The following is a 54,060-nucleotide window of genomic DNA, read 5'->3' as shown; positions in this document are numbered from 1 at the left end:
CGGCGCCGATTCCGGCTGCTGCCCCGCTTCATTGGCAAATAACATTGGTGGTCTTGCAATCGCGCGCCGGTTCCCTACGTCTTGTTTCAGGACATACGCCCGAATGCGGCCGGCATGGTCGCCAGACGTTCGGAGTGTCGTGATCGCCAGCCGCAGACGTATGCCTCTTTGGTAGGAGGGTACGATGTCGGACTTTGGTTTCTTGAATACTCATCGAACATGGGAAGACTGGTGCGGGATGCTGCTCGGTGCGCTGATTGCTGCATCGCCGTGGTTTCCCATCCAGGATCAGTCGGGGATCGTCGGACGCGAGATCATGGTCCTGAACGCGGTCGCGATCGGCCTCGTCATATTTGGGCTCAGCCAGCTCGAATATGTCGCCTTGCAGCGATGGCAGGAGGTGGCGACAATCGTGATTGGGCTGTGGCTCATGGTCTCGCCCTACGTGCTCGGCTATTCCGGTGAAGGTTTTCTCCGAGTCTACCATACAAGTCTGGGAGCGGTGGCGGTGGTCCTCGGCGTCCTCCAACTGTGGCAGGACTGGGATCTGAGTGACCAGGATATGCTGAAGCACGGGCAATAGGCCGCAGATGTCGGCAGGCCCGCTGCAAGATCGGCGGGCCTGCTCTCGCTCATTTTTTTACTAGATCCTGATAGTCCGGGTGCTTCTCGATCCACGCTTTCACGAATGGGCATTGCGGGATCAGTTTCAATCCGGCCGCGCGGACCTGGTCGAGTGCGCCTTGCACCAGCTTTGAGCCGACGCCCTTGCCGCCAAGTTCTTTCGGCACGTCCGTATGCTCGAATGTGATGACGCTGCCGTCGAGCTTGTAATGTTCGGTCGCGAGATGACCTTCCACTTCCAGCTCGAAACGGTGTTGGGCCCTGTTGTCGATGACGTCGCTCATGGTGTCTCCGGTCGGCTCTTGCGCGAGTCCGCCAGCATCTTGCGGATCGTCCAGGCTTCGCCATCCGACGAGCCCGTGATATCGTCGATCTTCCAGCTGCCAGCTTGGCGCACGAAATCATAACGCACGACCTGGTCGGCGGGTTTGCGGTCAATGCGGTGGCCGGCGATGGTCGCCTTGTCGGCCTCGGTTTTCTCGGCGTCGACCTTGACCGATTTCACGTCCGGTTCCTGCGACTTGGTGACGGGATCGAAATCGACCGACCCGACGTCGCCCTTGGGCGTGTATCTCTGTAGACCGGTATGCGGAGCGGTTCGGTTCAATCGGTCGCTTTGGCGAGCCGTGAATCCTCCGGCTGTTGCTGCGGGCGAATGCAGCCCTGGCAGATGACCAGCGAGCGGTTGACCCTGGCGTCCTGCTCGGCCTCGATGCCGTCCTGCGCCTGCCACCACTCCTTCGAATTGGGCTGGAGTCTCGCTTGCGACCTGTTGCGCTCGGATCGGGCCGCGGTCCGTCTCGGTTCGGAGCCACCACCCGGATGGTTGGGATCCTCGCCGGCGCCATCCCAGGCGTAGCGTGCCGGCGTGAAGGCTGCATCCGGGGCCAAATGGGCGTGCGGTCCCATGGCACAACCGGCAAGCGCCAGCGACAACAGGAGGAGGGCGGGCGCTTTGACCATGATGCGGCACTCCGTACGCGAGAACTGCCCGAGGTTGCGCCGATCATGTTTAAAATTTTCTGAACGATTGCCGCTCTGCCGACGACCGAGGCGAATGCGTCACGTAACTCTCCTGCTCACACTGCACGCAATCCTGCGCGGCGGGCGGCCTTGCGGGGGCACGGGCGATGGCGATAAATGGGCTGCAAGGAGTGGGCGGCTTGCGTGCCGTCCGCCGTCGAAGAGGAAGCCCCATGCAGCCCCTGCGCATGTCTCGCCGCGTCATGAATCTTGCTTACATGCTGACCCAGAACGCGCGGCGGCATGGATCGCGCCTAGGCTTCGTCTGGGGTGACAAGTCCTGGAGCTGGAGCGAGATCGATACGCAGGTCTCGGCGCTGGCTGCCGCGCTCGCCGTGCGTGGCATCAAGAAAGGAGATCGCATCCTCGTTCATTCCAAGAACGGCGACGAGATGTTCTTTTCGATGTTTGCCGCGTTCAGGCTCGGCGCGATCTGGGTTCCCACCAATTTCCGCCTGATGCCCGACGAGGTCACCTATCTCGCGCAGGCCTCCGGGGCGAAGACGTTTTTGTGCCACGCCGATTTTCCCGAGCACGCTGCGGCCGTCAGCGGCGGCGCGCTGGAGTTCACCTGGAGCATCGACGGCAAGGCGTCGTTCGGCGAGACGTCGGTTGCGGACGCCATCGCGTCGCAGGCGGGCGCGGTGATCGAGAATGTCGCGGTCGAGCACGACGATCCCTGCTGGTTCTTCTTCACCTCCGGCACCACGGGTCGCTCCAAGGCCGCGGTGCTGACCCACGGCCAGATGGGTTTTGTGATCACCAATCATCTCGCCGATCTCACGCCCGGCACAACGGAAGCCGATGCATCGCTGGTGGTGGCGCCGCTCTCGCATGGCGCCGGCGTGCACCAGCTGATGCAGACCGCGCGCGGCGCGCGCACGGTGCTGTTGCCGACCGAGAAGTTCGACATCAACGAGGCGTTCCGCCTGATCGAGGCGCATCGCGTCAGCAATCTCTTCGTGGTGCCGACCATCCTGAAGATGATGGTCGAGCATCCCGCGGTCGACAAATACGATCATTCCTCGCTGCGCCAGGTGATCTATGCCGGCGCACCGATGTATCGCGAGGACCAGAAGACCGCGCTGAAGAAGCTCGGCAAGGTCATCGTGCAGTATTTCGGCCTTGGCGAGGTCACCGGCAACATCACCGTGCTGCCGGCGGCGCTGCACGATGCCGAGGACGGTCCGCATGTGAAGCTCGGCACCTGCGGCTTCGAGCGCACCGGCATGCAGGTCTCGATCCAGGACGACGAGGGCCGTGAGCTGGGCGCCAACCAGAGCGGCGAGATCTGCGTGATCGGCCCCGCAGTGTTCGCCGGCTATTACAACAACCCCGAGGCCAACGCGAAGGCGTTCCGCAACGGCTGGTTCCGCACCGGCGATCTCGGTCACATGGACGAGGAGGGGTTCGTCTATATCACCGGCCGTGCCTCCGACATGTACATCTCGGGCGGCTCCAACATCTACCCGCGCGAGATCGAGGAGAAGATCCTGACCCATCCGTGCGTCGGAGAGGTTGCCGTGCTCGGCGTGCCCGATCCGACCTGGGGCGAGGTCGGCGTCGCCGTCTGCGTTGCGCGCGAAGGCGAGAAGCCCGTGAGCGAAGCGGAGATGGCGGCGTTCCTTTCGTCGAAGGTGCCGCGCTACAAGATGCCAAAGCGGTTCTTTTTCTGGGAGGCGCTGCCGAAGTCCGGATATGGCAAAATCCCAAAACGCATGGTGCGCGACGAGCTCGAGGCACGCGGGCTGCTCGATCTCGACAAGACGAAAGCGGGCTGAGCGGTCGTCATGCGCAGCATCAAGCAGCCGGGCACGCCGATTCCCGAGCGCATCCAATGGGTGGAGGCGAGGGGACGTTCCTTCTCGTTCACGCTTCAAGCAGGTTTGCCGCTGCTGGAGGCTGCGCGCCGCGGCTTCGCGGTAGAGGGATTTGCCGGCGGCGTGCTGAACTTTGGCAGCGGCGCGCTCGGGCCGTTCGCCTATGTGATGCCGGCGTTGTCCAAGACCGGCGAGAATGCCGCGTTCTACAGCGACACGTTTCGGCCCGCGGGCGTGACGCGCACGAAGCTCGGCAGCATGACGCTCGGCACACGAGACGGCGCGCCGTTCTTTCATTGCCACGGGCTCTGGACCGAGGCCGATGGCAAGGCGAGCGGCGGCCATATGCTGCCGGACGAGACCATCGTCGCCGAGCCGTTCGCGGTGGAGGCCTTCGGGATTGATGGAGCGACGTTCACGGCCGAACTCGACCCCGAGACCAACTTCAAGCTGTTCGGGCCGGTCGTTTCGGCCAAAAGCGGCGCCCGCACCACGAGCCGCGCCTTTGCGCTGCGGCTTCGCCCGAACCAGGATTTTGCCGGCTGCCTTGAAGAATTTTGCCGCGAGCACGGCATCGCTCGTGCAAAGCTCCACGGCGGCGTCGGTTCGACCATCGGGGCCCGCTTCACGCATGGCGGCGTCACCGAGCCGTTCGCCACCGAGCTCGCCGTCACGGCCGGCACGATCGCGCCTGGAGGCTCCGGCAGACTGGAAGCCGCGCTCGACGTCGCGTTGGTCGACTATACCGGCGGCCTCGCCGAGGGCCGCCTGATCCGCGGCGACAATCCGGTGCTGATGACCATGGAGCTGGTCCTGGAAGCGGTGGAGTAGGCCACTACCGGGACTTGCCGTCACTCGCAAATACCACTTTGCTGCGATCATTGTTCCTGTTACGTTCTTAAGTCGGATTTGGCGAGGACGGAAGAGGGGACGGAAATGGGCAGGAAACGACGTCGTCAAACCACCTTGCCTGCGCCGTATCTCCGGCGCGTCTGGCTCGATCGTTCGCAGGTTGAGGATTGGGAGGCCTATCCGTTCTGCCTTCCCGTGTTCGGGGACGAGTTTGACCTGAGCTTCGATACCGCCGTGACGATCATCGTCGGCGAGAACGGGACCGGGAAATCGACCATCCTCGAGGGAATCGCGGGGATGGCCGGATTTGCCAGCACCGGCGGCCGCAAGGGCTTTCAGGAGATCGATGGCGGCGGCATGGAAGTCACCGGCGTAGAGCTGTCTGCCGCCTTGAAGGCTGCCTGGGTGCCGAAGGTGACCGACGGCTGGTTTTTCCGGGCGGAGACATTCTTTTCTGTCGCGAGCTACCTGGATCGCTCGGCCGGGAGTGCTGCGCAACTCATGGAAGGCGTGTTTGGCGCGAGCGTTCAGGAGGCGCCGGACTATCTCTCCTTTTCCCATGGCGAGGGCTTTCTGGTTTTCTTCGAGGAACGCTGCCAAAAGCAGGGCATCTACATCTTCGACGAGCCAGAATCAGCGCTGTCGCCGGCGCGGCAGATGGACTTCCTCAAGCTCCTGCATCGGATGGATCGCTCCGACAATTGCCAGGTCATCATGGCGACCCATGCGCCTTTGCTGATGGCCTATCCCAATGCGCAGCTGCTTCGGCTCGGGAAATACGGCCTGGAGCCGACAACGGTGGAGCAAACCGATCATTACCGGGTGATGCGCGAGTTTTGCGCCGATCCGCGTGGGTTCGTGCAGGCGACGCTGAACGAATGATGCCCTGTCGATTGCAGTCCACCGGTATCCGTAGTATGTTCTTGCCATGATCAGATCTTGGCGGAATGCGGCGAGCCGCAAGGTCTGGGAAGGCGAGCGTCCGAACCAGTTTCGCGGGCTCGATTTCGAGGCGGCGGCTGATTTGTTGCTCGCGTTGAACGTCGCAAAATCGCTTGGCGATCTGAGCCCATTGAAGAGCATCGGGCTGCACAAGCTGAAGGGCGATCGCAAAGGACAATGGGCGATGACGGTCAACGAGCGCTGGTGCTTCGAGTTCAGCAAAGGCGACGCCCTTCACGTTGAAATCGTCGACTATCATAAGGGTTGAAATGTATGGCTCCTCTTGTACATCCCGGACGATTGCTCAAGCGCGAAATGTCAGCACGCGGGCTCAGCGCCAACAGGCTTTCTCTCGACATCGGCGTTCCCTCGGGTCGGGTCACCGATATCTTGAACGGGCGTCGTGGCATCTCGGCTGATACAGCGGTGCGTCTCGGTCGCTACTTCGGCAACAGTCCTCAATTCTGGTTGGACTTGCAGGGGCAGTACGATATCGGCGTCGTCGAGCGCGAGAAGGGTGTGGAAATCGCTCGACGGGTGAGGCCGGCGGACGCAGTCTGACGGAGTGTTGGTCAACGGTTGCATCGGATCACCTGCGGACGACTTCGGACACACCTTCACCTCCTCGCAGCACATCGTGCCCGAGTTTTGCGGTGGTGATCGCCCTCGACGATGCCGAGGGCGCAGCGGAGGCCGGTTGCCGGCTGGCACCCGCGGTCCGCTGCGCGCAATATGCGCTTGATGTGATGCACAGCGGGATACAGGTGAAGCCCAACATCCGGCCTTCTCTGCGAGTGGCTTTACGGCTTATGTCGTGCTCTCCCCGGGGAGCAATGCACGCTTTCTATACAGTAATCAGAAATACGGATAAGGAGAAATATCTCTGCTTGCAGTCGTAGACCTTCCCAAGGGTATTTTGCCCGCCGAGCCACGCAACACGTTGTAGCCTGCGCGAACGCTCCGCCGCAGCGGCGCCACGAACAGGTCTCCCCCCGGCCCCAAAATGCGCTACGATCATCGGAGCGCGCTTCGAAGTCGCGCACGATCAACGAGACGCATGAGGAAACGAGATGAGGGTGACGATTGGACGGCGCACGGCCGTGGCTGCGGCGCTGGCGGCGGTGGGAGCGGCGGCATTGACTGCGGCTTTTACACCGGCCTGGGCCCATGGGCCGACCCGGCAGAAGGTGCGGGAATCCATCGAGATCAACGCGGCCCCGGCCAAGGTGTGGGCCGCGATCGGCAACTTCCAGGACATGAGCTGGCTGCCGCCCGTCACCAAGACCGAGGGCGAGAAGGGCAATGAGATCGGCGCGACGCGCCGTCTGACGCTGACCGGCGGCGCCACCGTCGACGAGGAGCTCTACAAGTTCGACGCCACGGCGATGACCTATTCCTACCGCATCACCACCGTCGATGTGAAGGTGCTGCCGGTGACCAACTATTCCTCGACGCTGACGGTGGTGCCGAGCGCCGACGGCAAGGGCTCGACGCTGGAATGGGCCGGCGCGTTCTACCGCGGCTTTCCCAACAACGATCCGCCGCCGGAGCTGAGCGACGAAGCCGCGGTGAAGGCGGTCAAGGGGCTTTATCAGGCCGGGCTCGAGTCGCTGAAGAAGAAGATCGAAAGCGGAAGCTGATCGTGCGCGCCCTGGTCCTGGCAGCACTCGCCGCCAGCATCGCGCATGCGTCCGCTGAAGAGGCCTTCGTCACCAACCAGCTCAGCGACGACCTGATGGTGGTGGACCTCGCCACCGCACGTGCGGTGGCGACCATTCCGATCGGCGGCAAGCCGGCCGGCGTGGCCGTCAGCGCCGATGGGCGCTTTGCCTATGTGACGAGCCCGGATGCCAAGGCCGTGACGGTGGTGGACGCAGCTACGCGGCAGGTCGCCGGCAGGATCGAGGTCGGCGGTGGGCCGCTCGGCATTGCCGTCGCGCCTGATGGCAAGACGGTCTACGTCGCCGACTGGTACGCCGCCGCGGTGCGCGTGATCGATGTGGCGACGCGCAGCGTCACGGCCAGCATCGCGGTAGGCGCCTCGCCATCGGGGCTCGCGGTGACGCCGGACGGCCGCTGGCTGCTGTCGGCGGACCGCGACGACGACAGTCTCTCAGTCGTCGATACCGCGACGCGCGAGCGCAAGGCGAGCATCAAGGTCGGCACGCGTCCTTTCGGCGTTACCATCGATGTCGAGGGCAAGCGCGCCTACACCGCCAATGTCGGCTCGAACGACGTCTCGGTGATCGACATCGCCGGGGGAGGCGAGATCGCCCGCGTGCCGGTCGGGATGCGGCCCTATGCGGTGGCGCTGGCGCAAGGTCGCGGCTTCGTCACCGACCAATACGGCGGCACCGTCAGCGTGTTCGATCTGGCGACACTGAAGCCGGTGAAGCGCATCACGGTCGGCGACTATCCAGAAGGCATCGCCGCCACCGTGGACGGCAAGCGCATCATCGTCGCCAACTGGGAGAGCAACACGCTTCATATCATCGATGCGGCCGAGCTGAAGGTCGTCGGCGAGGTCAAGACCGGCGACGGCCCGCGGGCGTTCGGGGCGTTTCTCAGGCGGACGGAGTAAGGAGGTCGCGGTTGCGTAGGGTGGGTTAGCCGGGCTAAACGCGCGTTGCTTCAACGATTCGAGGCGGAAGGCGTAACCCACCACGCCATACGCCGCAGCGGATCGAGGGGACGCAAGTGGTGGGTTACGCTTCGCTAGCCCTACGATTTCGGCGCAACGCGTCCGCAATCTCATCCATCCGCTCAAACATGTGGTCCGGCCCGCGCGCCCGCAGTGCCGCCGGCGCCGCATAGCCCCAGCACACCGCAGCGCAGGCAATCCCGACGGCCCGCGCCGCCTCGATGTCGCGGACCTCGTCGCCGATCGAGATCACGTAGGCAGGATCGACGCCGGCACGCCGGATGACGCGGCGGAATTTCGCGGCCTTGCCGAACAGCGAGGCGGCGCAATCGAAATGCGCGAACAGAGCTGCGGCCTCGCCGAGCTTCTCGCGCGCATTGGCCTCGCTGTCCGACGTCACCAGCGCGAGCTGCACGCCGTTCGCGGCCAGCGTTTTCAACATCGTCTCGACGCCTGCGAACAGCGAAATCTCCGCGGCAGCTTCCGCCTTCAGCCGCCGCGCATGTCGCGCGATCGCCGGCAACTTCCACAGCGGCACCTTGAGCCGGCTGAGGATCTCGCGCGTCGAGGCATGCCGCAGCCCCTCGACATCCTCATCGGCGATGCGGCGAAAGCCGAAGCGATCGGCGACATCATTGATGGTGCGCAGGAACCATGGAAAGCTGTCGGCCAGCGTACCGTCGAGATCGAAGATGGCAAGGGAGTAGGGCATGACGGAGGAAGTGCCGGGCGGACCGTTGATTGTGCTCGCTCGCGGCGCGCTGACAGATGCCATCGAAGATGCTATATTGACGTTCATAGAGGTGACAGATGTCGGAGCTACTGGCAAGGATTACGGTCGACCCGCAGCGTATGCATGGACGCCCGTGTATTCGCGATCTACGGATCACGGTTGCTGACGTTCTGGGACTTCTGTCTGTCGGACAGTCGCGCGAGAGCGTTCTCGAGGATTATCCGTATCTGGAAGACGCGGATATTGACGCTGTGCTTGCCTATGCCGCCGGTCAAGTTGATCACCCGATCATAGCGGCTAAATAGCTTACTTTATCTGATCGATGCTCAGCTTCCACCCGTGCTCGCGGAAGCTATGCGTCGAGCCGGATTCGATTCGGTTCATGTCGCCGAGTTCGGGATGGCGACCGCCACTGACGGAGCGATTTGGAATGAAGTCGTTTTTCGCTCAGCCGTTCTCGTGACCAAGACCGCGATTTCTCTCTTCTTCGCGCCGCAAATAGGCAGGGCCAATCGTGCTGTGGATCCGCGTCGGCAACATCGACAATCGCGCGCTGGTCCGTCAATTTCTGGGCGCCATGCCGCAAATTGTCGAAGCCGTTGCGCGAGGCGAGACCGTCATCGAACTCGCCGGCAACTAGGAGCACTCACCGCAGCTTGCGCACGTGAACATTGATGTCGAGATCGACATTACTGACGCAGGTTTGGGTGGTGCGGTGCGAGCCGCCCTCGTGCCAGGGCCCGATTCGTACGCGGGCCTGGCTCACGCTCGCTAGGCTCAAGCACCGCCACTGCGGTAACCGGCCGCTGCTCTCGCCGCCAAATTGCCAAGCCAGCACGGCTTCCTCGCCGCGCTTGTTGGTGCCAATGATATGCGGGCACAGTTCGCGGTAGCGGCCCTCATAAACGCAGGTTACCTGCTGCTCAGACAGGATAGCGTCGCGAAAGAGCGTATAGCTTCTGCTGGGCATTGCTGGCACTCATTGACGGCATGATCTCCCGAGACACAGGTCGAGGCAGCGAGATCTATTCCGCCGCCTCGCTCGCAGCTCGCCTCCGCTTCGGCTTCCGCGCCTTCGCCAGCACCGGCGCCAAGAACTTTCCGGTATAGCTCCGCGGCGCCTTGGCAATATCCTCGGGCGGGCCCCAGGCGACGATCTCGCCGCCGCCGTCGCCGCCTTCGGGGCCGAGGTCGATGACCCAGTCGGCGGTCTTGATGACTTCAAGATTGTGCTCGATGACGACGACCGTGTTGCCCTGCGCGACCAGCTCGTGCAGCACTTCCAGCAGCTTCTTGACGTCGTGAAAGTGCAGGCCGGTGGTCGGCTCGTCCAGGATGTAGAGCGTGCGGCCGGTGGCGCGCTTTGACAGCTCCTTGGCCAGCTTGACGCGCTGGGCTTCGCCGCCGGAGAGCGTGGTGGCCTGCTGTCCCACATGGATGTAGTCGAGCCCGACGCGGTGCAACGTCTGAAACGTCTCGCGCACGCGCGGCACCGCCTTGAAGAACTCGGCGGCTTCCTCGACGGTCATGTCGAGCACGTCGGCGATGCTCTTGCCCTTGAACAGGACCTCCAGCGTCTCGCGGTTGTAGCGCTTGCCCTTGCAGACGTCGCAGGTGACGTAGACGTCGGGCAAAAAGTGCATCTCGATCTTGATGACGCCGTCGCCCTGGCAGGCCTCGCAGCGGCCGCCCTTGACGTTGAACGAGAAACGGCCGGGCTCGTAGCCGCGCGCCTTGGATTCGGGCAGGCCGGCGAACCACTCGCGGATCGGCGTGAAGGCGCCGGTGTAGGTCGCGGGGTTGGAGCGCGGGGTGCGGCCGATCGGCGACTGGTCGATGTCGATGATCTTGTCGATGTGCTCGAGGCCCTCGATGCGGTCGTGTGGGGCTGCGCCTTCGCTGGCGTTGTTCAGCTTGCGGGCGATGGCGCGGTAGAGCGTGTCGATCAAGAGCGTCGACTTGCCGCCGCCGGAAACGCCGGTAACGCAGGTGAACAGGCCGAGCGGAATCTCAGCGGTGACGTTCTTGAGGTTATTGCCGCGCGCGTTCACCACCTTGATGGTGCGGCGATGGTTCGGCGGGCGCCGCTCCGGCACCTCGACCTCGAGCTCGCCGGTGAGATATTTGCCCGTGAGTGACTTTGAGTTGCGCATGATCTCGGCGGGCGTGCCCTCGGCGATGATGTTGCCGCCATGCATGCCGGCGCCGGGACCGATGTCCAGGACATGGTCGGCGAGCAGGATCGCATCTTCGTCATGCTCGACGACGATCACGGTGTTGCCGAGATCGCGCAGACGCTTGAGCGTGTCGAGCAGGCGCGCGTTGTCGCGCTGGTGCAGGCCGATCGACGGCTCGTCCAGCACATAGAGCACGCCAGTCAGCCCCGAGCCGATCTGGGAGGCGAGGCGGATGCGCTGGCTCTCGCCGCCGGACAGCGTGCCGGACGAGCGGGACAGGGTGAGATAGTTGAGGCCGACGTCGAGCAGGAAGGTCAGGCGCTCGCGGATCTCCTTGAGGATGCGGCCGGCGATCTCGTTCTGCTGGGTGTTCAGCGCCTCCGGCACGGTCTCGAACCAGGCGCCGGCGCCCTTGACCGACAGCTCCGAGATGTCGCCGATATGCTTGCCGCCGATCTTGACGCAGAGCGCCTCCGGCTTCAGCCGAAAGCCCTTGCAGGCCTCGCAGGGCACGTCGTGGAAATACTTCGCCAGCTCCTCGCGCGCCCATTCGCTCTCGGTCTCGCGATAGCGGCGGTTGATGTTGGTGATGACGCCCTCGAACGGCTTCTTGGTGTCATAGGAACGCACCCCATCCTCGTAGGAGAACTTGATCTCGTCCTCGCCGGAGCCGTAGAGGATCGCGTCTTTAGTCTTCTTCGCAAGATCCTTCCACTTGGTGTCGAGCGTGAACTTGTAGTGCTTGCCGAGCGCGGTCAGCGTCTGCACGTAATAGGGCGATGACGATTTGGCCCAGGGCGCGATCGCGCCCTTGCGCAACGTCACGTCCTTGTCGGGAATGACGAGATCCTCGTCGACATGCTGCTCGACGCCGAGCCCACCGCAGGCGGGGCAGGCGCCGTAGGGGTTGTTGAAGGAAAACAGTCGGGGCTCGATCTCGGGAATGGTGAAGCCGGAAACCGGGCAGGCGAACTTTTCCGAGAACAGCATGCGTTCGGGACCGCTCTTGTCGTGGATCTTTGCGGTCTTCTTTTTCTCTTCCGCCGGCGCCGCTGCCGCCGGCGCGTCGGCGAACTCGACGACCGCGAGGCCCTCGGCGAGCTTCAGCGCGGTCTCAAAGCTTTCGGCGAGGCGCTGGCCGATGTCGGGCCGCACCACGATGCGGTCGACGACGACGTCGATGTCATGCGGGAATTTCTTGTCGAGCGTCGGCGCCTCGGCGAGCTCGTAGAAGGTGCCGTCGATCTTGACGCGCTGAAACCCCTTCTTGAGCCATTCGGCGATCTCCTTCCGGTACTCGCCCTTGCGGCCGCGCACGACCGGGGCGAGCAGATAGAGGCGGGTGCCCTCGGGCAGCGCCAGCACGCGGTCGACCATCTGCGACACGGTCTGGCTCTCGATCGGCAGGCCGGTGGCAGGCGAGTAGGGCACTCCGACGCGCGCCCAGAGCAGGCGCATGTAGTCGTAGATCTCGGTCACGGTGCCGACCGTGGAGCGCGGGTTCTTCGAGGTCGTCTTCTGCTCGATCGAGATCGCCGGCGACAGGCCGTCGATCTGGTCGACGTCCGGCTTCTGCATCATCTCCAGGAACTGGCGGGCGTAGGCCGAAAGCGATTCGACGTAGCGGCGCTGGCCCTCGGCATAGATGGTGTCGAAGGCGAGCGAGGATTTGCCGGAGCCGGAGAGGCCGGTGAACACCACGAGCTTGTCGCGGGGAATCTCGACGTCGACATTCTTGAGGTTGTGCTCGCGCGCGCCACGGATCGTAATTGCGCGCAGGCTTGAGCCCGCGTTCTGCTGTTGGCGCTTCGCCTTGATCACTTCATCCATCCTGGTGGTCCTCAAGGAATCCCAAAGACGCGCGATCGCGCCAACGCTGTAGGCGCGCTTCGCCCGGAACCGGGTACGGCGCCGATGGGTATGTCAGCGAACGTAGGAAGAACGGAGATGGATTTCCAGTGCGAGTTGCGAATCGTCAACGGATTGTTGGCGCGCTGGCGGCATCTGGCAGCAGCGGCGTCCGGAACCGCGCGATGGCGCGCCGCTGCGAGTCTCGCAAAAACAGAAAGGCCGGCGCAAGGCCGGCCTTTCGTAACGCAATGGCGTCGGTAGCGAAGATCAGTACTTCGCGACGACCGGGCCCCCAAAGTGATAGTTCAGGCCGACCTGCACGGTGTGGAAGTTGAGCGTGCCGGTGGGCAGGGCGCCCGAGAAGTAGGTCTCGCCGCCGAGGCTGCGATAGAGGTACTCGCCCTTGACCGACCACTGCGGAGCGAAGAACGCTTCGACGCCCGCGCCGACGGTCCAGCCGGAGTGCCACTTGCTGTCCGAGGCGGTGACGCCGAGCGCAGAGAGAGTGATCTTGTTGTCGATCCAGGCGTAACCGCCGGTGCCGTAGAACAGGACCTGATTGACGGCGTAGCCGATGCGGCCGCGCACGGTGCCCATGGCATCGGTCTTCGAGCTCGCCGTGGCGGTGACAACGCCGAAGCCGGGGACAACGGTCGCACCGGTCGCCGAAGCGCTGACGTCAGCCCAGGCGCCATCAGCCTCGACACCGAACACGACGTTGCCGGTCTGCCAGTTGTAGCCGGCAGTGCCGCCGACGAAGCCGCCCTTCATCTTCGGGTCGCCCGAGCCGTTCTCCCAAGCGCCGCCGCCGACGATACCGATGTAGAAGCCGGTCCAGTTGTAGACCGAGGCCACAGCCACCGGAGCCTTGGTGTAGGGGCGAGCCGCGAGATCGGCGGCCGAAGCCGGAGCGGCGAGTGCGAACAAACAGGCCGAAGCCAACAAAACCTTTTCCATTTTCAACTTAATCCCAGTCCCAGTTTCTGTTGTTGCCTTCCGCGAGCGGAAAGACATCGGACGCTGTGGTCCAACTGATGTCGTGCATACATCATTGAAGCCGCAAGTTGTGTACCCGAAAAGCCACAGTATGCTGAAAGGTGGTGCTGGCTGCCCTATTCGCGCCGCCTGTGCAGCAAAAAGGCCGGCGCGAGGCCGGCCTTTTGATCGTGAGCAGTATAGGAGGGATCTCAGTACTTCGCGATCACCGGACCGCCCCAGCGATAGTTGACGCGGATGAGGCCCATGTCGACGTCCTGACGGATGCGCTCGGTCTGAACGAACGCACCGCCAAACGTGAAGTCGACGTTACGATTGCCGAGGAAAATGTGATCGTACTCGAAGCCTACAGACCAGTTCGGAGCGAAGCCGAACTCGAGGCCCGCACCGACGGTGCCGCCCCAGCGGGTTTCGCGAGTCGAGCCGAACACCGTACCGGCACCTACGAACCCTGGTGCGACGAGAAGGTCATATTTGTCGTTAACCACCGCAGCGCCGCCCTTCACGTAGAGCAACACATTGTTCCAGGCATAGCCAACCTGGCCGGTTATCAGGCCGAAAGCATCGATTCGCGTACGATCCTGCTGAACCGCTAGAGTCGGGCTGATGTTGTCTCCGCGGAAGTCCGCCCAGTTGCCTTGGCCTTCGACACCGAACACCCAATTCGCGGACTGCCAGCGGTACCCGATCTGGCCACCCACTGTGCCGCCGGTCGCGTCATGGCAGCCATCGGTCACGAGAACGCCGGTTACCGGAGTCACGAAGTCCCAGCAGTTGCGGCTCGAGCCGCCACCGCCGTTAATGCCGATGTAGAAGCCGCTCCAGTCATAGATGGTGGCGACCATCGGCGCCGGAGCCTTGGTGTAGGGACGCGCGGCGAGATCCGCCGCGCTTGCGGGAGCCGACAGCCCCAACGCCACCGCACCGATTGCACCAAGTAAAATCTTGTTCATTGCAAGTCTCCCCATTGTCGTCCGCTTCTCGAGACCCTCGAAGCGGCGGATCAGGCGCAACGCCCATGAATTAACTGCGAGGCAAGGCTAGCCCAATCGAGTGGCAGAGTCCGTTTCCGAAATGCAACAGTCGCGAGCATTCGAGACACCTCTAACACGATGAATGTTAAGTTGTTTTTACTCGTTTGCGGGAACCCAAATAAGTTCCATCCGGCGCCGCGAATTTTTCGGTCACGGAGCAAGCCCTGGTGTCCTGGATTCGTGCATCAGCCTCCGAAGAACAAATCTGGAACAGAATTCAGATCCGTGCTATATGTGGGGATAACCTGAGGGGATACGGGCTGATCGGCCCCTGCGAAGCGTATAGGGTCCCCGACAGGGTGGCGGCGGAGCGCGGGCGCGCGGCCCGGCCTTTTGAATTCAGTGGCATTCGGAGTGGAGAGCGGCGATGGCGGGAAGCGTCAACAAGGTCATTCTGGTCGGTAACCTCGGCAAGGATCCGGAGATCCGGCGCACTCAGGACGGGCGGCCGATTGCGAATTTGAGCGTTGCGACCTCGGAGACCTGGCGCGACAAGGCGACCGGCGAGCGCAAGGAAAAGACTGAGTGGCACCGTGTCGTGATCTTCAATGAAGGTCTGTGCAAGGTTGCCGAACAGTACCTGAAGAAGGGCGCCAAGATTTACGTCGAGGGCGCGCTTCAGACCCGCAAATGGACCGACCAGAGCGGTGTGGAGAAGTACTCGACCGAGGTGGTGCTTCAGGGCTTCAACTCGACCCTCACGATGCTCGACGGTCGCAGCGGTGGCGGAGGCGGCAGCTTTGGCGATGAGCCGGGCGGCGATTTCGGCTCCTCTGGTCCCGTCAGCAGCGCGCCGCGCCGCCCGGTGGCCGCCGCTGGAGGTGGCCGCAACAGCGACATGGACGACGATATCCCGTTCTGAGGCGCAGCATTCCTCCTCCGGCTGCCGCGCGCAGAACGACAGGAGTTCGCACCAATTCGCGGGTGAGGGTGTGGTTCTCGGGCTAGCCTCATCCCTTGCCTCAGTTTGACGCTGGACGAGGCTTGCGCCCACGGCCTGAGGCCGCTGGGCCACAGCGCCATTCGCCACAGCCCCATCCGCGGCGCGAGCGCGACCATTACCGGATCACGATCTTGCTCGCGTTTTGGTAGTGGCGGGTCTGTCCGCGCCGGGGCCACGGCGCATCATGCACGGCGTGATTTTCAGGGTCTGCCGGGCGGCTCCGGACAATCCGTTCCAGCCCGCTGAACGCCGTGGCGGGGAGCGCGTAAGTCTCTGGAAAAACAGTCGGAAAAAGCGCTTCCCTGAACTTCGCAAGGGTGGTTATGAGGGCTTCGATGCGCTATATGATTCCCAGATAAATACTCACCGGATTCCCCTTTGGCTGACGACGACAAGAAGCCCGGCGACCAGCCGGCGCAACCCTCGGACATTCGCCCCGTCTCCATCTTCGAGGAGATGAAAAAGTCCTACCTCGATTACGCCATGAGCGTGATCGTGGCGCGTGCGCTGCCCGATGCCCGCGACGGACTGAAGCCGGTGCACCGCCGCATCCTGTACTCGATGCACGAGCAGGGGCACACGCCGGATAAGAAGTACGTCAAGTCCGCCCGCGTGGTCGGCGACGTCATCGGTAAGTATCACCCGCACGGCGACCAGTCGATCTACGACGCGATGGTCCGCATGGCGCAGGACTTCTCGATGCGCGTGCCGCTGATCGACGGCCAGGGCAATTTCGGCTCGGTCGATGGCGATCCGCCTGCCGCGTATCGTTACACCGAAGCGCGTCTCACCCGGTCTGCGCTGGCTCTGCTGGCAGATATCGACAAGGACACCGTCGATTTCCAGCCGAACTACGATAACAACGAGACCGAGCCGTCGGTTCTTCCGGCCAAGTTCCCGAACCTTCTGGTCAACGGCGCGGGCGGCATCGCAGTCGGAATGGCCACGAACATTCCGCCGCACAATCTCGGCGAGGTCATCGATGCCTGCGTGGCGCTGATCGACAATCCCGCGCTCACCATTGACGAGCTGATCAACATCGTTCCCGGACCGGATTTTCCAACTGGCGGCGTCATTCTCGGACGCGCCGGCATCCGCGCCGGTTATCACCTCGGCCGCGGCTCGGTGATGATGCGCGGCAAGGTCACGATCGATACCATTCGCAAGGAGCGTGAGGCGCTCATCGTCACCGAAATTCCGTATCAGGTGAACAAGGCGACGATGGTCGAGCGCATCGCCGAGCTGGTCAAGGAGAAGAAGATCGAGGGCATCGCCGATCTGCGCGATGAATCCGACCGCGACGGCTTCCGCGTCGTCATCGAGCTGAAACGCGACGCTGTGCCCGACGTGGTGCTGAACCAGCTCTACAGATTCACGCCGCTGCAAACGAGCTTCGGCGTCAATATGGTTGCGCTCGACAGCGGTCGGCCGCGGATCATGAATCTGAAAGACCTGCTCGCCATCTTCGTTGACTTCCGTGAGCGGGTCGTCACGCGGCGGACCAAGTTCCTACTGGGCAAGGCGCGCGACCGCGCGCATATCCTGGTCGGCCTGGCGATAGCTGTCGCCAATATCGACGAAATGATTCGCGTCATCCGCACCTCACCGGACCCGACCACAGCACGCGACACCCTGATGTCGCGCGACTGGCCGGCCCGGGACGTCGAGGACATGCTGACCCTGATCGATGACCCGCGCCACCGCATCAGCGAGGACGGCACGATCCGGCTGTCGATGGAGCAGGCCAGGGCTATTCTCGATCTGCGCCTGCAGCGCCTCACAGCACTCGGCCGCGACGAGATCCGCGAAGAGCTCGACACGCTCGCCGGCGAAATTGCCGATTATCTCGACATCCTGCGCTCACGCGCTCGCGTGCTTGATATCGTCAAGACCGAGCTTGCCGAGGTGAAGGCCGAGTTCGCGACCCCGCGCCGGACCGTGATCATCGAGCAGGAGGGCGAGGTCGAGGACGAGGACCTGATCCAGCGCGAGGACATGGTGGTCACCGTGTCGCACGCCGGCTATGTCAAGCGCGTGCCGCTTTCGGCCTATCGGGCGCAGCGCCGCGGCGGCAAGGGCCGCGCCGGCATGCAGACCCGCGACGAGGATTTTGTCAGCCGGCTGTTCGTGGCCTCCACGCATACGCCGGTGCTGTTCTTCTCCTCGCGCGGGCAGGTCTACAAGGAGAAGGTCTGGCGTCTGCCGATGGCCGCGCCGAACGCACGCGGCAAGGCGCTGATCAACATCCTGCCGCTGGAGCAGGGCGAGCGCATCACCACCATCATGCCGCTGCCGGAGGATGAATCGACCTGGGGCAACCTCGACGTGATGTTCGCGACCACCGGCGGCAATGTCCGCCGCAACAAGCTGTCCGACTTCGTCGACGTCCGCCGCTCCGGCATCATCGCCATGAAGCTCGACGACAATGAAGCGATCGTCGACGTGCAGATCTGCACCGAGCACGACGACGTGCTGCTCACCGGCGCCGGCGGCCAGTGCATCCGCTTCCCCGTCACCGACGTGCGCGTGTTCACCGGGCGCACCTCGATGGGCGTGCGCGGCATCGCGCTGGCTGAGGGCGACAAGGTGATTTCGCTGGCGATTTTGCGCCATGTCGAGACCACTTCGGACGAACGCTCGGCCTACCTGAAGATGCGCCGCGCCGTGGCCGGCGAAGCGGCGGCGGAGGAGACAGCAGTGGATGTCGAGGCCGAGGAGACCTCGGGCAGCTTCCAGCTCGCGCAGGAACGCTATATCGAGATGTCGGCGCAGGAGCAGGTCGTGTTGACCGTCTCCGTCAACGGCTTCGGCAAGCGGACCTCGTCCTACGAGTACCGAACCACGGGCCGCGGCGGCAAAGGCATCGTCGCCATGAACGTCAACAACCGCAACGGCAACCTCGTAGCCTCGTTCCCGGTCGAGGACGCCGACCAGATCATGCTGGTCACCGACAAGGGCCAGCTGATCCGCTGCCCGGTCGAAGGTATCCGTATCGCCGGCCGCTCGACGCAAGGCGTGATCGTGTTCAACACCGCCGAGGACGAGCACGTCGTCTCGGTCGAACACATTACGGAAGAGGCGGAGAGCGGGAACGGGGAGAATGGGAACGGCAGCGGGGCCTAGGTAGGCCGGGAAGTCAGCAAAATTGGATCGCAAGGCAGGTTGGAGATGAATTTTCCGATCTGCGCGATGGCTGCATGGGCTTCCGGTAGCACCGGGACGAAGAGCTGGAAAACGTGCGGCATGCGCGGCCAGACCTCCAGCCGGCTCCGCGGATTACTCTCTTTCAGCTTGTCGGCCATGCGGACCGCGTCATCCCGCAGGATCTCGTCGCTTCCGACATGGATCAGCACCGGCGGAAGTCCGGACGCCTCGCCATAGAGCGGCGATGCATGGGGGCTATACGGGTCGGCGCCTGCCAGATAACAGCGCACGAATTCCGGAATATCGTGCACGTTCAACATCGGATCTGACGCGGCATTCTCTGTCAACGAGGGCGCGGTGAGCGCCAGATCGGTCCAGGGCGACATGGCAACCGCGGCGGCAGGAAGCAGCTTGCGTTCGTCACGCAGCCTCATGAGAAGGCACAGGGCCAATCCTCCACCGGCCGAATCACCCATCACGAACAGTTGGCTTGGATCGCCCGCCTCGCTGGCGAGCCAGAGAAAACCCGCCACGGCATCGTCCAGTGCGGCCGGAAATGGATGTTCGGGGGCGAGGCGATATTCGAGCGCCCAGACCGTCGACCTGGTCACATCGGCAATGCGCCAGGTGAAATGCCGGTAGTAGATCGGCGCGCCCGAAATATAGGCGCCGCCGTGAAGATATAGCACGTTGCGCCCGGGCCGCGATGTCGGGGTCGCGATCCGGTGTAGTCTGAGGTGACTGGCCTGCACGACGCTTGTTCTGGTGCTGCGTGGTGGACGAGGCACCCATCGCTCCATGCGATGCATGTTTGCCCGCCACGTCCCGACATCGAATGGCTGACCGTGCCGTTTCAGGAACATGCGGATGCCGAGGCGCAACATTTCGGCGCGCAGGCTCATGATGCGTCCTCTTGCTTCATTTCGCTGGGGCCTTACGGCCTGAATGCGGCGGCCTTTGGCAAATGCAGCCGCTCGGGTCCGCCGGATCCGGTGTCGACCAGCAGGCCGTCCTCGATCTCGACGATGCGATCCGCAAAAGGAATGACCCGGGGATCATGGGTCACGACGAGCACGGCGCGCTCGCGCTGATGTGCTGCATCGGCGAGAATTCGCATGATGCTTCGCCCGTTGTTGCCGTCGAGCGCGGCGGTTGGCTCGTCGGCGAGAATGACGGAGGGATTGGCGACAAAAGCTCGCGCGATCGCGACCCTCTGCTGCTCACCGCCGCTGAGCTCGCCCGGCAAGGTATCGGCCTTTTGCGCCAGACCAACTAGGTTCAGCGCTTCCCGCGCCCGTTTGCCGGCTTTGCGCCCACGCTCGTGACGGATGTCGAGGGCGAGTTGCACGTTCTGCGCAGCAGTGAGCGTCGGAAACAGATGATAGGACTGGAACACAAAGCCGATATGGTCGCGCCTGATTCTGGCCAGTCCCTCCTTGTCGACCCCGGACGTAGGCATGCCACACACAGTGAGCGTACCCGAACTTGGTGCCAGCATGCATCCGAGAACGAGCAGCAGCGTCGTCTTGCCGCTGCCTGACGGCCCCATCAGCAGCGTGAACTCGCCGCGCCGCAGCGTCAGGTCGATACCGCGCAGCGCCTTCACCTCGCCAGCGCCCTGCCCAAGCGTTTTCTTGATCCCGGTAGCCTCAATGATGATTTCGCTCATCGCATGAATACCGTTGCTGGATCGATCCGCACCACACGCACGATTGCGCCGATCGCCGATGCCACGCACATCACGACCGTCAGCACGAACAGAGCTGCAATCAGCCACGGCGTGATGACGATCGGCAACGCGCTCTTGGCAGTCATCTCCACAACGACAGTGCCAATCGCAGTCGCAATGACGAAGCCGATGATCGCGTTGAGGAGCGCCTGATAGATGATGACCCTGTAGATATATCCATTCGACGAACCCATTGCCCGCAGGGTGGCGAATTCGCTGAGGTGATCCTTGGTGCTCGAATAGAGGGTTTGCGCGACGATGACGGTGCCGACGATCACTCCGAGCAATGCGCCGGCAAACAGTGCAGCGCCGGCGCCCGTCCCGAACAGCCAGAACGAGCGGCTACGGCTGCGGAATTCATCTGTGGTAAGCACCTCATGCTCACCAACCAGAGCTCGGACGGCCTTAAGGACTGTGTCGCGATCGGCGTCGGGCTTGAGGCGAACCAGGAGATCGCTGGCGCGATCGGGAAAGGTTCCGGTGTAGGTGCGAGCGTATTTCAGGTCCACGAAGACGTAGGGTGTCGTGGTGAAGGAGCGGATGCCGTCGGTTAAGGCCACGACCTTGACGTGGCGGCCGCGGATCTCGGCCGTTGATCCGATTTTTGAGACGCCGAGGCGATCGTAGTAGGAGCGGTCGACGATCACGGCTCCATTTTGCGAAAGCGCGCGGACGTCGCCCTCGACCACGTTCCACGGCCTCAGGCTTCCGTCACGCAAATCGGCGCCGACAACGAAGACGGGTGTCGTCTCGCCGCTCTCGAGGCGCCAGTCCGAGAAGCCGATGACCAGCGGGACCACGGAGGCGACGCCATCGACGGACGTGACCTTATCGCGCAGCTTCGCATCCAGCAGCGAGGGATCCTCAAAGCATTTCGCTCCCTTCGGCAACACCCAGAGATCGGCTGACGCATGGTCGATCATCGTCGTCACCATGCGACCGAAGCCCAGGAACAGGCCCATCTGGATCATCACCAGGACGACCGAAAACACGATTCCGATGAGCGTCGCGACAAAACGCAGGCGATCGTGGAAGAGATTGCGGGACGCGAGCGTCGGGACCAGTGACATGGGCGTTTCCGTCATCGAGGTTGATCTGAGATAGCGCCCTTGTCCGAAAATCGTGGATGCCGGTGGACCAGCAGTCTCGCGCTCACGGTCAGGTATCCGCTCGCGGCCCAGCTTAGAACCAGCGCCACGATGAGGACGAATGTGGCTTTGGCGACGGCATTCAGGCTCGTGCCGAGCAGTGCATATTGCAGCCACAGCACCAACGGATAATGCGTGAGGTAGATGCCGTAGGCATTGGTCGAAAGGCTGTCGGCGAGCGCCGAACGGCGACGCAACAATGCCAACGAACTCGCCACGAAAGCGATAACGCCTGTTGCGCATGCAAAGGGAAAGGCGAAGGCCGCGGCGAGACGATATGCCGGGGGGCTTGCATTCCAGTCCGGCATCGTCAGCGAGGTCAGCCCGCCCCATACTGCAAAGCAGGCGAATGCTGCTGCAACCCAGGCTGGCCAGCGGCGCGCGAGGGGGCCGTCGGTGCGGAAGATACTGCGATTACAGCCGTAGCCGCCGATGGCGAGTCCCGCGGAGAAATAGAGGAGATAGTGGAGCGGGCGGCTTAGCTGGAAAGACAATGGGCCGAAAAAGGTCCATTCCCACGGCGTAAAGATCATCGCCAGCGGGACATAGGCCAGTGCCGAGAGACTGGTCAGACCTGCGAAGAAGAGCAGCGGACGATCGCCGCACTTGGCGATGATTAGGCTCGCGGCCCGTGGCCACGATGGCACGATCTCATGCAGTGCAGCAGCCAGTCCGCTGAGCAGCAGAAGCTGCCACAAGAACCATTGCGGGCCCGAGGGCCACATCGGTAAAGCGCGCCAGTGCTGCCAAAACGCCGCAGGCGATGGGTCGGTCGCGGTCGTTAGATACGACGCGTAGTACGCTACCGGACTGAGAAGGGCGACCGCGAGAACGAAGGGCAATCCGATTCGCCACCAGCGCTCCGCGAGATAGGCGGCGCCACCCTTGCGGATCAGGCCATGCGGGGTGAACAGGCCCGCCAAAAGGAACATCAGGGACATTAAGCTGACGTCTTGCCATGCGCAGAACAGGTCCAGCCCGAACCAGCGTTCGCGATCGACGATCGGAAACGCGATCCATCGATAGGGCGGCGCGTCGAAGGCGAACGGATGCGGCGGCTGAGAGGCGAGGTAGGGAAGAGCCGAATGGAAGGCGACCACGATCAGGATGACGAGAGCGCGCAAGTTGCTGAATGTGACGTTGGCGCCAGAGTTCATGGTGGAGCACCAGCCCAGGATCCTGATCTCGCCGGCACCAACCGAAAGGCGATCCACCTGGTTCCAATTCGCCAACGAGCAATTTCAACAGCGATCCCGCAGCGGACGCTGTTTTGCTGAAGCCAACGCCTCCAGCGCTCGGCGCGCCGGCGCGCTCGTGGGCTCGGGTCTTCTCGCAACCTGTGTCGGCGTCGCGTCGCTGCGCGCAGTCGCTACACGGTGCGAGCAACGCGTCGGCTAAATCTCCAGCTCCGTACCGAACTCCACCACCTGCCTGGTCGGCACGCCGAAGAACGCAGCCGAGCGTTCGGCGTTGCGCTGGAGGAAGGCGAACAGGGTTTCGCGCCAAACCCACATGCCCGGGACATCTTCGCGCGGGATGATGGTCTCGCGGCCGACGTAATAGGTGATGTCGGAGAGGTCGATGCCGGGCAGCTTGCCCTGCCGGCAGGTGAGCGTCAGCCCCTCATAGATGGTCGGGTTCTGCATGAAGCCGTAATGCAGGATGACGCGGGTGATGCCGGGGATGATCTCGATCACCTCGGCGCGTTCCTCGTCGGCAATGTGCGGCAATTCCTCAATCAGGACGGTGACGAGGACGACACGCTCGTGCAGAACGTGGTTGTGCTTGACGAATTGCGTCAGCGCCAGCGGCACACCTTTCGGTGCCGAGGCGAGGAACACGGCGGTGCCGGGAAGGCGGGCGCTACACTTGTTGACCGCGGTCTCGATCAAATCCTCCTCGGGCTGGCGCAGCTTCGCGCGCGCCGCCTCGACCAGCTTCACGCCGGCGCGCCAGGTCAGCATCAGGAATGCGACGAGGCCGGCGAGCAGCAGCGGGAACCAGCCGCCCTCGAACAGCTTGATCGAATTGGCCGAGAAGAAGATCACGTCGATCACGAAGAAGAAGCCGTTCACGGCAACCACGAGCCACGGCGAATAGCCCCACTGGATCGCGACCAGGGCGGCCAGCAGCGTGGTGATCGCCATCAACAGCGACACCGCGATGCCGTAGGCGCCAGCCAGCGCATCGGAGGTGCCGAAGCTCAGGACCGCGCCGAGTGTTGCGGCCGCGAGCAGCCAGTTTACCAGCGGCACGTAGATCTGGCCGATCGCGTCGCTGGTGGTGTGGCGGATCTGCATGCGGGGCAGGAAGCCGAGTTGAATCGACTGCTGCGTCAGCGAGAACACGCCCGAGATGATCGCCTGCGAGGCGATCACGGTCGCCACCGTGGAGAAGGCGACCAGCGGATAGTGCAGGGCATCGGGGCAGAGCTGGAAGAACGGATTCTCGATCATCGTGGGATCGGTGATCAGGAGCGCAGCCTGGCCGAAATAGTTCAGCACCAGCGCAGGCAGGCAGACCGTGAACCAGGCGAGCCGGATCGGAAAGCGGCCGAAATGCCCCATGTCGGCATACATGGCCTCGCCGCCGGTCACCGCCAGGAAGGCGGCGCCCAGGATCGCGAAGGAGACGTGGAAATCCTGGTGAATCAGGAAGTCGAACGCATAGAGCGGGCTGAGCGCGACCAGCACTGCCGGCGCCTTGACGATGCCGTGGATGCCCAGCGCGGCGAGCACGATGAACCAGGCCATCATCACCGGCCCGAAGATGCGGCCAATAAAGCCCGCGCCTTGCTTCTGCATCATGAACAGGCCGACCAGGATGGCAATGGTCACGGGCACCACCGCCGGCGCGAGCGAGGGCGCATCCACCTTGAGGCCTTCGATGGCGCTCAGCACAGAGATTGCCGGGGTGATCGCGCCGTCGCCATAGAGCAGGGCGGCGCCGACGAGGCCGACCACCAACAGGTGGGCGCGCCACGTGCCTGATTGGGCGTGGCGGGCGTGCAGCAGCGCCAGCAGCGCGACGATGCCGCCTTCGCCGCGATTGTCCGCGCGCAGGATCAAGAGCGCATATTTCAGCGAGATGATCAGCAGCAGCGCCCAGAGGATGAGCGAGGCAACCCCCAAGACAGCTTCGGGAGCGAGGGTGGCGCCATGGGCGGCCGCCTTGGCGGCTTCCTTTAGGGCGTAGAGGGGGCTGGTGCCGATATCGCCGTAGACCACCCCGAGGGCGCCCATGGTCATGGCAAGCGGCAGCGGATCAGGATGATGGCCGGAAGCGACAGCGGGTGTACTGGACAAAAGCGACCCCTCAATGGGTTCGCGCCCAACGGGCCATTCCGCCGGGCGCGAGCATCAGCCAGTCTGCGACGAGACGTCGCAAATATCCATGGGGTTCATACTGGGATGAGATGACGCGGAGCTGACAGACCCGACTACGGAGTGCGGTCGGCGCTCACGAGGCGAGCCTCGCGGACATTGGTCTTGGTGCCGGCGCGGCGCAGGCAGGAGGCTTCAAAGTTCGGCCAGGCCTGCTGCGAGCAGTCCTTGCCGATGGTGCGGATGTCGAGGCGGTCGCTCTTGGCGAGGGCCTGCGGCACGCTGGCTTCGACGGTCGGAGCAAAGCCGGGCAGAAGAGTGAGGGCAGCGGCAACACATGCGGAGAGTGCGATCGCTGAAAGAGCCTTGATCATTGACGGTCCCCTGTGATGTGGCCGCTACGCCCAGTGTGCGGCCTGTCATTTGTTGGCCGGATTAGTAACCATGGCCAGTTTCCGGACGTCTTCGCGGGCGCGTGAAATGGTTTCGTTCGCGTTTCCTTTGTTTCGTCGCCGCTCCCAGGACGAAACAAACCGGGGGATTCCGACATGGTTTTGCGGAAAACGGGCAGAAACCTGCCCGGCTTGCCGGGCCGGGCCGGGCGCGGTAGGAGAAAGCCATGCCGCGCATCGCCTTCTATCCGGGTTCCTTCGACCCCATCACCAACGGCCATCTGGACGTGGTCCGGCATGCCGTTCCCCTCTGCGACAGGCTGGTGGTCGCGATCGGGGTCCATCCCGGCAAGGAGCCGCTGTTCTCGACCGAGGAGCGCCTGCAGATGCTCCACGACATCTGCGGGCCGCTGGCGGCCGCGGCCGGCTGTGCTCTCGAGGCCACCACCTTTGACGACCTTTCCGTGACCGCCGCGCGCAAGCATGGCGCGACCATCATGATTCGCGGTTTGCGCGACGGCACCGATCTCGACTACGAGATGCAGCTCGCCGGCATGAACGAGGCCATGGCGCCGGAGGTGCACACGGTCTTCCTGCCGGCGTCCCCCATGGTCCGCCCGATCACCGCCACACTGGTGCGCCAGATCGCAGCCATGGGCGGCGATGTTTCGACATTCGTGCCGCCGCTCGTCGCAAGCCTGCTCAAGGCCAAATTCGCTGGGTAACGGCGCTTCTTCATCTCACCTGATCCGGAGTTTTCATGATCCGTCGTCTCGCAATCCTTGCCACGATGTTTGCCGCGCTCCTCGGCGCGGTCCCGGCCGGCGCACAGACCCTGCCGGCGGGTCTCGACAAGGCCAACGCCATCGTCATCGACACCACCAAGGGGCGCATCGTCATCAAGCTGCGGACCGATCTTGCGCCCCAACACGCCGAGCGTATCAAGCAGCTCGCGCGCGAGGGTTATTACAACAACGTGCCGTTTCACCGCGTGATGGACGGCTTCATGGCGCAGACCGGCGACGGCCAGAACTTCAACGGCACCGGCGGCTCGAAATATCCGAACCTGAAGCAGGAATTCTCCAAGGTGCATTTCGCACGCGGCATCGTCGGCATGGCCCGGCGCGGCGACAGCGTCGATACCGCCAACTCGCAGTTCTTCATCATGTTCGCCGACGGCGGCAGCCTCGACAATCAATACACCGTGGTCGGCGAAGTCGTGCAGGGCATGGACGTCGTCGACAAGCTGAAGAAGGCTCCTCCCGGTTCGAGCGGCGGCACAGTCACCGATCCCGACAAGATGGTGAAAGTGCAGGTCGCTTCCGACATTAAATAGGAGAGGCGATGGCGCGTTGCGGCGACAAGCTGCTGGTAGCTGCCGCGGCGCTTCTGCTCGGCACCTTCGGTGCGGCCGCCGAGGACGCGCGGATCAATACCATCCAGGAGATATTCCAGCATCTGCGCACCTGCTGGAAGCCGCCCCCGGTGGCCAAGGCTCGCCCCATCGACATCACCGTCGTCGTGAGCTTCAACCGGGACGGAAACATTCTGGGCCATCCGAGGATTAGTTATGAATCCGCTGAGGCCTCCGACGATGACCGGCTGCAATACCGGATCGCGGTGATGGAGGCATTGCAACGCTGCACGCCGATGCCATTTACCGATGCGATGGCCGGCGCCGCTGCGGGGCGTCCATTCGCGATCCAGTTTCGCAACCGGAAGAGTTCACCCCCAACCCAAGAGAGACGAATATGAGCGCCACCGAAAACACCCTGATCCTCGAAACCACGCAGGGCCCCGTCACTATCGAGATGCGGCCCGACCTCGCTCCCGGCCACGTTGCTCGCATCAAGGAGCTCGTGCGCGAAGGCTTCTACGACGGCATCGTGTTCCACCGTGTCATCGACGGCTTCATGGCGCAGACCGGCTGCCCGCACGGCACCGGCACCGGCGGCTCGGGTAAGAAGCTGAAGGCTGAGTTCAACAAGGAACCGCATGTGCGCGGCGTTACCTCGATGGCTCGTGCGGCTAGCCCCGACTCCGCCGACAGCCAGTTCTTCATCGTTTTCGACGACGCCCGCTTCCTCGACAACCAGTACACGGTGTGGGGCAAGGTCACCGAGGGCATGGAGAACGTCGACAAGATCAAGCGCGGCGAGCCGGTGCAGAACCCCGACAAGATCGTCAAGGCGCGGATGGCGGCGGACGCGGCGTAGGCGCTCGACCCTCATCCTGAGGAGTGCGGAACGTGCGTCTCGAAGGATGAAGGCCCCCGCTGCTGCAGTTCGGCCTTCATGGTTCGAGACGGCGCTACCCGCCTCCTCACCATGAGGGGCGGGCTGCGTTGCGCCAGGCACCAATCATGCGCACCGACCTCTTCGACTTCGATTTGCCTGCTGAGCGCATCGCCTTGCGCCCAGCGCATCCGCGCGACTCCGCGAAGATGCTGGTCGTGGAGAACGGCGCGCTGCGCGATCAGGCCATCTCGGACCTGCCGCGATGGCTGAAGCCGGGCGACCAGCTCGTCGTCAACGACACCAAGGTGATCGCGGCGCAGCTGAGGGGCCGCCGCATCGGCCGCGAGACCGAGCCGAAGATCGAGGCCACGCTGATCAAGCGCCTCGACGGTTCGCGCTGGCAGGCGCTGGTGAAGCCCGCCAAGAAACTAGTTGCCGGCGACCGCGTCCGTTTCGGCAATGAAGGCAAGGTCTGCCTGCTCGGCCATCTCGACGCCGAGGTCGAGGCCAAGGGCGCCGAAGGCGAGGTGACGCTGTCGTTCTCGTTCCACGGCCCGGCGCTCGACCAGGCAATTGCGGATGTCGGCAGCCCGCCGCTGCCGCCCTACATCGCCTCCAAGCGCACGCCGGACGATCAGGACCTCGCCGATTACCAGACGATGTTCGCGGCGCATGAAGGTGCCGTCGCCGCGCCGACTGCGGGCCTGCATTTCACGCCTGCGTTGGAGCAGTCGCTGCGCGACCGCGGCGTCGGCATCAACCGCGTCACGCTGCATGTCGGGGCAGGGACGTTCCTGCCCGTGAAGGTGGACGACACCGAAGGCCACAAGATGCACGCCGAGTGGGGGACGATCTCGGCGGAGACGGCGGAGAGGCTCAACACCGCGCGGAAGAACGGCGGCCGCATCGTCGCTGTCGGCACCACGTCGCTGCGGGTCTTGGAAAGCGCCGCCGCCGAGGACGGCACCATCCAGCCCTTCGCGGCCGAGACCTCGATCTTCATCACGCCGGGCTATCGCTTTCGCGCGGTCGATATCCTGCTGACCAATTTCCACCTGCCGAAGTCGACACTGTTCATGCTGGTGTCGGCGTTCTCCGGCCTCGCGACGATGAAGCAGGCCTATGCGCACGCGATCGCGAATGGCTACCGGTTCTATTCGTATGGCGATGCGTGCTTGCTATTTCGGGCGGAGCAGTAGGGTGGGCAAAGGCGCGTCGCGCCGTGCCCACCATCAAGTTCATGGAAAGTGAAGGTGGGCACGCTTCGCTTTGCCCACCCTACGATACCCGCTACGCCATGACCCGCTGCGGCAGCAGTTCGGCGATCTGCACCGCGTTCAGCGCTGCGCCCTTGAGCAGCTGATCCGCCGACACGAACATCGAGATCGAATGCCCCGAGGGATCGCTGAGGTCCTTGCGGATGCGGCCAACCAGGACGTCGTCCTGACCCGAGGCATCGATCGGCATCGGGAAGTAGTTCTTGGCGCGGTCGTCGACGATCTTCACGCCGGGTGCCTGCGCCATGATGGCGCGGACCTGGTCCTCGGTGATCGGCTTTTCGCATTCGAAGGTGATGGCCTCGCAATGGGCACGCAGCACCGGCACGCGGACGCAGGTGACACCGATGGCGATAGTCTCGTCCTCGAAGATCTTGCGGGTCTCGTTGATGACCTTGGTCTCCTCATCATTATAGCCGGTCTCGGGATCGATCGCGGTGTTGTGGTTGAAGAGGTTGAAGGCATAGGGGTGCGGCATCACCTTGGGCGTATAGACCTGCCCGTTGAGATTGGCGCGGGTGGACTCGACAAGCTCATCCATTGCCGCGGCGCCGGCGCCGCTGGCGGCTTGGTAGGTCGAGATGATCACGCGCTTGATGCGGTTGTTCTGGTGGATCGGCCAGAGCGGCACCAGCGCGGTGATCGCCGCGCAGTTCGGGTTGGCGATGATGCCCTTGTGGTCACGGATGCGCTTCGCGTTGATCTCAGGGATCACCAGCGGCACGTTCGGATCCATGCGGAAGGCGGAGGAGTTGTCGACCACGACGGCGCCTGCCTTGACCGCGATTGGCGCGTACTGCTTCGAAATGCCGCCACCGGCGGAGAACAGCGCGATGTCGACGCCCTCGAAGGCGCGCTCGGTCAGCTCCTCGATGACGACGTTCTGGCCGCGGAACGATACCGTCTTGCCGGCCGACCGCGCGCTTGCCAGTGCCTTGAGCTTACTGATGCGAAAGCCGCGCTTGTCCATGGTGGCGATGAATTCGGCGCCCACCGCACCGGTGACGCCGACAATCGCGACGACGGGATCGTTACTCACATTCTCCTCCATTCAAGTTGAGCATGATCTTGTCGGAAAACCGGATTCCACTTTTCCGGATCATGCTGTGAGCTGAAGACAACAAAAAAGCCCCGGACCATCGTGGGCGGGGCTTCGGTAGAGCTGATGCGTTTTAGTCGACGACTACGCGCGCACGCCTCCCCGGGCCCCGAAGGCCGTGGTGGTTTTGGTCGTGCGTTTGGTGGTCGCGAACATGGCGGCGACTTATGCGGGAGAGTTTTGCGCCCGTCAATGGCTTTTCGGCGCGATTGTGGCCGAGGGCGGGACCTCGACGCTATCTTGCCCGGGCGCCCGGAGGCTCGAGGATGACCTCCTTGAGGTCGTCGCCGCTGATGACGACGATCGCGAAATTCAGCCGTCCCCGTTCGCGCACCAGACCGCCGCTGATGGCCCTGCCGGATGCCGCTTGCTCGGCGACGCGTACCGCATCCGCGAGGCGGTGCCTGATGGCACCGAGCGCTGCGAGATTGCTGCGATCGTCCAGGTCGAGCTCGGTCAGGGGAAGGGCGGCTTCCCCGCCAACGAGCTCGCCGGTCGAGGCATTGATGGTATGGCGCCAGATGCGATCATTGTGCAGGGTCTTGACCCTGTAGACCGGCACACCCGCGCCGCCATCGAAACTCACATCCGCAGTGGTGGCGCCGGCGTGCCGCGCTTCGGCAATGGCCATGGCCTGGCGGAGCGAGATCGACGAGCTGCGGAAGCGTTCGATCTCGCGGCTCACGGTCTGGCGGTCGGCCTCGGCATCACCATCTATCTGGCTGTTGAGAGTGGTAGGCGTGCCGTCGGCCGTGCCGATCGCGCGCGCCGGAGCTGCGATCAGCAGCCCCGACAGGGCGATCGCGAGCAACTTCCAGGAGCGTAATCGTGCCGCCTTCATGCTCGATATATCTGGCATGTTCAAAACCTTTGGCCGGCCGATGGCCGGACGATCGCAAAGAAAGTCGCGGCCGACCATGGGCAGTGGCCGGCCGCGGATCGTCGCAACGGGCTGCACCCGTCGCGGCGACCTAAGTCTGAAAGGCGGTCCGCACCGCTTTTGGGGCTGGTGAAAAAGGGCCCGGGCTCGCTTATAACAAAACCATACCGTATCGTTTTATTTTGGTCAACGGCGCAACCGTGAGCCCCGTGGGATAGATCGCAAGCTCACGGAATTGTCAGCGGGTGGGGCGGCGCCGCCGCGCAGCTTTGGCGGCATCCTGGACGCGGTCCGCAGGCCCGAGCGCACCGGCCAGGAACAGCCTGATTGCCGCGCGCATCCGCTTTTCGGCGGATTTGATTTCCGTCGGCATTCCAAACGTCGCCATGCGGTGAGTGTGGCCGACGACGACGTCGAGAAACACTTCGGCCGCAATGGTGGTGTCCTCGACGTCGAGGGCGCCTTGCGCCACCAAATGATCGAAGAAGCGCGCGGTCGTGGCGACAGCCTTGAGCCAACCTTCTTCCTTGCCGAGCTTGGCGATGTCGGGAAAATTGATGGCCTGTGACGTCATCATGCGGCTGAAGGCCATGGCGTCGGGTCCGCAAGTAAAGGTCAGCATCTCCCGCCCGATCTCCACCAGGCGCTGTTCGGCCGAGACACTGGACGAACTGCCGAGCTGCATCTCGGCGGCTGCGGACAGCGGCGCAAGCCAACGCTCGATCTCGCGCCTGAATACGGCGGCAAACAATCCGCGCTTGTCGCCGTAACGGGCATAGACTGTGGGCTTGCTGACCCGGGCCGCTTCAGCGACCGCATCGAGTGAGGTCGCGTCAAAACCGCGATCCAGGAACAGGCGGGTGGCGACCTCGATCAGCCGCTGATCACGCTCGATCGCGGCGCTTTTCGTCGGCCGGCCGCCGCGAGATTTCGGCACTTCGCGCCGCGGCGCTGCTGGCCTTGTCCTGGTCGCGGTCAATCCCATGCCCGATGATTCCTGCGCGTTCCTGACAATCGTCATTGCTCTATAACGCGCGGCAGCCGGGGCGTCATGGCGAATCTGGCCGAATTGGCCATATCCTCAACGGTCTCGGTACGGCGTCGTTCCCAGGCGCGGTCTCACGGGAGTGTCGAAGTCCAGGCCTGGCCGGCTGCGGCTTTCTCGTAGCCGTACTGATACAGCGCCCGCATATAGCCGGTATCGAACCCTTCCGAGGCCGGTGCCGGATAGTCGCGCGCGATGTAGGAGAGGTGGAAGCCCAGCTGGTTGCGCTTGGCGAAATCGTAGGTCGAGAAGATGATGGAGCGCGTCTGCGACTGCGTGATCGAGGACAGGCTGCGCGAAGCGACGTCGATCGTGCCGTTTGCGACGAGCTCGAAGTTGCGCTCGATCTTCTTGTTGACCAGGATGTAGATGTCCATCTTCGCGTTGCCGGGCAGGCGCCCCTGGAATAGCAGGGCCTCCGGCAGTGTCAGCACCGGGGCCGTCACGCCGCCGTCGACGTGCATCTCTTGAAACCTGTGTCCCTGGCCTTCAGCCTCGATCAGGATCGGCGGAAACACCAGCGGAATGCTGGCGGAGGCCGCCATCACGTCGCGAAACAGCTTGAGCGCTTCGGGCGTGCCGACCGCGGCGATCTTGCCCATGTCCCAGATGGCGGTGCGCTGGGTGTCGAGATCGGTGGTGACCACCAGCAGCCTCCGGCCCTTGCCATATTCGCGCGCGACCTGCGCCAGGATCTCCGGCCCGACATAGCGCGCCACCAGCTCGCGCAGCCGCGTATTGCCGAACAGGCCGGATCCGAACAGCACCCGCATGATGCTCGGGTCGTTCAGCAGGCTCTCCGCGATGCCGCTGGTGTAGACGTCCTTCAGCGTGTCGTCGTATTGCGGCCCGAGAAACGCAAAGGGCGCGATCAGGCCGCCGGTGCTCACCCCCGAGACGACCGAGAAGGTCGGGCGGGTGCCAGCTGCTGTCCAGCCGTTCAGCACACCGACGCCATAGGCGCCATCGGCCCCGCCGCCGGAGAGCGCCAGATAGCTCCTCGTCGCCGGGAAGTTGAACTTCGTGATGGGCTCGTCGGTGTAGCGCCTCAAACCGTCGATATCGAGCACGCGTGAACTGCTGGCATCGGCCGTGGTGTAGGGCGTCCGCGGCAGCGTCGTGCAGGCGCCCAGCGCTAGGCTGTACGCGAGCACGGCGGACCCGAGCAGGCGAAGGCCGGTCCTCCTCATCCGGGCGGGGGAGAGGATCGTTTCAGTCTGGGCACAAGAGGAAGGCATCCGCGGTCAATCACCGTCTACGCTACGCCGCCGGGCGTTTCCGCCAAGCGCTGGCATTCCCACCTTGGCCCCCGCTGATAGAACTATACCGTATCGTTTTGTTTAACAAGCGGTCATGTGCGGGCGCTCGCACGGTTCAATTGTGTCCGGCCTCGGGCGGGCAGGACTGCCGCGGCTGAGAATTGGGCGGTTGATTGGCCTCTCCCGACACGCAATAAGCACCGCCATGAGTCTTCCCACTGACAGTCGTCCCAATCATTTTGAACTGCTCGCCACCGATGGCGCCGCGCGCGCAGGGCGCCTGACGACGCCGCAGGGCGTGGTGCGGACGCCCGCCTTCATGCCGGTCGGCACCGCCGGTGCGATGAAGGGCATGCACTGGCGCGAGGTGCGTGAGGCCGGCGCGGACATCGTGCTCGGCAACACCTATCATTTGATGCTGCGTCCGGGGGCCGAGCGGATCGCGGCGCTCGGCGGCTTGCAGAGGTTCACCGGCTGGAACGGGCCGATGCTCACGGATTCCGGCGGCTTCCAGGTGATGTCGCTGTCGGACCTGCGCAAGGTCAGCGAGCATGCCGTGACCTTCCGCTCGCATATCGACGGCGCCAAGGTCGAGCTGTCGCCGGAGCGCTCGATCGAGGTGCAGCGTTTCCTTGGCTCCGACATCGCCATGCAGATGGACGAATGCGTGCGGCTGCCGGCCGAGCGCGACGACATTGAGCGCGCGATGCGGCTGTCGCTGCGCTGGGCCGAGCGAAGCAAGCGCGCGTTCGAGAGCGCGCCCGCGGGCTACATGCTATTCGGCATCGTGCAGGGCGGCGACGTGCCGCAGCTTCGTCATGCCAGCGCCCAAGGCCTCGTCGAGATCGGCTTCCACGGCTATGCCATCGGCGGCCTTGCCGTCGGCGAGCCGCAAGCCGTGATGCTGGCGATGATCGACGAGACCGCGCCGGCGCTGCCGTCCGACCGACCCCGTTACCTCATGGGCGTCGGCACCCCCGACGACATCCTCGAGGCGGTGAAGCGCGGCATCGACATGTTCGATTGCGTGATGCCGACGCGCAATGGCCGGCATGGCGTTGCCTTCACCCGGTTCGGCCAGGTCAATTTGCGCAATGCGCGGCATGCCGACGATCCGCGTCCCCTCGACGACGAGAGCGCATGGCCCTCGACGCGTAACTGCGCGCGCGCGTACCTGCACCATCTGGTCAAGGCCGGCGAAACGCTGGGCGCGATGCTGCTGTCCGAGATCAATATCGCTTACTACCAGTTCCTGATGCAGGGCATCAGGGACGCGATCGCACACGGAAAGTTCGAGGAGTTCTATCAGCGCACGCGCGAAGACTGGGCGAGCGGCGACATCGCCCCGCGCTAGACATGATCCGGAAAGGTGTGGAGCGGTTTTTCCCCGCGACAAACGTGGAACGCGTTTGCGCGGAGATCTTGCTCAAACCGCAAAGATCAGTTGCAGAGGAATCGCTGCTTGACGGCGTGTTTGGTCACAAAGCCGTAGCCGCAGGTGTCGCACGTCCAGAGATAGCTGATCACGTGGTCGGAAACATACGCAGAGGCTTCGGCTGCGACCATGGAGTCGGCGCAGACGGGACAGGTCGGCAACTCGCTGCAACGCGGATCGCGGCTCGGTGCGATGGTCGACAACACTTCAGCGACAGCTGACATCGTGGTGACCTCTCTGCTTTAAGACGTAAGTCTAACATAAGCAGAATCAGTTGACGAGGTCGCAACACAAATGCGTCGATTTCTGATAATTACAGCTCACGCGATTTTGCGATGCAGCGTATTTAACATGTGCCGCATTGCTTGCGTGTCGTGACAGGCTGTCTGCAACTGCATAAAGCTGCGATCAGCGCGCCGATTGTTGCCACAGGGAGTTCATCATGGACGCATCGTCCAACGCGGGTGCAGCGCACCAACCCGGCCGCGGCCGGATTTATGATTCGATCGTCGAGGCTTTTGGCGACACGCCGATCGTACACTTGCGCCGGCTGCCGGGCATGCACGGCGTGAACGCGACAATTTTGGCAAAACTTGAATATTTCAATCCGGCTGCAAGCGTGAAGGATCGCATCGGCGCAGCCATGATCATCGCCATGGAGAAGGCGGGGATTATCAACCCGGATACCGTGCTGATCGAGCCGACCTCCGGCAATACAGGCATCGCGCTGGCCTTCGTGGCTGCCTCACGCGGCTATCGGCTCAAGCTGGTGATGCCGGAATCCATGTCGATCGAGCGGCGCAAGATGCTGGCGTTTCTCGGCGCCGAACTGGTGCTGACGCCGGCAGCGCAGGGCATGAATGGCGCAATCGCCGCGGCCGAGGAGCTCTTGAAGACGACGCCGAATTCGGTAATGCCACAACAGTTCAAGAACCTCGCCAATCCCGAGGTGCATCGCCGCACCACCGCCGAGGAGATCTGGAACGACACCGGCGGCAACATCGATTTCTTCGTCGCCGGCGTCGGGACCGGCGGCACAATCACCGGCGTCGGCCAGGTACTCAAGCCGCGCAAGGCCTCGTTGCGGGTGGTGGCAGTCGAGCCGGAGGAAAGCCCCGTGCTCTCGGGTGGGCAGCACACCCCGCACAAGATCCAGGGCATCGGCGCCGGCTTCGTGCCCGACATTCTCGACCGCTCCGTGATCGACGAGATCGTCAAGATCAACTCGACGACGGCGATCGAATTCTCGCGGTCGCTGGCGTGCCACGAGGGCATTCCGGGCGGCATCTCCACGGGCGCCGCGATCGCTGCGGCCCTCCAGATCGGCAAACGGCCGGAAGCTGAGGGAAAAACCATCCTGGCTATAGTGCCGTCCTTCTCCGAGCGTTATCTTTCGACCGCTCTCTTTGAAGGAATCTAGCACATGGCGGATCAACCGAGGCGGCCGCGGACATTGGGCGACGCGCGCTCCGAAGCCGAAGCAGCGTTCAAGAAGGTGACGGCCAAGGTCGCCGAGGCGCCAGTGAAGAAGACTGTCGTACCCGGCATCAAGGAGCAGGTCAGCTTGCGGATCGACCAGGACGTGCTGGAGCATTTCCAGGCGGGCGGGCCCGGCTGGCAGGATCGCATCAACGACGCGCTGCGCAAGGCGGCGGGGAAGTAGGCGCCTCCGGCACATACGGTCCTCATCCCGGAGAGACCGCGGAGCGGTCGTCTCGAAAGATGGCCGCGGGAGGAATAGGGGCCGTCATGGTTCGAGACGGCGCTGGCGCGCCTCCTCACCATGAGGGGAAGACGAAATAGAGAGGAAGACGAAAAAGCCCGGCTTTGAGCCGGGCTTTGGTTTTTGGATCGGGCTCCGCGGTTTACCGGCGGAACATGCCGCCCATCATGCCGCCAACGACGCCACCGACGAAGGCCGCACCGGCGGCATCGCCGCCACCGTTGCTGCGGGGAGCAGGAGCCGGCGCGCTGCCGGCTGCGGGGGCACTGCTGGCACGCCGGGCCGCCTTCTGGCTGTTTTCGCTCGCGGTCGGCGGGCCGGCCACGATCTCCGCGAGCAGGGCCTTGTGTTGGAGCTTGTTGAGGTACCCTGACGATGGATAACCGCGTGCCGCCTGCCAGCGCTTGAGCACCGAGCGCGTCTCATCGCTGAAGACACCGGTCAGCTTGGTGTCGAAGCCGAGCCCGGTGAGACGGCGCTGCACATCGCGACGCTGGTTCTTGTCCAGCCCCATCTGGTCTTCGGTGAGCTGGCTGGCCTCGTCGGTAAAGGTCGCGGGATCGATGCCTGCATTGAGCGCCCGGGTCGTGGTCGACGGGCCGCTCTTGATCGCCGCGAGCCGTGCCAGCGCCAGCGCCTTGAACTGACCGTTCGGATAGGCCGAGAGATAGGCGTTGAGCTCTTCAGGCTTGTTGGACTCCTTCACCGAGCGCCAGTACTCGAGCTCGACACCGTCCGAGCTGCCGCCGGTGGCAGCCGCCGGCACGCTTCCAGCCGCGGTCGGCGAAGCGTTGGCCACCTGCGTGGTGGGCGCCTGGTTGAGGTAGACCGCGCCGATCAGGTTGGTGTGACCCCAGGGAAGCTGGCCCTTGTGGGTCTCCTCGTTGACCTGGGCACGCACCTGGGTCATCGCCTGCTGGATCTCGACGCCGGGCTTGGTGATGTTGTCGATCAGCGCACGGGTGAACGGGCTGTTGTTGCCTTCCTGGCCGTCGAGCGCGGTCTGTCCCGGGCCGGTGGCGAACGCGATCAGGGTGCCTTCGCCGGACTTCATCTCAGCGAGGCCGCTCTGCACGTTGACGCTGCGGGTTGCGGAGTTCGACTTAATCTTCGCCGCAAACGGATTGTCGCGGCAGGCGTCGAGGAAGACGAGCTTGACCTTGGCGTCGCCCATGGTTTGATCGAGGGTCAGGTCGATGTTGATGGCGGCGCCGAGCTTGACGTCCATCTCCGATTTGATGTCGGCGTCGACCGGCAGCAGATAGTTGGAGCCGCCGACGGCAATGCCGTGACCGGCATAGTAGAACACGGCGACATCGGAGCCCTGCGCCTTGCGGCCGAAATCAAGCAGCTTCTCCGTCATCTGGTCGCGCGACAAGTTCGAACCTTCAATCACCTCGAAGCCGACATTTCGTAGCGTAGCCGCCATCGCCTTGGCGTCGATCGGCGGGTTCGGCAATTGTGCGACGTTCTTGTAGGCGCCATTGCCGACCACGAAAGCGACGCGGCGATCAGCCTTCGCGGCGCTGACCGACAGCGCCATGCACATCAGCGAGGCGAGAAGGGTGAGAGTGCGCATCTGAAATCCCCATCAGAATCGAATTGCAGGCAGCAACAAATTGGCAGCGAACTTACACAAATTGCCCGGCTTCGCGCCAGCAAAACGACCAGTCGCCCAACTCACTGCGTTGCGGCCGAATGTGCACGATGGAATGCCCCTCCAACGTGATCCAAATCACTTTCGACCACCCTATTTTGTTTTGTCTTTGTTTTGTCGCGCGAGGCGACACGTGGTTCACGGCGCGGGGGCAGGAACCGGTGCGCCGGGCTTCAGATTCAATAGATTTCCGAACAGGATCAATGCCGCGCCGAGCACGGTCCAGGCGTCCAGCCGCTCCGAATAGAGCAGCCAGCCGGCGGTCGCGGTCAGGGGAACCCGCAGGAAGTCCATGGGAACGACAATGGTCGCGTCCGCATAGCGCATCGCGCTGGCGAGACAGTAATGCGAAAACGTGCCGCAGACGGCGATCACGCCGACCCATGCCCAGACATAGGCCGACGGCCAGCTCCAGACGAACAGCGTCGGAACGAAGCCCGCGACCGATTGCACCACCAGCATCCAGAACAGGATCGAGAGCGCGCTTTCGGTTCGGGTCAGCGACTTGACCAGTGCCATCGATACGCCAAAACCCATGGCGGCGCCGAGTGCGATGACTTGGCCCGGATTGATCTCGCCGGTGGCGGGCCGGACGATGACGATCACGCCGATGAGGCCGAGCACGATGGCGGCGATCTTCCACGGCGTCATGCGCTCGGACAGGAAGCTTGCCGCGAGCAGCGCCGTCCAGATCGGCATGGTGAATTCGATCGCCACCACCTGACCGATCGGGATCAGCGTCAGCGCGACGAACCAGCCGAGCTGAGCGACATAGTGCACCAGATTGCGCCCGATGTGCTGCAGCAGGCGCGATGTCCCGAGCACCTTGAAGCCGCCGGCGCGGTAGATGATCGGCGAGAGCAGAACGAAGCCGACCAGCGACCTCACTTCCATGATTTGAAAAACGTTCAGCTCGCGCGTAGTTTCGCGCCCGGCAACCGCCATGACCAGCATCAGCGACAGCCATCCGGCCATCCACAGTGCAGCCATCGTTTTGGACGGTATCGTGCTCATCGGGATGAAATGTGGGAAGCGAGAATCCTGAAGGGAGGCCGGTATCGGCGACATCGCCGCCGTTTGCAACGGCCAAATCTGCCGGTGCAGCGATGCACGGCGGCGTGCTAAGGCTTCGACGAACAACGAGAAAAAAGGGAGGACTTCATGCGCATCCTGCAGCCGGCCGAATGGTCGAAACCGCGCGGCTTTTCCCATGGCGTGGTGGTGGAGGGGCCGGGCCGATGGGTGGTGCTGGCCGGACAGACCGGCAGCGACGAGACCGGAAGTTACGCGCCTGATATGGCCGCGCAGGTCGCAACCGCGCTGAATCGGATCATCAAGCTGCTGGCAGAGGCGAGCGCCGGCCCCGAACATATCGTCCGCCTGACCTGGTACCTGACCAGCCGCAGCGAATATGAGACCGCAGGCGCCGGCATCGGCGCAGCCTGGAAGGAAACGCTCGCGCGCAATTTCCCGCCTTCGACGCTGCTCTTTGTCGGCGGGCTGGTGGACGAGCGGGCCAAGGTCGAGATCGAGGTGACGGCGTTCGTTCCGAGCGCATAAAAAAATCGATCCGGCGAAGTCGCCGGATCGATTATCGTATTACCGTACTGGCCTATTTCGACAGCGCGATGTTGGCGCCGCGGAACTGGCTGTCGGCGCGCATCGTGACGGTCTGCTTGTTGCCGCTCGTCTTCAGCGCGAGGTTGGCGTTGAAGCCCGCGGCGGAGACGACCACTTCGAAATTTCCACCGCCGCCGCGGCCCAGAAGCGAGCCGCTGATATTGCGGCTGGCTTCGCTCCAGCTCCCGCTAATGGCGCTGCCTTCCGAGCGGACGCTGGCCGCGAGATTGAACTTGTAGGCGTCGCTGGCGCAGGTCAGCGACATCTCCATGGTCGGCCCGATCGGCGCATATTTGGCCCGGCAGCGGATGCGCTCGGTGGAGCCGTCGTCCAGGATGACGGTGCCGCCACCGCTCCAGGTTCCTGCCATCGGCGCGAAGGGGCCGGACTGAGCGCTGGCTTTGGTGTTCGCGAACGCTGCCGCAAACAAAACGGCGGTTGCCGTCAGCAGCCGCCGGTTTAGAACGCTGGTCCCGAATTGCTTATTGGCGCGATGCTTCCCACCGCCCGCTGCACGGTATGCCTGCAGATGCTCCATTCCACTTTCCCGATCCGGCGTTGCCGCTGAGTTGACCGTTGGCATATGCACCATTGATCGAAACTTTCACAAGACCCTCCCGGCCGATGGTGCCGGAAACGTTAGCGCCGGGCGCGGTGATTTTGCCGTCGGCAACGGTCAACATCGAGCTTGCAGTGGGTTCGCAGGAGCCGCTCTTGGTGACGATGGTGACCTGCCAGTTGCCGTCATAGGGGGTCTGGGAGAAGGCAGGAGCGGCGAGGGTGCCGGCGAAAACTGTGGCGGCACAGAACGCCGCAATGCGATCAAAACGCATAAATTCCGTCCTTGAATATGTCTGAGATGATGCCACTTATTCGGGCGAAATGTGACGGAAATTTGTTGCATTGCCAAATTGAAAATTGTTCCTGTGGAAACAATGGTTTATTTGCGTTTCCGGTTCCGATTTTCGAAGCGAAATCAACGCGACTTCACGTTAAGGGTAAATGTCAGGACAGGCGCCGAGGTTGCGAACTGCTCGTCCTGGGGCTTGGCCGGAAGCGCCTTGTGAACCTTGGCGTAGTCGATGACGTCGCCGAGCAATTTGAGCCCGAGCGGCGCGAGTGCGCGCTCCCACAACTCTCGTGCCGTCTCGCCGTTCTTGACGAAGCACCAGTCCTGAGCGGCGATGGCGCCGGCGTCCATGCGGTCGGCGAGATGATAGATCGTGCCACCGGCGATCGGATCACCCTCCTTGATGGTCCATTCGACCGCAGCCTTGCCGCGGTGGCGCGGCAGCAGCGAGGGGTGATAGCCGATCCCGCCGAACTTCGCTGCGGCGAGTGCGTCCTTGCCGATCCGCGCGTGGCTGTGCGCCGTGATAATCAGGTCGGTATCGGGCGCGATCTCGGAGGCGACGACCAGCTTCGGATCGGCCTGCACCACCACCTCGATGCCGGCGGCCCTGGCTGTCGCGGCGAGGCGATCCTCGGCATCGGCGACCACGATCTGCACGATTGATACGCTATGCTCCCGGAGCATGTTCAGGGTGGTGACGCCGAAATGGCGGGAGCCGACAAGTGTAATGCGCATGGGTGTCCGATCCGTTTCGCAGCTGCGTCATTCCCGATAACACGTCCGGACGTCCTGTCACCATCCGCGCGGCATTTGCGCCGGTTATCAACAATGCGCTGAGCGCCGCGCATCACGAAATCACCTGGCGGTAACACGTTCTCAACCCGTCTGGCGTATCGACGAATCCGTCGCGGATTTGTATTGCGTACCGCGACACCGAAATGTCCCGCCGGCGCGGCTGCGCCGACCGGGCATTTCTGCCGGGACCGATTTCATGCCGAGCGCGATTGAGCAGATCGTCGACACCTATGTGCGACTGAAGAACCGGCGTGGCCTCGACGAGCTGATGATGCACAGGCAGCGGCTGGCGGTCGATCTGAAGAGCGGGTCCGGATTCGATTTCAGTCTGCCGATCGGCAAGATCGATGAGGAGATCGCGATCATCGAAGCCGGCCTCAGCCGGCTCAAGGCGGATTCCGCCGATCTCGGCGCGACACGACCCGTCTGAAGCAATCAGTCGCGCCGGCCGCCGTCGATCACCGTGAACAGCGGCCGCGCCGGGGTCGGCTCGACCAGAAGCTCGTCCACCAGTGCGGTGGCTGCATCGACATATTTGCGCGTCGGCTTGTCCAGCGGACGCCTGGCCTCGTCGTCGAGGGCGATTTTTGCCGCCTCGACCAGCTTGCGCATCCGCGCCGCATGGTCGTCGCCTGCGGTCAGCGTTGCGCGCGCCAGCGAGCGCAGCACGAACAGCTCGCCCTCGAGGCGGAGCAGACGGTCGTTGAGCCTGGTGAGGACGGCGTTGAGATCGGCCATGGCGGGTGTTCGGGGCGGAGGATCCATCTGATCTAGCGGCGATCGGTGAACGGAGTCCCAACGCGATTGGCGCAATTGGCCCGATTCTCCTGTCCACCTCGCGCGTGTTGCACGCGCGCGGTTCGCTCCAGACGCCGGGTTGCTTCGCTGCGCTCGCAACGACGGAGTATGTTTGCGCGATGAATGACCGTGTCGGCGCTCGCCTACCAGCCCACGCCAGCCCAGCGCCTTCCGAACACCGGCGGCTTGCTCTTCACCGCTTGCCAGCCGAAGAAATGATGCTTGCCGGACCAGCTGTGTACTACGCCGCTGCAGACGCTGCATTTGAAGCTGCCGGCGTGCGGCTCGGTGTGCTCCTCCCGGGTCGCGCTGTAGCTCATGCTGCAGCCGGGGCAGGTGAATTCTTCGATTGTCCAGATGGTGTTGGCCATTGCACCGAAAGTGTTTTTGTGACGTGGAGGTCAAGCGTAGATGCGAGCCTTTGCAGCGGCGTAAACCGGTCGGCCGAAATCCGGTTAATGGCCGTTAGGCAAACCCGGTCGGCTACGGCCTCCATCTTTCGGGGCGCAATGAGCGCCGGCCGGCCCAAATCGCGCCGCCGGTGAGCGTGAACGATCACGTTCAGGGCGGTGTTCACGCCCGCCGGGCCACCTGGTCGCCTTGACGCCGGATGCATTGCTGGCAATAACGCAGGAACCGCGCAAGCGCCGGACGTCGCATCGATGTCGCAAGGAAAGCCGTGCCCGTGAAAAGTCTCCGTCAGCTCCTGACCGGAGAGGACATCATCCAGCTCGTGATCCGGCTTGGCCTTCTGGCACTGCTGATCATCTGGACGTTCCTGATCATCCGTCCGTTCGTGCCGATCCTGGCCTGGAGCTGTGTGCTCGCGGTCGCCTTCTATCCGGCCTTCAACTGGCTCGCCAAATTGCTCGGCGGCCGGCCCAAGACCGCGGCGGCGATCCTCACCCTGCTCACGCTCGGTATCGTCCTCGGACCGGCGACCTGGCTTGGCATCAGCGCAGTGGACGGCGCGCGGGAGCTGGCGCACCAACTCGGCACCGGCGACCTCGCGCTCCAATCGGCGCCGGAGCAAATCAAGTCGTGGCCGGTGATCGGCCCGACGCTGTTCGAGCTCTGGGATCAGGCCTACAACAACATCCGCGCGGTGCTGCGCGAGGTCGCGCCCTATCTCCAGCCGCTGGCGGGACCGCTGTTGTCGCTCGCCGGCGACGCCAGCCTGGGAACGCTGCAGTTTCTGGTCTCGGTGTTCGTCGCCGGCTTCCTGTTTCCGCACGGGCCGCGGCTGGTCGCGGCAGGGCGCGGCTTCCTGTTTCGCATCGTCCCCGAGCAGAGCGAGCATTTTCTGAGTCTTGCGGGCGCCACCATCCGCGCGGTAGCGCAAGGGGTGATCGGCGTCGCCATCGTGCAGGCGCTGCTCGCCGGCTTCGGCTTCAAGCTCGCGGCTGTACCGAGCGCCGGGCTTCTCGCCTTCATCGTCCTGCTACTCTCGATCGTGCAGATCGGCGCCTTCCTCGTGCTGCTGCCTGTGATCATCTGGATCTGGACCGCCAAGGACGTCACCACGGCGCTGCTGCTCACGGTGTTTCTCGTCCTTGTCGGCTTCATCGACACCATGTTGAAGCCGCTGGTCATGGGGCGCGGCCTGACCACGCCGACGATCGTGATCTTCGTCGGCGTGATCGGCGGCACGCTGGCCCACGGCATTGTCGGCCTGTTTATCGGACCGATCATCCTATCGGTGGCGTGGGAAATGGCGGCGGCGTGGATCAGGACGGAGGACCGCTCCGAGGCGGGGGCGCGCGAAGGCTGACCTCGCGCCTGGCAAGTGATCCGCCCGCCATAGGCCCAGGCTGTGATCAAAGCGCCGCCGAACTTGTCTATTGAAGTAGACAAGTTACCATTGGGCACGATTCTATTTTTCGATTACGGCAGCAATGGCGAAATCTTCCAAGCTGGTTGCCGCCAAGCGCGGCAAGGTGTTGTTGGTCAGACGCCGATCGGACGGCCTGTGGATGTTCCCGGGCGGCCGCAGGCACGCGCGCGAGTCCGAAAAGGACTGCCTGCGGCGCGAGATCAGGGAGGAGCTGCCCAAGCTGAAGCTCGGCAGGATCAGCCTCTGGAAGGAAGTGACGGCCAGGAACAAGCGCTCCGGCCGCAAGATGAGTGACGCGATCTTCATTGCCAAGGGCGCCAAGGGCAGGCTCGCCATCGGCGACAAGAAGGAGATCGACCGCGCCGCCTGGCACAAGCCCCGCGGTATCCGCCTGACCCCGACCTCGCGTTACATCCGCGATCGGCTGTTTCCGAGGAAGCAGCGGCGGCAGAGATGAGCTACTCCCCATCCTCCGTCCCGTGCGTCCGCCCGGCATATGATCGCGAAAAGCTAGCGCCCGGTTGCGCTGCGGATGCCCTGGCTCCTTCAGTCTCGCGCTGCCCCTTGCGGGCCTTGCGCGCGCGCCTCATCGCGAGCTTGACCTGAGGATTCGGCGAATCCTCAGCGAAGAACAAGACAACCTCGCAACTCGGACATTGCCGCGAATAGCCGTCCTGCAACCGCCCCGCACGATCGCGAAACACGGTTTTGCAGCGCGTGCACTGAATTTGGACAAAGCTCACGTGCGAACAACAATGACTATTCGAAATGCATCGTTACGTGACGCCAAATGTCTGAACAAAGCTTGAATGCCGGCATGAGATGAACGGCAGGTCTCGCGCATCCGATGCAACGGACGCGAGCATGCGGGCGGCGCTAGCGGAATCCGCGGCCGCGTCATCTCCGCAAGAGGCGGGTGCGGCGTCCGCTAAAGCTGCCCGCTCGACCGCTACTGCTTGGCGGCCAGTGCCTCCAGGCAATGGTTGAGATAGAGGGTGCGATCTCTCGGCAGCACCTTTTCCAGATCCGCCTTCGTGGCGCATTCGCGCTGCCGTATCTGCTCGGCACGGCGTTTTTCCGCGGCCTCGCGATATTCGGGAGCGACCTTGTTGGGGTCGACGAGGGCCTGGGATCGTGCGGGGTCGGCAGCAAAGAGTGCAACGGCTGCGATGATAATGATTGATTTCAAATGAGCCTCCGTAAAAGGGCTCATCCTAGCGCCCGGTTTCGGAAGGCTCAAACGCTAAGTGAGGGCGAACGACCGCGCACCTCTGTCCGGGCCGTATCGCCGAAGACCGGTCGGCGGCGTTGGTTTCGCCTAGATGAGTTTGGCGACGTCGATGCGCCGGGTGAAGTCCGTCACTTCGAGGCTTGGTCGATCTTGTGACCCAGATGCCCGGTATCGTGATCGCGACGCAGCTGGCTCAGCGACGTCTCGTTCAACTGAAGCAGGACCTCACCGAGTGTTGTCGTATCCGGATACCCGGCGGCAAAACCCTTTCCGTAGATCTTGCGCAACGTACCGACCATCGTGTTGCCGTGCTTCTTGCTAATCCCGCCATCCTTGTCCCGATGGCGGCCATCCGTTTCCTTCATGTGTCTCTCCCTGTAGGACGTCTGCGCGCCTGGAGAGACCGTGCTCCCAAATGAGTTGATAGGCAACTGCATGGCGCGCGGGCGTTGACGCTGGTTCGTGCCAGCGCAACAGCGTTGCCGTCGCGTGTCCATCTTGTGGAAAAATTCGGCGAAATCGTGTGAACCAGTTCACAGTCGATCTCCGAGGCCACTGCTATGAAGCCATCATTGCTTTACCGATTGATATTTTGAAAACGCCCCCAGCGCTCCCTACCAGGCGCTGGGGTTTTCATTTGGATCACCGCATCGGCAGGGTTCGCCAAGCGCGATCTGATGGGCGGTGGCTTCTGAAGAGCGAAGGCGGGGCGGCTACGCGACCTGCTCCTCAAACGAGGAGTATACTCGGCCGGTTGGATCAACGATCTGAACGTCCCAGCACTCGTCCTCGACAAGCTCTCTGGCCTTCTTGAGGGCGGCCGCGAGTGACAGCCGCTTGAGGCTGACGACGCCTGCCGTGTCGAAACCGCTGATTTCAAACATGCCGCTCCCTCCTGTTTTGCTGAATCCTATACCTTTTGGGGGAGTTGTCTGCGGCTTTGTCGTGCTTCGAAGCAGGCTGCCCCATGACCAATTCCATCGCATAGACCCCGTAATCGTCCGGGGTGGCTGGAGATGCCGGGCGGCCAAGCCGCTAACGTGGAATTAAGCTGAAATGCCGACAATTTTGGGCAGTTGTAGGTGGGTGCTGCGTAGAGGAGTCGTCGCGAGGACGTTCCGGCGTCGGCTTCCTTTTGCCCGCTCATTTGAGTCAATGCACATGACCACGACATCGGAAGCGCAAGGCCTCGTCGAACAATTCGACCCCGTAGCACTGGCACTCGCCGCCGCAGCACCCGAACCTGCAGCGCAGGAAGCTCCAGTACCGCTCAAGCGGCCCAGCCGGAAATCGGTCCTGGCGCTGTCGGTATGTGCCCTGGCCATCAATGGCTCGGCGGCCATCTACACATTGCCGTCTGATTTTCCGTCTCCGAATTTCAGCAGCTTGGTTGAACTGCTTCCGCGCCGGGAGGCGTCCGCGCCAAAACCAAAACCGGATCCGGTTGTCGCTGCCTTGAAGGATATTCAGTCGGCCCAGCAGCAGCACACGGCGTCGCTGCAGGAGAACAACCACGCATTGCAGCACAATGCTGCTCTGCTGCAGCAAGATTCAATCGTACTTCTTTTTCTGCGGCAGAGCATCACGGACGAACGGGTCGATGTGAGGAAGATATCTTCGCAGCTTTCCACGCTCATTGCGAAGGTCGACACGCTGCAAGGTGCGATGATGTCGGACGTCACGTCCTCCATCCGGAGAGCGCATGCTCGCTACGGACTGTCCGCAGCCATGCGCAAACGGATGGCTCGGCAGTCGAAATCTGTAGGGCCTGTTTCGGTTGGAGGAGCTCCCCTGAGCATGCCGGCTGCGACGTTGGTTCCGGAAAGCTGAGGAACCGTCAAACCAATCGCTTGGGACTTGGGCGCTAGTTCCAAGGGCTCAGGCTGCGCGATTTGGTGCACTGGCACCATAATTCTTGCCGTAATTCTTGCGCTTCACACCCTCCGCAACCGCCCGCTCGACCTCGGCGGCGAGCACGCTCAGGTGATCCGCCAGCTTGGTGGATAGTTCGAGCTTTCCACCGAGCGAAAGGTACAGCCAATGTCGAAAACCGAACAGACGAAATTGCCGAGTTTTCCTAGCCTCGCGGGTGGTCCAAACGGCGGCGAACTATATTGATGGAGGGGCGTTTAATGAATGATCGTGCGCGACTGGATGATCGTCATTTCGCTCTGCGCCAACACCTTGAGGCACTCGCTTCTCAAGTTTCCGAACTTGAGATCCTTCGAGGCCAAGTAGCTGAGGCCGAGCGCAGAATCTTCGGTGTGGCACGCGAAACTAGGAAGGCGGTTTATGAGGAGTCCAGTTGGCCCGGCCAGCACGCGATAATCTGAATCGGCGACGAAATCGGGCCTTTGAAGACTTAGCTGCTACCGCCCCAACCCCGGGGGCTGGATTTTGGACAACCGTGATTACCGACAGCAATTTGAGAACATGTCCGTCGATGAGCTGTGGGCGTTGTTCACGGACGTCGATCAGATTCTGGCCGCGAGGATCATTGCTAAAAAGGAAGAATTAGATAGGCGCCTCGATCGGCTCCGCCGAACAGACGCACGAGGTTCACCGGAGATCAGCGAACGTTCATCAATGCCGGCTCGCCATCGCCCCTGAGAATTGCGCCGCGTTTGCCACAAGTCCGGCAGACGATCGCGAGCAGGCCGACAGCAACTGCCAGCAGAGCGAACCTGATGATGCCCAGCATCAGTCCGATTGCGAGAGCGTTCAATGTCTCGCTCCCGAGTGCACCGGGTGCACGCAGGATTTTTGGGAGAGGGGGCCAACCTTGATGCGTAAGTCTTTGATTTTGCTTGGTGAGCGCGCTGGGGCTCGAACCCAGGACCCCGTGATTAAAAGTCACGTGCTCTACCGGCTGAGCTACGCGCTCCCATGGCCGCTGGATGGCTTTGAAGAGATCGCCATCGTCTTCGGTCATCTGGAGAAGCATGTCTTGCCGCTACGTTTTGATCGCGTCGCGGGGAATGCCGGTGAGGCTGTTTTCCCGATCATGCTTTCGGCCCGCGCTGTGTAGGGGGATGGGGCGCGGAGGTCAATAGCGGGGGTGCTTGCCGAAACTCGCGGCAGAAGCGGGGATTTGTCCGCCGTTTCCGTGACTTACCACGGGAATTTCAACCGGTTGGCGGGGCGTCATGCACGCCGAACATCGAGGCGCCTTGCGGGCGCGGGGCTTCGACCCGCGCCGTAGCCGGGGCGCGATCAGTTCGTCTCCCGCCGCACCTCGTTCGGCACCGGCTGCGGCGTGCCGGCGGGGGTCGGCAGTGCGACCGGGCGCAGGCCGATCAGCTCGGCGCTGCGGATCGCGCTATCACGCCAGAACTGGAACGAGTTGATGCGGCTGAGCTCGAGGATCGCGATTGCGACCGCGGCCAGGAACGGCAGGCTCTGCAGCACCAGCACGCCGGCGAAGATGTAGATCTCGGTGATCTGCCGGTAGCTGTTGGAGGCGATCAGGACGCCGGCGCCGATCAGCAGCAGGGCGCCGATCACGGCCTCCCAGAACGCCTGGAACTCGATCGACATCCGCGACAGGCCGCCCTTGGAGGTGCGCGCGAACGCAATGTGCTCGGTAATCAGACCCTGCGCCACCGCGCGCGACACCGTCCACTGCACGCTCATCGCCGCGATCATGGCGCCCAGCATCTGGCCGGGTCTGATCGCGACGCGTGCGCGGTACATCGACAGGAAGTGCGCGAGCGAGACGATGAACGCGCCGATGATCGGCAGCGTCAAAATCTTGTCGGGGATGGCGATGTCGGCAAAGGCGACGATCGGCACCCAGACGAGGTTGAGCAGCGCGACCACCACGCCGAGGCTTTCGGCGCCAAGCCAGTTCAGCCAGCCCAAACCGTACTCGCGCTTCTGGTCCGGCGTCAGCCGGCTGCGGCCGGGCAGGAAGTGGCGCCAGTGCTTTTTTACGATCTGCAGGCCGCCATAGGCCCAGCGGTGACGCTGCTTCTTGAAGGCCTCGTAGGTGTCGGGGAGCAGGCCCTGGCCATAGCGGTGGTTGGTGTAATGGGTGGTCCAGCCGAGTTCCTGGATGGCAAGCCCGAGATCGCTGTCCTCGCAGATCGTGTCGCTCGACCAGCCGCCGGCCATGTCCATCGCAGCGCGGCGGATCAGGCACATCGTGCCGTGCACGATGATGGCATTGGTCTCGTTGCGCTGGACCATGCCGATGTCGAAGAACCCGGCATATTCGCCGTTCATGATGTAGTGCATGATCGACAGGTCGCCGTCGCGATGCTCCTGCGGCGCCTGCACCAGGCCGACGCTTGCGTCGGCGAAGGCCGGCACGAGGTCCTTTAGCCAGTCGGGATCGACGACATAATCGGCATCGAGAATGCCGATGATCTCGGCATCCGCTGCAGTGCGGTCCATGGCAATGCGCAAGGCGCCGGCCTTGAAGCCCTGCACTTTCTCGGCGTTGATGAACTTGAAGCGTTCACCGAGCGCGCGGCAATGATCCTGGATCGGCTGCCAAAAGGCGGGGTCGGGCGTGTTGTTGATGATGACGACGCATTCGTAGTTCGGATAGTTCAGCCGCGACAGCGCATCGAGCGTCTGCTTGAGCATGTCGACCGGCTCGAAATACGCCGGGATGTGGATCGAGACCTTCGGGCAGTAATTCTCCGGCACGTCGGCGATCGGCTTGCTCTTGGTCAAAAGCCGCTGCGGCGACCGGCCGAGCGCCACGGCTGCGATCTCGTCGATCCGCGCCATCGCAATCAGGACGAGCGGAACAAGTAGGATCATGCCGAGTGTCAGTGCGAAGGCCGAGCCGAAAATGAAATAGTGCCCGTTCCAGAACGCGAAAACGGTCGCGGCCCAGGCGCCAACACCGTTGGCGGTCGCCGACAGCAGGAAGGCCTGCCGCGCGGTCGGCTTTTCCAGCCGCAGGATCGGCAGCGATAACAGCACGCCGACCAGCAGCGCGATGCCCATCAGCTTCCAATAGTCGGGATTCTCCACCGGACCGGTCCAGGCGAATTTCGGCTCGCGGCTGGCGTTGAGGATGCCCCAATACGGACCGACGCCGCCTTCAAAGTACTTCCAGGGCTGATCGATCGCCTCGACGATGTTGTATTCCATGCCGATGGCTTCGGCGCGGCTGACGAAGTTGCGCAGCGTCAGCGCCTGCTGGAATGGACCGGGATCGGCGTTGCGCAAGTTGTAGCCCGCGCTCGGCCAGCCGAATTCGGCGATCACGATGCGCTTGCCGGGGAACAAATTGCGCAAGAGGCTATAGCGGTCGACGGCCTGGTCGACCGCCTGGTCCGAGCGGAAGTTTTCCCAATAGGGCAGCACGTGGGCGGCGATGAAATCGACGTTGGATGCGAGGTCCGGATTGTCGCGCCAGATGTTCCAGATCTCGCCGGTGGTGACGGGCACGCGGACCGCGCTCTTCACCCTCTTGATCATCTCGATCAGGTCTTCGACCTTCTGCTCGCCGCGGTAAATCACTTCGTTGCCGACGACGACGCCGTTCACATTGCTGTTCTTGCGGGCGAGCTCAATGGCGGCCTTGATCTCGCGCTCGTTGCGGTCCTTGTCCTTGCCGATCCAGCCGCCGACCGTGACCTTGAGCCCGAACTCGGCTGCGATCGGCGGCACCAACTCGTTGCCTTCCGTCGCGGAGTAAGAGCGGATGGCGCGCGTGAGGGTCGAGAGCTTTTTCAGATCGGCACGAATCTTGTCGGGGTCGACGTTGTTGTCGGCAACATGTCCCGGTTCGAACGGCGTATAAGACAGGCTGGGCACCAGGCCCCTGAAGTCCGGCGCAGGCTCCCTGTCGCGCAAGACTCCCCAGATGCCGGCGTGGAGCGCGGACACAAGCAACAGAACGGCGGCGACAAAGCGCATCGCGGCTAAACCAAAAGGGGCTGAGGTGGCAGGGAAGCGGATCCGACCCCGAGATCCGACCGTGTCCGCGGCAAAGGGAGCATACCTCTGCCGCGCGGTTTCACAACTGGCATGCCCTCATGACGTTATAAGGGCATGGCCGTTTCGGAAGCACGCGGCAGTGCCAACCCGAGCTATCGCCGATCGTTCCTGAACGAAGGCTGAAGCGGTCGCGGCTATTTCGATGGCGCCGGTGACGGGCTTGCCGCAGGCGAGGGGCTGGCGGCGGGCTGCGGCGGCTGCGAATTGGCGGCGGTCGGCGCCGCCGGCTGCGAGGCCGTGGCCGCCGCTTGTTGCGGCTGGGAGGCCGGGTTGATCCAGCAAGCGTGCACACGGCTGTCCAGGGTCTCGGCTATCTTGGGGTCGATCTGGCCGCCAAAGCGGGTCAGGCAGCGGAAGGCGGCCTGGATGTGGCCGCCGGGGCAGCCGAAGCGGTCATAGAGGTCGAGATGGCGGAACGCGGTATCGAGGTCGTCCCGCCACATCAGCCGCACCACGCGACGGCCGAGCCAGACGCATTCAGGATTGCCGGCGGGACCATTGACGACCTGGGCTGCCTCCGCGAACTCGTCGGTGCGGCGCTGGTTCTGGGCGGCATCCTTGGCGGCATCTGCGGGCTGGGCGGCGGCCTTGCCCTGGTCGGGCGCGGGCGTGCCGCTCTGGGCGAAGGCGCCACTAAGGCCAACCAACAGGACAAGGGTGGAGACGGCCAAGGTGGCGGCGGACCGCCGCAGGACCGCATTTCGTAACTCGAACACCCGTTGCCGCATGAATTCCCCAATATATCCGCTGACCGTCCGCGTCAGGACCTCGCGGACGCGCAGGTGATGGCGTCCAAATGGGTCTCCAATGCGGCGGAAAAGTCCCGCAAAATCTGATGACCTGTATTTCGAATTTTGTCCAGCAAAGTCACGATCCTAGGCCCCCGGTCCAACGGCCGCAGCCAAATTCCTCGGGGAGGGGAACGGGGTCGATCCCGATGGCCACCCCTTGGCAGATGGCGCGCAAGCAGGTAATCGACGGACCCTTCGCGGAGGATGGAACCGATTTCTCTTCGTACGCCACTGGCGCTGCTGCTCGTTTCCCTTGGTGCGATTGCTGCCGTGTGGTGGTGGTTGGCCACGCCGATCACGCTCGCGCGCGCGCCGATCGATCCGGCCGACAAGGTCCAATGCGTCTCCTACGCGCCGTTCCGGGGCGAACAGTCGCCGCTGAACGCATGGACCCATATCGAGGCCGATCAGATCGAGCAGGACCTGCGCCAGCTCAAGGAGATCACCGACTGCGTCCGCACCTATTCGATGGAGAACGGGCTCGACCAGGTGCCGGCGATCGCAGCCCGGATCGGCGGGCTGAAAGTGCTCCAGGGCATCTGGCTCAGCAGCAACCGCACCAAGAATTTTGAGCAGGTCGCGCTCGCGATCCGCCTCACCAAGGATTTTCCCGGAATCATCACCAGCCTCATCGTCGGCAATGAGGTGCTGCTCCGCGGGGAGATGACGACCGGCGACCTCGTGTCCATCATCCGCTTGGTGAAGGCGCAGGTCAGCGTGCCCGTCACCTATGCCGACGTCTGGGAGTACTGGAACCGGAATCGCGAGGTCTACGACGCCGTCGATTTCGTCACGATCCACATCCTGCCCTATTGGGAAGACGTGCCGGTGCGCGCGAAATTCGCCGCAGCTCATGTCGAACAGATCCGCGAGCGGATGGCGGTGGCGTTCCCCGGCAAGGAAATCCTCATTGGGGAGACCGGCTGGCCGAGCGAGGGGCGCATGCGCGACGGCGCGCTGCCGTCGCGCACCAACCAGGCGCGGGTGGTCTCGGAAATCCTCAGCCTCGCCAAAGCGCAGAAGTTTCGCGTCAATCTGATCGAGTCGTACGACCAGCCGTGGAAGCGCAAGCTGGAAGGCACCGTGGGCGGCTATTGGGGCCTGTACGATTCGGTGCGCCGGAATCTCAAATATCCACCGGGTCAGCCAATCAGCAATTTCCCGTACTGGAAATGGTACATGGGCGCCGGCATGGGCTTGTGCGTACTGGTGTTTGCGGTCGCCCTCATCACGCTGCGCCGGCGGCCCTGGACGCCGCGCTTCTCGGCATGGCTGGGTGTCGGCATCTCAGCGACGTCAGCGGGCATCCTGCTCGGGGTCGGCGCCGACAAGATGTACTATGAAAGCTACGGCATAGGCGGCTGGCTGCACTGGGGCGCGCTGCTGCTGGCCGGCATCCTGTCGCCGATCTTCTGCGCGCAGGCGCTCGTCATCGGAAGAAGCCTGCCGACCTTCCTCGATCTGCTTGGCCCGAGCGAGGGGCGGAAATGGTCGAAGCTCACGGCCGTGCTCGGCCTGATCCTGGCGGTGACCGCGGTGATCGCGGCGGAGACCGCAGTCGGCTTCGTGTTCGACCCGCGCTACCACGACTTCCCCTACGCCTCGCTGACGATGGCGGTGGTGCCGTTCGCGATCCTGATGCTGAACCGGCCGCAGATCGGCCAGCGTCCGATCGCGGAGGCGGTGTTCGCAGGCGTGCTGACGCTGGCGGCGGCCTATGTGCTCGTCAACGAAGGCCGCGAGAACTGGCAGTCGCTGTGGACCTGCGCGATCTGTCTGTTGTTCGCGCTCACGCTGTGGCGGGCGCGGGCCGAGCAAATCCAAGGATAAGCAGGCCGATCGCGAGCCCCGACAGCACGACATTGTAGAGCACGATGCCGAGGCCGGCGGCGATGATGCCGACGGTCAGGAGCACGATCGAAGGCCGCATCAAGTTCAGCGTCGCCACCACCAGTGCGACAATGCCGAACACCGAGTTCTTGAACAGCACCGTCGAGACCGAACGGGCCTTGCAGAGCATGGTCTGCAGGCCGGCATCGCAGGCGAGCGTGACTTGCGAGTTTTCGATTCCGAGATAGCGCAGATAGAGCGCATAGCCGACGGCCGCGAAGCCGACGACGATCAGGAACTGCACCTGGTAGGGCGAGAGGCGAAAGGGCTTTTTTGTCATGGCGGCAATATGGTCGGGATGGGGGG

General features: G+C 63.5%; 59 protein-coding genes, 1 tRNA gene and 2 pseudogenes. 28 read left to right on the top strand and 34 right to left on the bottom strand.

Features of this window, described 5'->3' with window-relative positions:
• The first annotated feature begins 184 nt into the window (after positions 1-184).
• Positions 185-583: an SPW repeat protein gene (locus FXV83_RS13740; RefSeq protein WP_148739719.1), complete on the top strand. Its 399-nt coding sequence runs from the start codon at positions 185-187 to the stop codon at positions 581-583.
• A gap of 49 nt (positions 584-632) precedes the next feature.
• On the opposite strand, the gene FXV83_RS13735 is transcribed toward FXV83_RS13740, so the two are convergent.
• The 3 genes and pseudogenes from FXV83_RS13735 to FXV83_RS13725 form a co-directional block, all read right to left on the bottom strand.
• Positions 633-908 carry a GNAT family N-acetyltransferase gene (locus FXV83_RS13735; protein ID WP_148739718.1) on the bottom strand — a complete coding sequence of 92 codons (276 nt, stop codon included), beginning with the start codon at positions 906-908 and terminating at the stop codon, positions 633-635.
• Positions 905-1,195 (bottom strand): annotated as a pseudogene (locus FXV83_RS13730) (DUF3828 domain-containing protein); the annotation flags it as partial. The pseudogene FXV83_RS13730 and the gene FXV83_RS13735, both read right to left, overlap by 4 nt.
• A 32-nt stretch (positions 1,196-1,227) precedes the next feature.
• Entirely contained in the window at positions 1,228-1,587 is a 360-nt protein-coding gene (locus FXV83_RS13725; RefSeq protein ID WP_148739716.1) for a hypothetical protein, read from the bottom strand.
• A 233-nt stretch (positions 1,588-1,820) separates the two neighbouring features.
• Between FXV83_RS13725 and FXV83_RS13720 the strand changes: the two genes are divergently transcribed.
• From FXV83_RS13720 to FXV83_RS13690, 7 genes are all read left to right on the top strand, one after another.
• Positions 1,821-3,428 carry an acyl-CoA synthetase gene (locus FXV83_RS13720; RefSeq protein WP_187435879.1) on the top strand — a complete coding sequence of 536 codons (1,608 nt, stop codon included), beginning with the start codon at positions 1,821-1,823 and terminating at the stop codon, positions 3,426-3,428.
• A gap of 9 nt (positions 3,429-3,437) precedes the next feature.
• Complete coding sequence (locus FXV83_RS13715; RefSeq protein WP_148739714.1) at positions 3,438-4,298, top strand: PCC domain-containing protein; 861 nt, start codon at positions 3,438-3,440, stop codon at positions 4,296-4,298.
• A gap of 105 nt (positions 4,299-4,403) precedes the next feature.
• Complete coding sequence (locus FXV83_RS13710; protein ID WP_148739713.1) at positions 4,404-5,201, top strand: AAA family ATPase; 798 nt, start codon at positions 4,404-4,406, stop codon at positions 5,199-5,201.
• 46 nt (positions 5,202-5,247) lie between these two features.
• Positions 5,248-5,529 (top strand): type II toxin-antitoxin system RelE/ParE family toxin, encoded by a 282-nt coding sequence (locus FXV83_RS13705; protein WP_148739712.1) that lies wholly within the window; start codon positions 5,248-5,250, stop codon positions 5,527-5,529.
• A gap of 5 nt (positions 5,530-5,534) precedes the next feature.
• A complete protein-coding gene (locus FXV83_RS13700) occupies positions 5,535-5,822 on the top strand; it encodes a HigA family addiction module antitoxin (RefSeq protein WP_148739711.1) in 288 nt (95 codons plus the stop codon).
• A 509-nt stretch (positions 5,823-6,331) separates the two neighbouring features.
• On the top strand, positions 6,332-6,901 hold the full coding sequence (locus FXV83_RS13695; protein WP_148739710.1) for an SRPBCC family protein: 570 nt from the start codon (positions 6,332-6,334) through the stop codon (positions 6,899-6,901).
• A gap of 2 nt (positions 6,902-6,903) precedes the next feature.
• Positions 6,904-7,842 carry a YVTN family beta-propeller repeat protein gene (locus FXV83_RS13690; RefSeq protein ID WP_148739709.1) on the top strand — a complete coding sequence of 313 codons (939 nt, stop codon included), beginning with the start codon at positions 6,904-6,906 and terminating at the stop codon, positions 7,840-7,842.
• Between the two features lie 124 nt (positions 7,843-7,966).
• On the opposite strand, the gene FXV83_RS13685 is transcribed toward FXV83_RS13690, so the two are convergent.
• Complete coding sequence (locus FXV83_RS13685; protein WP_148739708.1) at positions 7,967-8,614, bottom strand: HAD-IA family hydrolase; 648 nt, start codon at positions 8,612-8,614, stop codon at positions 7,967-7,969.
• Between the two features lie 98 nt (positions 8,615-8,712).
• On the opposite strand from FXV83_RS13685, the gene FXV83_RS13680 reads away from it, so the two are divergent.
• From FXV83_RS13680 to FXV83_RS44915, 3 genes and pseudogenes are all read left to right on the top strand, one after another.
• Positions 8,713-8,940: a DUF433 domain-containing protein gene (locus FXV83_RS13680; RefSeq protein ID WP_148739707.1), complete on the top strand. Its 228-nt coding sequence runs from the start codon at positions 8,713-8,715 to the stop codon at positions 8,938-8,940.
• A 10-nt stretch (positions 8,941-8,950) separates the two neighbouring features.
• Positions 8,951-9,091 (top strand): annotated as a pseudogene (locus tag FXV83_RS45415) (DUF5615 family PIN-like protein); the annotation flags it as partial.
• Between the two features lie 58 nt (positions 9,092-9,149).
• Positions 9,150-9,275, top strand: a complete 126-nt coding sequence (locus FXV83_RS44915; RefSeq protein ID WP_283811708.1) for a hypothetical protein — start codon at positions 9,150-9,152, stop codon at positions 9,273-9,275.
• Between the two features lie 6 nt (positions 9,276-9,281).
• On the opposite strand, the gene FXV83_RS13675 is transcribed toward FXV83_RS44915, so the two are convergent.
• The 4 genes from FXV83_RS13675 to FXV83_RS13660 form a co-directional block, all read right to left on the bottom strand.
• Positions 9,282-9,605: a hypothetical protein gene (locus FXV83_RS13675; protein WP_148739706.1), complete on the bottom strand. Its 324-nt coding sequence runs from the start codon at positions 9,603-9,605 to the stop codon at positions 9,282-9,284.
• A 55-nt stretch (positions 9,606-9,660) separates the two neighbouring features.
• Positions 9,661-12,642 carry an excinuclease ABC subunit UvrA gene (gene uvrA, locus FXV83_RS13670; RefSeq protein WP_148739705.1) on the bottom strand — a complete coding sequence of 994 codons (2,982 nt, stop codon included), beginning with the start codon at positions 12,640-12,642 and terminating at the stop codon, positions 9,661-9,663.
• A 288-nt stretch (positions 12,643-12,930) separates the two neighbouring features.
• Entirely contained in the window at positions 12,931-13,620 is a 690-nt protein-coding gene (locus FXV83_RS13665) for an outer membrane protein (protein ID WP_148739704.1), read from the bottom strand.
• Between the two features lie 230 nt (positions 13,621-13,850).
• The gene (locus tag FXV83_RS13660; protein ID WP_148739703.1) at positions 13,851-14,612 is read right to left on the bottom strand and encodes an outer membrane protein; all 762 of its coding nucleotides are present in this window, start codon (positions 14,610-14,612) and stop codon (positions 13,851-13,853) included.
• Between the two features lie 448 nt (positions 14,613-15,060).
• Between FXV83_RS13660 and FXV83_RS13655 the strand changes: the two genes are divergently transcribed.
• The gene (locus FXV83_RS13655) at positions 15,061-15,555 is read left to right on the top strand and encodes a single-stranded DNA-binding protein (RefSeq protein ID WP_148739702.1); all 495 of its coding nucleotides are present in this window, start codon (positions 15,061-15,063) and stop codon (positions 15,553-15,555) included.
• Positions 15,556-16,014: 459 nt separating this feature from the next.
• Positions 16,015-18,759 carry a DNA gyrase subunit A gene (gyrA, locus tag FXV83_RS13650; RefSeq protein WP_148739701.1) on the top strand — a complete coding sequence of 915 codons (2,745 nt, stop codon included), beginning with the start codon at positions 16,015-16,017 and terminating at the stop codon, positions 18,757-18,759.
• Here gyrA and FXV83_RS13645 read toward each other — a convergent pair.
• From FXV83_RS13645 to FXV83_RS13620, 6 genes are all read right to left on the bottom strand, one after another.
• A complete protein-coding gene (locus FXV83_RS13645) occupies positions 18,756-19,682 on the bottom strand; it encodes an alpha/beta hydrolase (RefSeq protein WP_148739700.1) in 927 nt (308 codons plus the stop codon). The two genes, gyrA and FXV83_RS13645, sit on opposite strands and share 4 nt — an antisense overlap.
• Before the next feature lie 32 nt (positions 19,683-19,714).
• Complete coding sequence (locus FXV83_RS13640) at positions 19,715-20,449, bottom strand: ABC transporter ATP-binding protein (protein WP_148739699.1); 735 nt, start codon at positions 20,447-20,449, stop codon at positions 19,715-19,717.
• Positions 20,446-21,579, bottom strand: coding sequence for an ABC transporter permease (locus FXV83_RS13635; protein WP_148739698.1), 1,134 nt, complete (start codon positions 21,577-21,579; stop codon positions 20,446-20,448). Before FXV83_RS13635 ends, FXV83_RS13640 begins: the two co-directional genes overlap by 4 nt.
• Positions 21,580-21,590: 11 nt before the next feature.
• A complete protein-coding gene (locus tag FXV83_RS13630) occupies positions 21,591-22,781 on the bottom strand; it encodes an acyltransferase family protein (protein WP_187435877.1) in 1,191 nt (396 codons plus the stop codon).
• Positions 22,782-23,051: 270 nt separating this feature from the next.
• On the bottom strand, positions 23,052-24,905 hold the full coding sequence (locus FXV83_RS13625) for a potassium transporter Kup (RefSeq protein WP_148739783.1): 1,854 nt from the start codon (positions 24,903-24,905) through the stop codon (positions 23,052-23,054).
• Positions 24,906-25,096: 191 nt separating this feature from the next.
• Complete coding sequence (locus tag FXV83_RS13620; RefSeq protein WP_148739695.1) at positions 25,097-25,354, bottom strand: hypothetical protein; 258 nt, start codon at positions 25,352-25,354, stop codon at positions 25,097-25,099.
• A 245-nt stretch (positions 25,355-25,599) separates the two neighbouring features.
• On the opposite strand from FXV83_RS13620, the gene coaD reads away from it, so the two are divergent.
• The 5 genes from coaD to queA all read left to right on the top strand — a co-directional run bounded on the left by coaD (position 25,600) and on the right by queA (position 28,808).
• Entirely contained in the window at positions 25,600-26,097 is a 498-nt protein-coding gene (gene coaD / locus FXV83_RS13615) for a pantetheine-phosphate adenylyltransferase (protein WP_148739693.1), read from the top strand.
• A gap of 35 nt (positions 26,098-26,132) precedes the next feature.
• On the top strand, positions 26,133-26,708 hold the full coding sequence (locus FXV83_RS13610) for a peptidylprolyl isomerase (RefSeq protein WP_148739692.1): 576 nt from the start codon (positions 26,133-26,135) through the stop codon (positions 26,706-26,708).
• 8 nt (positions 26,709-26,716) lie between these two features.
• Positions 26,717-27,127: a hypothetical protein gene (locus FXV83_RS13605; protein ID WP_148739691.1), complete on the top strand. Its 411-nt coding sequence runs from the start codon at positions 26,717-26,719 to the stop codon at positions 27,125-27,127.
• The gene (locus FXV83_RS13600; protein ID WP_148739690.1) at positions 27,124-27,588 is read left to right on the top strand and encodes a peptidylprolyl isomerase; all 465 of its coding nucleotides are present in this window, start codon (positions 27,124-27,126) and stop codon (positions 27,586-27,588) included. The genes FXV83_RS13605 and FXV83_RS13600 overlap by 4 nt, the downstream gene beginning before the upstream one ends.
• 146 nt (positions 27,589-27,734) lie before the next feature.
• Positions 27,735-28,808 carry a tRNA preQ1(34) S-adenosylmethionine ribosyltransferase-isomerase QueA gene (gene queA / locus FXV83_RS13595; protein WP_148739689.1) on the top strand — a complete coding sequence of 358 codons (1,074 nt, stop codon included), beginning with the start codon at positions 27,735-27,737 and terminating at the stop codon, positions 28,806-28,808.
• 91 nt (positions 28,809-28,899) lie between these two features.
• Here the strand turns inward: queA and FXV83_RS13590 are convergent, their stop codons facing one another.
• From FXV83_RS13590 to FXV83_RS13575, 4 genes are all read right to left on the bottom strand, one after another.
• Positions 28,900-29,937, bottom strand: a complete 1,038-nt coding sequence (locus FXV83_RS13590) for an aspartate-semialdehyde dehydrogenase (protein WP_148739688.1) — start codon at positions 29,935-29,937, stop codon at positions 28,900-28,902.
• A 283-nt stretch (positions 29,938-30,220) separates the two neighbouring features.
• On the bottom strand, positions 30,221-30,826 hold the full coding sequence (locus tag FXV83_RS13585; RefSeq protein WP_187435883.1) for a PepSY domain-containing protein: 606 nt from the start codon (positions 30,824-30,826) through the stop codon (positions 30,221-30,223).
• A 277-nt stretch (positions 30,827-31,103) separates the two neighbouring features.
• A complete protein-coding gene (locus tag FXV83_RS13580; RefSeq protein ID WP_148739685.1) occupies positions 31,104-31,850 on the bottom strand; it encodes a TetR/AcrR family transcriptional regulator in 747 nt (248 codons plus the stop codon).
• 134 nt (positions 31,851-31,984) lie between these two features.
• Positions 31,985-33,100, bottom strand: coding sequence for a patatin-like phospholipase family protein (locus FXV83_RS13575; RefSeq protein ID WP_347341054.1), 1,116 nt, complete (start codon positions 33,098-33,100; stop codon positions 31,985-31,987).
• Between the two features lie 274 nt (positions 33,101-33,374).
• Here FXV83_RS13575 and tgt point away from each other — a divergent pair, with 274 nt between their 5' ends.
• Positions 33,375-34,523, top strand: a complete 1,149-nt coding sequence (tgt, locus tag FXV83_RS13570) for a tRNA guanosine(34) transglycosylase Tgt (RefSeq protein ID WP_148739683.1) — start codon at positions 33,375-33,377, stop codon at positions 34,521-34,523.
• Between the two features lie 86 nt (positions 34,524-34,609).
• Here tgt and FXV83_RS13565 read toward each other — a convergent pair whose 3' ends face one another.
• Complete coding sequence (locus FXV83_RS13565; RefSeq protein WP_148739682.1) at positions 34,610-34,828, bottom strand: hypothetical protein; 219 nt, start codon at positions 34,826-34,828, stop codon at positions 34,610-34,612.
• 218 nt (positions 34,829-35,046) lie between these two features.
• On the opposite strand from FXV83_RS13565, the gene cysK reads away from it, so the two are divergent.
• Positions 35,047-36,024, top strand: coding sequence for a cysteine synthase A (gene cysK / locus FXV83_RS13560; protein WP_148739681.1), 978 nt, complete (start codon positions 35,047-35,049; stop codon positions 36,022-36,024).
• Positions 36,025-36,027: 3 nt separating this feature from the next.
• On the top strand, positions 36,028-36,267 hold the full coding sequence (locus tag FXV83_RS13555; protein WP_148739679.1) for a BrnA antitoxin family protein: 240 nt from the start codon (positions 36,028-36,030) through the stop codon (positions 36,265-36,267).
• Between the two features lie 202 nt (positions 36,268-36,469).
• Here the strand turns inward: FXV83_RS13555 and FXV83_RS13550 are convergent, their stop codons facing one another.
• Both FXV83_RS13550 and FXV83_RS13545 read right to left on the bottom strand, forming a co-directional pair.
• Positions 36,470-37,906: a caspase family protein gene (locus FXV83_RS13550; protein ID WP_148739678.1), complete on the bottom strand. Its 1,437-nt coding sequence runs from the start codon at positions 37,904-37,906 to the stop codon at positions 36,470-36,472.
• Between the two features lie 216 nt (positions 37,907-38,122).
• Positions 38,123-38,998 carry a DMT family transporter gene (locus tag FXV83_RS13545; protein WP_148739677.1) on the bottom strand — a complete coding sequence of 292 codons (876 nt, stop codon included), beginning with the start codon at positions 38,996-38,998 and terminating at the stop codon, positions 38,123-38,125.
• A 147-nt stretch (positions 38,999-39,145) separates the two neighbouring features.
• Between FXV83_RS13545 and FXV83_RS13540 the strand changes: the two genes are divergently transcribed.
• A complete protein-coding gene (locus tag FXV83_RS13540; RefSeq protein WP_148739676.1) occupies positions 39,146-39,544 on the top strand; it encodes a RidA family protein in 399 nt (132 codons plus the stop codon).
• A gap of 52 nt (positions 39,545-39,596) precedes the next feature.
• Here the strand turns inward: FXV83_RS13540 and FXV83_RS13535 are convergent, their stop codons facing one another.
• The 3 genes from FXV83_RS13535 to FXV83_RS13525 form a co-directional block, all read right to left on the bottom strand.
• Positions 39,597-40,142 (bottom strand): hypothetical protein, encoded by a 546-nt coding sequence (locus tag FXV83_RS13535; RefSeq protein WP_187435876.1) that lies wholly within the window; start codon positions 40,140-40,142, stop codon positions 39,597-39,599.
• The gene (locus FXV83_RS13530; RefSeq protein WP_148739674.1) at positions 40,087-40,437 is read right to left on the bottom strand and encodes a hypothetical protein; all 351 of its coding nucleotides are present in this window, start codon (positions 40,435-40,437) and stop codon (positions 40,087-40,089) included. The genes FXV83_RS13535 and FXV83_RS13530 overlap by 56 nt, the downstream gene beginning before the upstream one ends.
• A gap of 143 nt (positions 40,438-40,580) precedes the next feature.
• Positions 40,581-41,192 carry a formyltransferase family protein gene (locus FXV83_RS13525; protein ID WP_148739673.1) on the bottom strand — a complete coding sequence of 204 codons (612 nt, stop codon included), beginning with the start codon at positions 41,190-41,192 and terminating at the stop codon, positions 40,581-40,583.
• 256 nt (positions 41,193-41,448) lie between these two features.
• On the opposite strand from FXV83_RS13525, the gene FXV83_RS13520 reads away from it, so the two are divergent.
• Entirely contained in the window at positions 41,449-41,682 is a 234-nt protein-coding gene (locus tag FXV83_RS13520) for a hypothetical protein (protein ID WP_148739672.1), read from the top strand.
• Positions 41,683-41,687: 5 nt separating this feature from the next.
• Here FXV83_RS13520 and FXV83_RS13515 read toward each other — a convergent pair whose 3' ends face one another.
• On the bottom strand, positions 41,688-41,990 hold the full coding sequence (locus tag FXV83_RS13515; RefSeq protein WP_148739671.1) for a hypothetical protein: 303 nt from the start codon (positions 41,988-41,990) through the stop codon (positions 41,688-41,690).
• A 203-nt stretch (positions 41,991-42,193) separates the two neighbouring features.
• Positions 42,194-42,421, bottom strand: coding sequence for a hypothetical protein (locus tag FXV83_RS13510; RefSeq protein ID WP_148739670.1), 228 nt, complete (start codon positions 42,419-42,421; stop codon positions 42,194-42,196).
• Between the two features lie 308 nt (positions 42,422-42,729).
• Between FXV83_RS13510 and FXV83_RS13505 the strand changes: the two genes are divergently transcribed.
• Together FXV83_RS13505 and FXV83_RS13500 are read left to right on the top strand one after the other, a co-directional pair.
• Positions 42,730-43,821: an AI-2E family transporter gene (locus FXV83_RS13505; RefSeq protein ID WP_148739669.1), complete on the top strand. Its 1,092-nt coding sequence runs from the start codon at positions 42,730-42,732 to the stop codon at positions 43,819-43,821.
• Positions 43,822-43,945: 124 nt separating this feature from the next.
• Entirely contained in the window at positions 43,946-44,341 is a 396-nt protein-coding gene (locus tag FXV83_RS13500; RefSeq protein WP_148739668.1) for an NUDIX hydrolase, read from the top strand.
• A gap of 492 nt (positions 44,342-44,833) precedes the next feature.
• Here the strand turns inward: FXV83_RS13500 and FXV83_RS13490 are convergent, their stop codons facing one another.
• The 3 genes from FXV83_RS13490 to FXV83_RS42640 form a co-directional block, all read right to left on the bottom strand.
• Positions 44,834-45,073, bottom strand: coding sequence for a hypothetical protein (locus FXV83_RS13490; RefSeq protein WP_148739666.1), 240 nt, complete (start codon positions 45,071-45,073; stop codon positions 44,834-44,836).
• A gap of 170 nt (positions 45,074-45,243) precedes the next feature.
• A complete protein-coding gene (locus FXV83_RS13485) occupies positions 45,244-45,480 on the bottom strand; it encodes a hypothetical protein (RefSeq protein ID WP_148739665.1) in 237 nt (78 codons plus the stop codon).
• A 348-nt stretch (positions 45,481-45,828) separates the two neighbouring features.
• Positions 45,829-45,999 (bottom strand): hypothetical protein, encoded by a 171-nt coding sequence (locus FXV83_RS42640; protein ID WP_187435875.1) that lies wholly within the window; start codon positions 45,997-45,999, stop codon positions 45,829-45,831.
• Between the two features lie 271 nt (positions 46,000-46,270).
• Here FXV83_RS42640 and FXV83_RS13480 point away from each other — a divergent pair, with 271 nt between their 5' ends.
• Positions 46,271-46,945 (top strand): hypothetical protein, encoded by a 675-nt coding sequence (locus tag FXV83_RS13480; protein ID WP_148739664.1) that lies wholly within the window; start codon positions 46,271-46,273, stop codon positions 46,943-46,945.
• 739 nt (positions 46,946-47,684) lie between these two features.
• Here the strand turns inward: FXV83_RS13480 and FXV83_RS42635 are convergent.
• On the bottom strand, positions 47,685-47,840 hold the full coding sequence (locus FXV83_RS42635) for a hypothetical protein (RefSeq protein ID WP_187435874.1): 156 nt from the start codon (positions 47,838-47,840) through the stop codon (positions 47,685-47,687).
• 83 nt (positions 47,841-47,923) lie between these two features.
• Positions 47,924-47,999: transfer RNA gene (locus FXV83_RS13470), tRNA-Lys, on the bottom strand.
• Between FXV83_RS13470 and FXV83_RS42630 the strand changes: the two genes are divergently transcribed.
• The gene (locus FXV83_RS42630) at positions 47,973-48,143 is read left to right on the top strand and encodes a hypothetical protein (protein WP_187435873.1); all 171 of its coding nucleotides are present in this window, start codon (positions 47,973-47,975) and stop codon (positions 48,141-48,143) included. The two genes, FXV83_RS13470 and FXV83_RS42630, sit on opposite strands and share 27 nt — an antisense overlap.
• A 185-nt stretch (positions 48,144-48,328) precedes the next feature.
• On the opposite strand, the gene FXV83_RS13465 is transcribed toward FXV83_RS42630, so the two are convergent.
• Positions 48,329-50,992 carry a glycosyltransferase gene (locus FXV83_RS13465; RefSeq protein WP_148739662.1) on the bottom strand — a complete coding sequence of 888 codons (2,664 nt, stop codon included), beginning with the start codon at positions 50,990-50,992 and terminating at the stop codon, positions 48,329-48,331.
• A gap of 215 nt (positions 50,993-51,207) precedes the next feature.
• Positions 51,208-51,801: a beta-1-3, beta-1-6-glucan biosynthesis protein gene (locus FXV83_RS13460; RefSeq protein WP_148739661.1), complete on the bottom strand. Its 594-nt coding sequence runs from the start codon at positions 51,799-51,801 to the stop codon at positions 51,208-51,210.
• A gap of 267 nt (positions 51,802-52,068) precedes the next feature.
• On the opposite strand from FXV83_RS13460, the gene FXV83_RS13455 reads away from it, so the two are divergent.
• Positions 52,069-53,694: a glycoside hydrolase family 17 protein gene (locus FXV83_RS13455; RefSeq protein ID WP_148739660.1), complete on the top strand. Its 1,626-nt coding sequence runs from the start codon at positions 52,069-52,071 to the stop codon at positions 53,692-53,694.
• On the opposite strand, the gene FXV83_RS13450 is transcribed toward FXV83_RS13455, so the two are convergent.
• A complete protein-coding gene (locus FXV83_RS13450; protein ID WP_148739659.1) occupies positions 53,654-54,034 on the bottom strand; it encodes a hypothetical protein in 381 nt (126 codons plus the stop codon). The genes FXV83_RS13455 and FXV83_RS13450 overlap by 41 nt on opposite strands.
• Positions 54,035-54,060 lie beyond the last annotated feature (26 nt).

Source organism: Bradyrhizobium hipponense (assembly GCF_008123965.1).
Classification (GTDB): domain Bacteria; phylum Pseudomonadota; class Alphaproteobacteria; order Rhizobiales; family Xanthobacteraceae; genus Bradyrhizobium; species Bradyrhizobium hipponense.
This window is presented reverse-complemented; position numbering and strand designations above follow the sequence as displayed.

Excerpts from the sequence above, each read along its gene's own strand:
- FXV83_RS13715 (WP_148739714.1), top strand. The coding sequence starts at position 3,438 with ATGCGCAGCATCAAGCAGCCGGGCACGCCGATTCCCGAGCGCATCCAA.
- FXV83_RS13455 (WP_148739660.1), top strand. The coding sequence starts at position 52,069 with ATGGAACCGATTTCTCTTCGTACGCCACTGGCGCTGCTGCTCGTTTCC.
- coaD (WP_148739693.1), top strand. The coding sequence starts at position 25,600 with ATGCCGCGCATCGCCTTCTATCCGGGTTCCTTCGACCCCATCACCAAC.
- cysK (WP_148739681.1), top strand. The coding sequence starts at position 35,047 with ATGGACGCATCGTCCAACGCGGGTGCAGCGCACCAACCCGGCCGCGGC.
- FXV83_RS13530 (WP_148739674.1), bottom strand. The coding sequence starts at position 40,437 with ATGCGTTTTGATCGCATTGCGGCGTTCTGTGCCGCCACAGTTTTCGCC.
- uvrA (WP_148739705.1), bottom strand. The coding sequence starts at position 12,642 with ATGGATGAAGTGATCAAGGCGAAGCGCCAACAGCAGAACGCGGGCTCA.
- FXV83_RS13640 (WP_148739699.1), bottom strand. The coding sequence starts at position 20,449 with ATGAGCGAAATCATCATTGAGGCTACCGGGATCAAGAAAACGCTTGGG.
- FXV83_RS13575 (WP_347341054.1), bottom strand. The coding sequence starts at position 33,100 with ATGAGGAGGACCGGCCTTCGCCTGCTCGGGTCCGCCGTGCTCGCGTAC.
- FXV83_RS13700 (WP_148739711.1), top strand. The coding sequence starts at position 5,535 with ATGGCTCCTCTTGTACATCCCGGACGATTGCTCAAGCGCGAAATGTCA.
- FXV83_RS13585 (WP_187435883.1), bottom strand. The coding sequence starts at position 30,826 with ATGAAGGCGGCACGATTACGCTCCTGGAAGTTGCTCGCGATCGCCCTG.
- FXV83_RS13610 (WP_148739692.1), top strand. The coding sequence starts at position 26,133 with ATGATCCGTCGTCTCGCAATCCTTGCCACGATGTTTGCCGCGCTCCTC.
- FXV83_RS13480 (WP_148739664.1), top strand. The coding sequence starts at position 46,271 with ATGCACATGACCACGACATCGGAAGCGCAAGGCCTCGTCGAACAATTC.
- FXV83_RS13600 (WP_148739690.1), top strand. The coding sequence starts at position 27,124 with ATGAGCGCCACCGAAAACACCCTGATCCTCGAAACCACGCAGGGCCCC.
- FXV83_RS13660 (WP_148739703.1), bottom strand. The coding sequence starts at position 14,612 with ATGAACAAGATTTTACTTGGTGCAATCGGTGCGGTGGCGTTGGGGCTG.
- FXV83_RS13625 (WP_148739783.1), bottom strand. The coding sequence starts at position 24,905 with ATGACCATGGGCGCCCTCGGGGTGGTCTACGGCGATATCGGCACCAGC.
- FXV83_RS13655 (WP_148739702.1), top strand. The coding sequence starts at position 15,061 with ATGGCGGGAAGCGTCAACAAGGTCATTCTGGTCGGTAACCTCGGCAAG.
- FXV83_RS13635 (WP_148739698.1), bottom strand. The coding sequence starts at position 21,579 with ATGTCACTGGTCCCGACGCTCGCGTCCCGCAATCTCTTCCACGATCGC.
- FXV83_RS13510 (WP_148739670.1), bottom strand. The coding sequence starts at position 42,421 with ATGGCCAACACCATCTGGACAATCGAAGAATTCACCTGCCCCGGCTGC.
- FXV83_RS13525 (WP_148739673.1), bottom strand. The coding sequence starts at position 41,192 with ATGCGCATTACACTTGTCGGCTCCCGCCATTTCGGCGTCACCACCCTG.
- FXV83_RS13500 (WP_148739668.1), top strand. The coding sequence starts at position 43,946 with ATGGCGAAATCTTCCAAGCTGGTTGCCGCCAAGCGCGGCAAGGTGTTG.
- FXV83_RS13450 (WP_148739659.1), bottom strand. The coding sequence starts at position 54,034 with ATGACAAAAAAGCCCTTTCGCCTCTCGCCCTACCAGGTGCAGTTCCTG.
- FXV83_RS13555 (WP_148739679.1), top strand. The coding sequence starts at position 36,028 with ATGGCGGATCAACCGAGGCGGCCGCGGACATTGGGCGACGCGCGCTCC.
- FXV83_RS42640 (WP_187435875.1), bottom strand. The coding sequence starts at position 45,999 with ATGTTTGAAATCAGCGGTTTCGACACGGCAGGCGTCGTCAGCCTCAAG.
- FXV83_RS13720 (WP_187435879.1), top strand. The coding sequence starts at position 1,821 with ATGCAGCCCCTGCGCATGTCTCGCCGCGTCATGAATCTTGCTTACATG.
- FXV83_RS13580 (WP_148739685.1), bottom strand. The coding sequence starts at position 31,850 with ATGGGATTGACCGCGACCAGGACAAGGCCAGCAGCGCCGCGGCGCGAA.
- FXV83_RS13535 (WP_187435876.1), bottom strand. The coding sequence starts at position 40,142 with ATGGAGCATCTGCAGGCATACCGTGCAGCGGGCGGTGGGAAGCATCGC.
- FXV83_RS13540 (WP_148739676.1), top strand. The coding sequence starts at position 39,146 with ATGCGCATCCTGCAGCCGGCCGAATGGTCGAAACCGCGCGGCTTTTCC.
- FXV83_RS13735 (WP_148739718.1), bottom strand. The coding sequence starts at position 908 with ATGAGCGACGTCATCGACAACAGGGCCCAACACCGTTTCGAGCTGGAA.
- FXV83_RS13710 (WP_148739713.1), top strand. The coding sequence starts at position 4,404 with ATGGGCAGGAAACGACGTCGTCAAACCACCTTGCCTGCGCCGTATCTC.
- FXV83_RS13740 (WP_148739719.1), top strand. The coding sequence starts at position 185 with ATGTCGGACTTTGGTTTCTTGAATACTCATCGAACATGGGAAGACTGG.
- FXV83_RS13680 (WP_148739707.1), top strand. The coding sequence starts at position 8,713 with ATGTCGGAGCTACTGGCAAGGATTACGGTCGACCCGCAGCGTATGCAT.
- tgt (WP_148739683.1), top strand. The coding sequence starts at position 33,375 with ATGAGTCTTCCCACTGACAGTCGTCCCAATCATTTTGAACTGCTCGCC.
- FXV83_RS13620 (WP_148739695.1), bottom strand. The coding sequence starts at position 25,354 with ATGATCAAGGCTCTTTCAGCGATCGCACTCTCCGCATGTGTTGCCGCT.
- FXV83_RS13645 (WP_148739700.1), bottom strand. The coding sequence starts at position 19,682 with ATGAGCCTGCGCGCCGAAATGTTGCGCCTCGGCATCCGCATGTTCCTG.
- FXV83_RS13605 (WP_148739691.1), top strand. The coding sequence starts at position 26,717 with ATGGCGCGTTGCGGCGACAAGCTGCTGGTAGCTGCCGCGGCGCTTCTG.
- FXV83_RS13520 (WP_148739672.1), top strand. The coding sequence starts at position 41,449 with ATGCCGAGCGCGATTGAGCAGATCGTCGACACCTATGTGCGACTGAAG.
- FXV83_RS13725 (WP_148739716.1), bottom strand. The coding sequence starts at position 1,587 with ATGGTCAAAGCGCCCGCCCTCCTCCTGTTGTCGCTGGCGCTTGCCGGT.
- FXV83_RS13460 (WP_148739661.1), bottom strand. The coding sequence starts at position 51,801 with ATGCGGCAACGGGTGTTCGAGTTACGAAATGCGGTCCTGCGGCGGTCC.
- queA (WP_148739689.1), top strand. The coding sequence starts at position 27,735 with ATGCGCACCGACCTCTTCGACTTCGATTTGCCTGCTGAGCGCATCGCC.
- FXV83_RS13465 (WP_148739662.1), bottom strand. The coding sequence starts at position 50,992 with ATGCGCTTTGTCGCCGCCGTTCTGTTGCTTGTGTCCGCGCTCCACGCC.
- FXV83_RS13590 (WP_148739688.1), bottom strand. The coding sequence starts at position 29,937 with ATGGAGGAGAATGTGAGTAACGATCCCGTCGTCGCGATTGTCGGCGTC.
- FXV83_RS13550 (WP_148739678.1), bottom strand. The coding sequence starts at position 37,906 with ATGCGCACTCTCACCCTTCTCGCCTCGCTGATGTGCATGGCGCTGTCG.
- FXV83_RS13675 (WP_148739706.1), bottom strand. The coding sequence starts at position 9,605 with ATGCCCAGCAGAAGCTATACGCTCTTTCGCGACGCTATCCTGTCTGAG.
- FXV83_RS13545 (WP_148739677.1), bottom strand. The coding sequence starts at position 38,998 with ATGAGCACGATACCGTCCAAAACGATGGCTGCACTGTGGATGGCCGGA.
- FXV83_RS13515 (WP_148739671.1), bottom strand. The coding sequence starts at position 41,990 with ATGGCCGATCTCAACGCCGTCCTCACCAGGCTCAACGACCGTCTGCTC.
- FXV83_RS13685 (WP_148739708.1), bottom strand. The coding sequence starts at position 8,614 with ATGCCCTACTCCCTTGCCATCTTCGATCTCGACGGTACGCTGGCCGAC.
- FXV83_RS13665 (WP_148739704.1), bottom strand. The coding sequence starts at position 13,620 with ATGGAAAAGGTTTTGTTGGCTTCGGCCTGTTTGTTCGCACTCGCCGCT.
- FXV83_RS13565 (WP_148739682.1), bottom strand. The coding sequence starts at position 34,828 with ATGTCAGCTGTCGCTGAAGTGTTGTCGACCATCGCACCGAGCCGCGAT.
- FXV83_RS13485 (WP_148739665.1), bottom strand. The coding sequence starts at position 45,480 with ATGAAGGAAACGGATGGCCGCCATCGGGACAAGGATGGCGGGATTAGC.
- FXV83_RS13705 (WP_148739712.1), top strand. The coding sequence starts at position 5,248 with ATGATCAGATCTTGGCGGAATGCGGCGAGCCGCAAGGTCTGGGAAGGC.
- FXV83_RS13695 (WP_148739710.1), top strand. The coding sequence starts at position 6,332 with ATGAGGGTGACGATTGGACGGCGCACGGCCGTGGCTGCGGCGCTGGCG.